The 57,671-nt window shown below is 45.6% G+C and carries 46 protein-coding genes (1 of these 46 running past the window's edge); 21 read left to right on the top strand and 25 right to left on the bottom strand.

The features are described from left to right. The 6 genes from B5F77_RS11105 to B5F77_RS11080 all read left to right on the top strand — a co-directional run. Positions 1 to 177: the end of a glycoside hydrolase family 3 N-terminal domain-containing protein gene (locus B5F77_RS11105; RefSeq protein ID WP_239446325.1), read on the top strand. 2,166 nt of this gene lie to the left of the window's left edge; the window shows 177 of its 2,343 coding nt (coding positions 2,167-2,343); the start codon falls outside the window, past its left edge; its stop codon occupies positions 175 to 177. A gap of 350 nt (positions 178 to 527) precedes the next feature. Next, complete coding sequence (locus B5F77_RS11100; RefSeq protein ID WP_087330758.1) at positions 528 to 1,370, top strand: head GIN domain-containing protein; 843 nt, start codon at positions 528 to 530, stop codon at positions 1,368 to 1,370. A gap of 13 nt (positions 1,371 to 1,383) precedes the next feature. After that, positions 1,384 to 2,217 carry a head GIN domain-containing protein gene (locus B5F77_RS11095; protein ID WP_162607989.1) on the top strand — a complete coding sequence of 278 codons (834 nt, stop codon included), beginning with the start codon at positions 1,384 to 1,386 and terminating at the stop codon, positions 2,215 to 2,217. A gap of 65 nt (positions 2,218 to 2,282) precedes the next feature. Further along, positions 2,283 to 3,080, top strand: a complete 798-nt coding sequence (locus B5F77_RS11090; protein ID WP_087330754.1) for a head GIN domain-containing protein — start codon at positions 2,283 to 2,285, stop codon at positions 3,078 to 3,080. 13 nt (positions 3,081 to 3,093) lie between these two features. Beyond that, a complete protein-coding gene (locus B5F77_RS11085; protein WP_087330752.1) occupies positions 3,094 to 4,359 on the top strand; it encodes a M23 family metallopeptidase in 1,266 nt (421 codons plus the stop codon). Positions 4,360 to 4,379: 20 nt separating this feature from the next. Continuing rightward, positions 4,380 to 4,748, top strand: coding sequence for a YccF domain-containing protein (locus tag B5F77_RS11080; protein WP_087330750.1), 369 nt, complete (start codon positions 4,380 to 4,382; stop codon positions 4,746 to 4,748). A gap of 543 nt (positions 4,749 to 5,291) precedes the next feature. Here the strand turns inward: B5F77_RS11080 and murI are convergent. From murI to B5F77_RS11060, 3 genes are all read right to left on the bottom strand, one after another. Then, positions 5,292 to 6,140: a glutamate racemase gene (gene murI / locus B5F77_RS11070; protein ID WP_087330746.1), complete on the bottom strand. Its 849-nt coding sequence runs from the start codon at positions 6,138 to 6,140 to the stop codon at positions 5,292 to 5,294. 70 nt (positions 6,141 to 6,210) lie between these two features. Beyond that, on the bottom strand, positions 6,211 to 6,714 hold the full coding sequence (locus tag B5F77_RS11065; protein ID WP_087330744.1) for an OmpH family outer membrane protein: 504 nt from the start codon (positions 6,712 to 6,714) through the stop codon (positions 6,211 to 6,213). A 75-nt stretch (positions 6,715 to 6,789) separates the two neighbouring features. Then, complete coding sequence (locus B5F77_RS11060) at positions 6,790 to 7,305, bottom strand: OmpH family outer membrane protein (RefSeq protein WP_087330768.1); 516 nt, start codon at positions 7,303 to 7,305, stop codon at positions 6,790 to 6,792. A gap of 165 nt (positions 7,306 to 7,470) precedes the next feature. On the opposite strand from B5F77_RS11060, the gene B5F77_RS11055 reads away from it, so the two are divergent. After that, positions 7,471 to 7,677: a winged helix-turn-helix domain-containing protein gene (locus B5F77_RS11055; RefSeq protein ID WP_087330742.1), complete on the top strand. Its 207-nt coding sequence runs from the start codon at positions 7,471 to 7,473 to the stop codon at positions 7,675 to 7,677. Here B5F77_RS11055 and B5F77_RS11050 read toward each other — a convergent pair. Further along, entirely contained in the window at positions 7,662 to 8,057 is a 396-nt protein-coding gene (locus B5F77_RS11050) for a hypothetical protein (protein ID WP_140392867.1), read from the bottom strand. The genes B5F77_RS11055 and B5F77_RS11050 overlap by 16 nt on opposite strands. An 82-nt stretch (positions 8,058 to 8,139) precedes the next feature. Here B5F77_RS11050 and B5F77_RS11045 point away from each other — a divergent pair, with 82 nt between their 5' ends. After that, complete coding sequence (locus B5F77_RS11045) at positions 8,140 to 9,264, top strand: DUF6261 family protein (RefSeq protein ID WP_087330738.1); 1,125 nt, start codon at positions 8,140 to 8,142, stop codon at positions 9,262 to 9,264. A gap of 179 nt (positions 9,265 to 9,443) precedes the next feature. Here B5F77_RS11045 and carB read toward each other — a convergent pair whose 3' ends face one another. The 9 genes from carB to B5F77_RS10995 form a co-directional block, all read right to left on the bottom strand. Then, positions 9,444 to 12,662, bottom strand: coding sequence for a carbamoyl-phosphate synthase (glutamine-hydrolyzing) large subunit (gene carB / locus B5F77_RS11040; protein ID WP_087330736.1), 3,219 nt, complete (start codon positions 12,660 to 12,662; stop codon positions 9,444 to 9,446). Positions 12,663 to 12,696: 34 nt separating this feature from the next. Then, the gene (locus B5F77_RS11035) at positions 12,697 to 13,044 is read right to left on the bottom strand and encodes a DUF6565 domain-containing protein (RefSeq protein WP_239446324.1); all 348 of its coding nucleotides are present in this window, start codon (positions 13,042 to 13,044) and stop codon (positions 12,697 to 12,699) included. A gap of 473 nt (positions 13,045 to 13,517) precedes the next feature. Next, entirely contained in the window at positions 13,518 to 13,970 is a 453-nt protein-coding gene (locus B5F77_RS11030; RefSeq protein ID WP_087330766.1) for a DIP1984 family protein, read from the bottom strand. Positions 13,971 to 15,004: 1,034 nt separating this feature from the next. Beyond that, positions 15,005 to 17,689 carry an outer membrane protein assembly factor BamA gene (gene bamA / locus B5F77_RS11020; RefSeq protein ID WP_087330734.1) on the bottom strand — a complete coding sequence of 895 codons (2,685 nt, stop codon included), beginning with the start codon at positions 17,687 to 17,689 and terminating at the stop codon, positions 15,005 to 15,007. Between the two features lie 15 nt (positions 17,690 to 17,704). Then, positions 17,705 to 18,448 (bottom strand): isoprenyl transferase, encoded by a 744-nt coding sequence (locus B5F77_RS11015; RefSeq protein ID WP_087330732.1) that lies wholly within the window; start codon positions 18,446 to 18,448, stop codon positions 17,705 to 17,707. An 11-nt stretch (positions 18,449 to 18,459) separates the two neighbouring features. Continuing rightward, a complete protein-coding gene (locus B5F77_RS11010; RefSeq protein ID WP_087330764.1) occupies positions 18,460 to 19,173 on the bottom strand; it encodes a DUF6089 family protein in 714 nt (237 codons plus the stop codon). Between the two features lie 82 nt (positions 19,174 to 19,255). Next, positions 19,256 to 20,626 carry a DUF6242 domain-containing protein gene (locus tag B5F77_RS11005; RefSeq protein WP_239446317.1) on the bottom strand — a complete coding sequence of 457 codons (1,371 nt, stop codon included), beginning with the start codon at positions 20,624 to 20,626 and terminating at the stop codon, positions 19,256 to 19,258. Positions 20,627 to 20,712: 86 nt separating this feature from the next. Beyond that, entirely contained in the window at positions 20,713 to 21,768 is a 1,056-nt protein-coding gene (ribD, locus tag B5F77_RS11000) for a bifunctional diaminohydroxyphosphoribosylaminopyrimidine deaminase/5-amino-6-(5-phosphoribosylamino)uracil reductase RibD (RefSeq protein WP_087330730.1), read from the bottom strand. A gap of 56 nt (positions 21,769 to 21,824) precedes the next feature. Continuing rightward, positions 21,825 to 22,412: an RNA polymerase sigma-70 factor gene (locus B5F77_RS10995; RefSeq protein ID WP_087330728.1), complete on the bottom strand. Its 588-nt coding sequence runs from the start codon at positions 22,410 to 22,412 to the stop codon at positions 21,825 to 21,827. A 336-nt stretch (positions 22,413 to 22,748) separates the two neighbouring features. Between B5F77_RS10995 and B5F77_RS10990 the strand changes: the two genes are divergently transcribed. From B5F77_RS10990 to B5F77_RS10965, 6 genes are all read left to right on the top strand, one after another. Next, on the top strand, positions 22,749 to 24,281 hold the full coding sequence (locus tag B5F77_RS10990; RefSeq protein WP_087330762.1) for a sulfatase: 1,533 nt from the start codon (positions 22,749 to 22,751) through the stop codon (positions 24,279 to 24,281). Between the two features lie 205 nt (positions 24,282 to 24,486). Then, positions 24,487 to 25,977: a Gfo/Idh/MocA family oxidoreductase gene (locus tag B5F77_RS10985; RefSeq protein WP_087330726.1), complete on the top strand. Its 1,491-nt coding sequence runs from the start codon at positions 24,487 to 24,489 to the stop codon at positions 25,975 to 25,977. A 53-nt stretch (positions 25,978 to 26,030) separates the two neighbouring features. Next, a complete protein-coding gene (locus tag B5F77_RS10980) occupies positions 26,031 to 26,918 on the top strand; it encodes a DUF1080 domain-containing protein (protein WP_087330724.1) in 888 nt (295 codons plus the stop codon). Between the two features lie 195 nt (positions 26,919 to 27,113). Next, complete coding sequence (locus tag B5F77_RS10975; RefSeq protein WP_087330722.1) at positions 27,114 to 27,512, top strand: DUF6249 domain-containing protein; 399 nt, start codon at positions 27,114 to 27,116, stop codon at positions 27,510 to 27,512. 6 nt (positions 27,513 to 27,518) lie between these two features. Beyond that, positions 27,519 to 28,085, top strand: a complete 567-nt coding sequence (locus B5F77_RS10970; protein WP_087330720.1) for an RNA polymerase sigma factor — start codon at positions 27,519 to 27,521, stop codon at positions 28,083 to 28,085. 6 nt (positions 28,086 to 28,091) lie between these two features. Next, positions 28,092 to 28,439 carry a hypothetical protein gene (locus B5F77_RS10965; RefSeq protein WP_087330718.1) on the top strand — a complete coding sequence of 116 codons (348 nt, stop codon included), beginning with the start codon at positions 28,092 to 28,094 and terminating at the stop codon, positions 28,437 to 28,439. A 74-nt stretch (positions 28,440 to 28,513) separates the two neighbouring features. Here B5F77_RS10965 and B5F77_RS10960 read toward each other — a convergent pair whose 3' ends face one another. The 3 genes from B5F77_RS10960 to B5F77_RS10945 all read right to left on the bottom strand — a co-directional run bounded on the left by B5F77_RS10960 (position 28,514) and on the right by B5F77_RS10945 (position 37,240). Further along, positions 28,514 to 29,665: a DUF6261 family protein gene (locus B5F77_RS10960; RefSeq protein ID WP_087330716.1), complete on the bottom strand. Its 1,152-nt coding sequence runs from the start codon at positions 29,663 to 29,665 to the stop codon at positions 28,514 to 28,516. Positions 29,666 to 30,300: 635 nt separating this feature from the next. Then, positions 30,301 to 32,631 carry a BamA/TamA family outer membrane protein gene (locus tag B5F77_RS10950; protein WP_087330712.1) on the bottom strand — a complete coding sequence of 777 codons (2,331 nt, stop codon included), beginning with the start codon at positions 32,629 to 32,631 and terminating at the stop codon, positions 30,301 to 30,303. Beyond that, entirely contained in the window at positions 32,615 to 37,240 is a 4,626-nt protein-coding gene (locus tag B5F77_RS10945; RefSeq protein ID WP_087330710.1) for a translocation/assembly module TamB domain-containing protein, read from the bottom strand. The genes B5F77_RS10950 and B5F77_RS10945 overlap by 17 nt, the downstream gene beginning before the upstream one ends. 181 nt (positions 37,241 to 37,421) lie before the next feature. On the opposite strand from B5F77_RS10945, the gene dnaE reads away from it, so the two are divergent. Further along, complete coding sequence (gene dnaE, locus B5F77_RS10940; RefSeq protein ID WP_087330708.1) at positions 37,422 to 41,219, top strand: DNA polymerase III subunit alpha; 3,798 nt, start codon at positions 37,422 to 37,424, stop codon at positions 41,217 to 41,219. An 82-nt stretch (positions 41,220 to 41,301) separates the two neighbouring features. Beyond that, entirely contained in the window at positions 41,302 to 41,616 is a 315-nt protein-coding gene (trxA, locus tag B5F77_RS10935; protein WP_087330706.1) for a thioredoxin, read from the top strand. Between the two features lie 97 nt (positions 41,617 to 41,713). Here the strand turns inward: trxA and B5F77_RS10930 are convergent, their stop codons facing one another. From B5F77_RS10930 to B5F77_RS10895, 8 genes are all read right to left on the bottom strand, one after another. Then, positions 41,714 to 44,005, bottom strand: coding sequence for a RelA/SpoT family protein (locus tag B5F77_RS10930; RefSeq protein ID WP_087330704.1), 2,292 nt, complete (start codon positions 44,003 to 44,005; stop codon positions 41,714 to 41,716). A gap of 323 nt (positions 44,006 to 44,328) precedes the next feature. Then, a complete protein-coding gene (locus B5F77_RS10925) occupies positions 44,329 to 45,828 on the bottom strand; it encodes a lytic transglycosylase domain-containing protein (protein WP_087330702.1) in 1,500 nt (499 codons plus the stop codon). Positions 45,829 to 45,836: 8 nt separating this feature from the next. Continuing rightward, positions 45,837 to 46,544, bottom strand: a complete 708-nt coding sequence (locus B5F77_RS10920; RefSeq protein ID WP_087330700.1) for a DUF5683 domain-containing protein — start codon at positions 46,542 to 46,544, stop codon at positions 45,837 to 45,839. After that, the gene (locus tag B5F77_RS10915; RefSeq protein WP_087330698.1) at positions 46,541 to 47,428 is read right to left on the bottom strand and encodes a ParB/RepB/Spo0J family partition protein; all 888 of its coding nucleotides are present in this window, start codon (positions 47,426 to 47,428) and stop codon (positions 46,541 to 46,543) included. The genes B5F77_RS10920 and B5F77_RS10915 overlap by 4 nt, the downstream gene beginning before the upstream one ends. Before the next feature lie 73 nt (positions 47,429 to 47,501). After that, positions 47,502 to 48,275, bottom strand: coding sequence for an AAA family ATPase (locus B5F77_RS10910; protein WP_087330696.1), 774 nt, complete (start codon positions 48,273 to 48,275; stop codon positions 47,502 to 47,504). A 455-nt stretch (positions 48,276 to 48,730) separates the two neighbouring features. Continuing rightward, positions 48,731 to 49,378, bottom strand: a complete 648-nt coding sequence (locus B5F77_RS10905; RefSeq protein ID WP_087330760.1) for a porin family protein — start codon at positions 49,376 to 49,378, stop codon at positions 48,731 to 48,733. A gap of 59 nt (positions 49,379 to 49,437) precedes the next feature. Beyond that, positions 49,438 to 49,995: a DUF4468 domain-containing protein gene (locus B5F77_RS10900; protein WP_087330694.1), complete on the bottom strand. Its 558-nt coding sequence runs from the start codon at positions 49,993 to 49,995 to the stop codon at positions 49,438 to 49,440. Between the two features lie 9 nt (positions 49,996 to 50,004). Beyond that, positions 50,005 to 51,000, bottom strand: a complete 996-nt coding sequence (locus B5F77_RS10895) for a DUF4468 domain-containing protein (protein ID WP_087330692.1) — start codon at positions 50,998 to 51,000, stop codon at positions 50,005 to 50,007. Between the two features lie 170 nt (positions 51,001 to 51,170). Between B5F77_RS10895 and secDF the strand changes: the two genes are divergently transcribed. From secDF to B5F77_RS10870, 5 genes are all read left to right on the top strand, one after another. Continuing rightward, a complete protein-coding gene (gene secDF, locus B5F77_RS10890; RefSeq protein WP_087330690.1) occupies positions 51,171 to 54,182 on the top strand; it encodes a protein translocase subunit SecDF in 3,012 nt (1,003 codons plus the stop codon). A gap of 292 nt (positions 54,183 to 54,474) precedes the next feature. Then, positions 54,475 to 55,344 (top strand): zinc ABC transporter substrate-binding protein, encoded by an 870-nt coding sequence (locus B5F77_RS10885; RefSeq protein WP_087330689.1) that lies wholly within the window; start codon positions 54,475 to 54,477, stop codon positions 55,342 to 55,344. After that, a complete protein-coding gene (locus B5F77_RS10880; RefSeq protein ID WP_087330687.1) occupies positions 55,337 to 56,092 on the top strand; it encodes a metal ABC transporter ATP-binding protein in 756 nt (251 codons plus the stop codon). Before B5F77_RS10885 ends, B5F77_RS10880 begins: the two co-directional genes overlap by 8 nt. A 32-nt stretch (positions 56,093 to 56,124) precedes the next feature. After that, positions 56,125 to 56,301, top strand: coding sequence for a hypothetical protein (locus B5F77_RS10875; protein WP_239446297.1), 177 nt, complete (start codon positions 56,125 to 56,127; stop codon positions 56,299 to 56,301). Further along, a complete protein-coding gene (locus tag B5F77_RS10870; protein WP_087330683.1) occupies positions 56,298 to 57,311 on the top strand; it encodes an NAD(P)-dependent oxidoreductase in 1,014 nt (337 codons plus the stop codon). The genes B5F77_RS10875 and B5F77_RS10870 overlap by 4 nt, the downstream gene beginning before the upstream one ends. Before the next feature lie 51 nt (positions 57,312 to 57,362). Here the strand turns inward: B5F77_RS10870 and B5F77_RS15735 are convergent, their stop codons facing one another. Next, positions 57,363 to 57,536: a hypothetical protein gene (locus B5F77_RS15735; protein WP_162607988.1), complete on the bottom strand. Its 174-nt coding sequence runs from the start codon at positions 57,534 to 57,536 to the stop codon at positions 57,363 to 57,365. Positions 57,537 to 57,671: the final 135 nt, after the last annotated feature.

The following is a 57,671-nucleotide window of genomic DNA, read 5'->3' as shown; positions in this document are numbered from 1 at the left end:
CGCCGCGTACACTTCGATGCGGGCGAAACACAAGAGGTGGAACTCCGCATTCCGCGTGCCGAATTGGAAGTCTATCAAGGCAATGGCCAGTGGACATTCGAACCGGGAGAGTTCGTCATCATGGCGGGAGGCTCGTCCGATAAATTGCCACTGAACGAAACCATCTACCTGAAATAAAACCCGTATGCCAAAATAGAAAATGGCACACTGAATGACACTGATTTTATAGATAACCGCAAATTGTTTTTATTGATTTACAACTAAATAAATCTGTGATTATCTATTAAATCAGTGTCATTCAGTGTGCCATACCCCTATTATGGCACACCCTCATTTTCATAACGAAAAACCATTTTATTTATAACGAAAAACGCGCAGGATTATAACGAGAATCGAAAGCAATCATAAGCATAAACCCAACCATCCTAAGCCGAAAAAGATATTTTTTTGCAAAAAGAGCGGAAAAATCTGCAACCCTTTTCTTTTTCGTTGCGTCTTATAAAATAGAAATATAAAACAGCAAGAAAATGAAAACTGGTATTTTAGCAACAGGAATGGCGCTGATGGCGACATTCGCTTTGCCTGCTCAGGCAGAAAAGATTGAAGGAAATGGAACGGTCATTACGAAGGAAATCCGGGTGGATGATTATTCGGGCGTTTCGATGGGTGGTTTGCACCACGGAGGAGACTCGTTCTCGTTTACCGATTTGTTTAAGGCGCGCACCTATATTTCTCCCACCTTTAATTATAAGCAGGGAAATGAATCGACGCTCCGTATTACGACAGACGAAAACATTTTGCCGCATCTCGAAGTAAAAGTAAAAGAGGGCGTATTGGGCATCTATGCCGAAGAGGGCGAGACGCTCCTTCCGACGAAGTTCATCGTAGACGGCATGTCGCAAAAGCTGGAAGCCGTCCGGATAAGCGGAGGAGGGACATTCTATTTGAAGTCGGCATTAAAGGGCGAAGACTTGAAGATGCGGATCAGCGGAGGTGGAGACCTCTATATGAACCAGCCCGTGGATGTAACCAATTGTCAAATCAGAGTCAGCGGCGGAGGTGATATGAAAGGCAACCAAATCTCTTGCAATCAGCTTACTATCGACGTTTCGGGCGGAGGCGACGTTCAGTTGGGCGGAAAAGCCCAAGAAGGCGAGTTGCGCGTTTCAGGCGGAGGCGATGTACATGCCTACGATATGCAAGTAGAAGAGCTTACTTTCCGAATTAGCGGAGGCGGAAGTGCACAAGTCCATGCCTTGCAAAAATTGGAAGGACACGTGAGCGGAGGCGGAGACCTCTATTATAAAGGAAATCCGAATACCGAAACCTCGACCAGCGGTGGAGGCGATGTACATAAAGTAAACGATTAAAAAACAAATGAGTATGAAAAAGATACGGAACTTATTCATGGTGATGGCGCTCTTCGGCGTGATCATGCCGGTTTGGGCGGAGAAAATCAAAGGAAACGGAAAAGTGGTGACGAAAGAAATCCAAGTAGCGGAGTATGAAAGCGTCCATATGGGTAGCCAGCCGAACCGCAATGGCAATCTTTTCCAGTCGAAGAAAAAAAATTACAAGACGACGCTCGCCCCGAGCTTTTATTATACGCAAAGCGATAAGGCTTCGCTCACCATCACGACTGACGAAAATCTGTTGCCCTATTTTGAAATCGAAGTAAAAAGCAACAAACTGGAAATCGCGATAAAGGAAGGCACGACCCTTTCGCCTACGAAACTGGAATTTAACGGTTCTTCCCAGGAATTGCATGCCATCGAAATGCATTCCGACGGTTATTTTTATCTGCAATCAGCCCTGAACGGCCAGAAGCTGGAGGTTTCCGTGGCAGGCAGTGGCGAGATTTATTTAAACGAACCTGTACAACTGACGAAATGCGAAACAAGCGTGGCGGGCGATGGCCACGTCGAAATGAAGCAATTGACGTGCGAAAAGATGGAAGTTTCGATTACAGGCGGCAGCGATGTCGAACTGGCCGGGAAAGCCACTAAACAGGAAATCAACATAGTCGGCAGTGGGGAAGTCCATGCCTTCGACTTCCTCACGGAAGCAGTGGACTTCAGCAGTGTAGGCAGTGGTTCGGCGGAAGTGTATGCGTCGGAGCGAATAGAAGCGTCGATGGTTGGCGGAAGCCTCTATTATAAAGGCGATCCGGAAATAGAGAGTTCAAATGTAGGCGGGAAAATACGTCACGCAAACTGATTTTTTCCTATTTTTGTGCGGGATAAATACTATCCCGCATTTTTATTAACTAAACAACAAGGAAAATGAAAACGAAATGTGTATGGCTATGTGCCTTTTTGTGCTGCTTCGTGCTGAGCATCCAAGCCGCAGATAACGTGAATGGGAACGGAAAACTAACGACAAAATCTATCAAAGTAGATGATTTTAACGAAATTCGCATCGACGGCATCATGGATTTCAACTATGAACAATCGGAAGCGGACGCGAACAGCCTTTCCATTACAGTCGACGAGAACTTGCATCAGTACATCAAGATTGACATTCACGACCGCATCCTGACGGTCGGATTCGACAAGAAAGTGAACGTCATCAAGCTGACGAAATTTATCGTCAGAAGCAACTCGAAATGGTTGAAGAAAGTACGCGTGGCCGGAAATGCGAACTTCATGGTACAGACTCCGTTGAATGGCGATGAATTGGAAGTAAAAGCGAACGAGAATTGCCTTGTCCAGTTCTTGAAACCGGTCGAAGTGGGCGTGCTGAAGCTCGACGTCGCCGGAAGTGCGAACATGGTGGTCGAGACGATGAAGGTCGACAAATTGGATTGCAACATGAACGGCTCAGGTTCTATCCGTCTGAAAGCAGGTGCAGCCAACCAAGGCGATTTCACCACCAACGGGAGCGGAGACATTCATGCCTTTGGCGTGGCGATTCCCGACGTAAAGTGTAAGATGGCAGGCAGCGGACTGAGCGAAATCTATACGACAGGCAATCTCAATGCTTCGCTCGTAGGCAAAGGTTCGATTCGATATAAAGCCGCGCCGGGTGCCAACATACAACAGCGCATCTTAGGAAAAGGAACGATTGAAGAAGCCAAATAACATAGCCCGACACATGAGAAAACACATTCTGTGGCTTGGTGGGCTTATCGGTTTGGTCTGTTGGCTGGCATCCAGTAGCTGCTCGTACAAGAAACAGACGGACGAATCGCCGGTCGTGCCGGAAGATACGATTCCGCACGTATATGAATACGGCATTTGCATCGACTCGATGAATTTGAACCGCTTCGAGATTCGACCGGGCGACAATCCGGCGCTTATCTTTGCCCGCCTGGGGTTCTCGCCACTGGAAGCCGACAGCATGAGCCGCGCCTCGGCCGCTGTGCTCGACCCGACCAAACTCCGCGCCGGCATGCACTATTGCACTTTGACTACGCAAGATAGTTTGCAGACGATTCGCTATATTGCCTTTGCGAAATCACTGACAGACTATGCCATCATCGACCTCACTGGCGACACGCTCCAGGCGTTTGCCTACACCAAAGACATCCACTTGAAGCGAAAATACATCGAAGGGACGATTCGCTCTTCGCTCTGGAACGAGATTGCGGCCAGCGGCGTCTCTCCGCTCCTTGCATTAGAGATTTCGGACGTGTATGCTTGGCAAATCGACTTCTTCGACGTGAAAGAGGGCGATGCCTATCAGGTGATTTTCAACGAGGCGTTTGTAGACGACACGACATCGCTCGGTGTCGAATCTGTCGATGCCGCTATCTTCATACATCAAGGTAAAACTTTCACGGCCATTCCTTTCACGCAAGATAGCGTCTTTGAATATTTCGACTTGGAAGGGAACAGCCTCCGCAAAGCTTTTCTGAAAGCGCCGCTCGATTTCTTCCGCATCACGTCGCGTTTCTCGAACGCCCGTTTCCATCCGATTTTGAAACGATATCGCGCGCACCACGGCGTAGATTATGCCGCTCCGACCGGTACGCCCGTGAAAAGCATCGGAGCCGGAACAGTTGTCTCGAAAGGATGGGCTGGCGGCGGCGGGAATACCGTTAAAATCAAGCATAACGGCAGCTACACCACCTCGTATATGCACCTGAGCCGCTACGCGAAAGGGCTGGCCGTCGGGCAACATGTACAGCAGGGAGAAGTGATTGGATATGTGGGTTCGACAGGTTTATCCACCGGTCCGCATCTCGACTTCCGCGTCTACCGGAACGGGCAAGCCATCAATCCGCTGGAGATGGACGCGCCTCCCTCGCTTCCCGTCAAGCCCGAGTTGCGCGATAGTTTCATGCTCATCCAAAAGCGTTATGTGGCCGAGCTCGATAGCCTTCATCAACAATATCGAGACACCGTGCTGATTCTTTAAAATAGTAAACACAACAAACAATGAAAACAGTAGGAAATATCATTTGGTTACTTTTCGGTGGTTTGCTTACAGCAGCCGAATATCTTGTGGCGAGCTTCATCTTGATGATTACGATTATTGGCATCCCCTTCGGATTGCAAACACTGAAGCTATGCATCCTGGCACTTTGGCCCTTCGGGCGGACGGTGACAGACAGCGGCAATGGCGGCGGATGCCTTTCGCTCCTGATGAATGTCATCTGGATATGCGTCGGCGGATTCTGGATTTGCCTCACGCACCTCGGTTTTGGCCTTTTGCTCTGCATCACCATTATCGGCATTCCTTTCGGCCGCCAACATTTCAAGATGGCAGCTCTCGCGCTCACCCCATTTGGGAAAAACATCGCTTAACGAACAGTTCCGCCCCGTGCGGAGCTGTTTTTTTGAAGATTCTCTTTGCCTTTATTTGAAATTTTCTTTCCTTTTTTATGGCGTTTCCAATTATCCTCCTTAACTTTGCGCCGTCCCGAACAGAGGAGCGGCGGAATCCTTCCGTGGACGACATATTGGGTTAAAGCATTTACGATATTATTCCTATCATAGAGAATCGCCAATTTTTTATCAAACCGGAATAATAAGCAATAAATGCTTGCACTCTTAGCTGTATATCTTCTTCAACAAGAAAAAGGTATATCTTTCAGCATAGAGTGCGGGCTGTTGTTTCGTTATGGGTTTGACTGGCGTTTGGCGATGCCTCTATGATACATAATGAACAACTCGACCCGCACTTTTTTTGTGCCCAGCGGCCGCAGGCAAAAGTGATGGTCAGGAAAATAACAAGATTCAAGGCCGATGCGAATCGCCCGATTTAATATGTTTTATTAGTGAATAAAGCCCCAGGTCTCCGGACTTGGGGCTTCTTTTCATGAGCAGAGTCTCAAAGAGATTGGTCTGTCAATTATTCATTGTCAATTGAATCGATTCCGCCTCAATTGGATAATGCAGGAAAACCGAGGCTGCTTCTGCGAATTTTCCAGCCGATTCCGTCGTAAGGAAACGACGGCTTCCTCCTTTCGTGAGTTTGCATGCCATTTCCGGATGCCTTTCCAAATAATCTTCCAAGCTTTGCGCCACGTATTCGCCCTGTGGAAGGAGCGTGACACCCGTCGGCGTATATTTCCGTATCTTTTCGAGCAGCAACGGATAGTGCGTGCATCCCAGGATGAGCGTATCAATTTGCGCATCTCTCGCAAACAAACGGTCCAGATACTTCTGCACAAAATAATCCGCTCCGGACGAATCGTATTCGTTGTTTTCGACGAGGGGCACCCACATCGGGCAAGCCTCCGTCTCGACATGGATATGCGGAAACATCTTCGCGATTTCCATTTGATAAGAGCCAGAGGAAATCGTCCCGGCCGTACCAACCACGCCGATATGCTTCGTGTGGCTCAGGCGGTCCATCAGTTCGACGGTTGGACGAATCACGCCCAAAACGCGCCGCGAGGCGTCCCACTGCGGAAGGTCACATTGTTGAATCGTACGCAACGCTTTGGCCGAAGCCGTATTGCATGCCAAGATAACTAATTGGCATCCCTCTTGGAAGAGACGCATGACGGCCTCGCGCGTGAAACGATAGACCACCTCAAACGAACGTCCACCATAAGGCGCGCGGGCATTATCTCCCAAATAAATGTAATCAAACGCCGGCATCCGTTCGAGAATCTTGTCGAAAACCGTTAATCCGCCATAACCCGAGTCGAATACGCCAATCGGCCCGGCTGCTTTCGAGAATAGTTCCATCTGAAAAGAAAAAGAGGAATGCCCCTTTCGGAATCATTCCCCATCAAAAAATATTAGTATGAAACAGATTTTATTGCAATCCTAATTTAGCTTTCACCAACGATGTGGCATCGATAGCATTCGGACCGGTGTAAAGCAACACTTGCGGATCGATAATATAAGTATATCCCTGTTCTGCCCCTACGGCCTTGATGGCGTCTTGCAATTTCTGCTGGATAGGCGTCATCAAATCTTGTTGCTGTTTAGCCACGTCTTGCTGGGCTACTTGCACGAAGTTGTCGATGCGTTGCTGCATGTCTTGTACTTCTTGCATACGGCGAACCTTGATGTTTTCCGTCAACGAATCTTGTTGTGCGACGAAATCGGAATACTTCTTTTGGTATTCACTGTTCATGGTCTCCAATTCCGTTTTATACTTCGCGTTCAAATCTTCCATCTTCTTCTGCATGTCCTTGAACTCAGGCATCATCGTGAAGATTTCTCCAGCATTTACGAAAGCGATTTTCGCTTCTTGGGCATTCATAGCGCCTGCAAAGGGCAGGAGCATCAGTAATAAAACAATCAGTTTCTTCATTTTTTCTGTTATAATTGTTATTTTAATTGATTCGACTCAAAAAAAGCATCTCAAAGACGGCGCAAAATTACGCATTTATTTTGAATATCCCAACTTTGCAAGCACTTCATTGCTTATATCTATCTTGGGCGAAGCGTAAATGATGCTCATGGCCGAGGCGCGGTCTACGACGATTTGATATCCTTTGGCGTCGGCAATCTCCTTCACCGCGTTGTAGATTTCATCCTGTATCGGCTTCATGAGGCTGGCCCGTTTCTGGTACAATTCGCCGTCCGCTCCGAAATATTTGCGCTTCAAATCCTGCGCTTCCTGCTCTTTCTTTACAATCTCTTCCTCGCGCTTGCTTTTCATTTCATCCGAAAGGAAGACCAAATCGCTTTGATACGTTTTGTACATGTTTTGAGCCTCTTGTTGCAAGGCATCCACCTCGTTTTGCCACTTTTTCGACACTTGGCTCAATTGCTCGTTGGTCATCTCGTATGCAGGGATATTCTTCAAGATGTATTCCATATCGATTAAAGCATACTTCTGTGCATTCCCCGCCCACGCGCATATCACGAGCAGGCAGCTTATCCAAAAAAACTTTCTCATATCACGCATTTTCTTTAGAATTAAACTATTGATTGCAAATGTAGGAATAATCGACCACTCTCAAATCAAAATAATCTTAAAAGAGACAAAGAAGGCACGCATTCCTAAAACATTTTGCCGCCTTTTCGCGTTTATACAATAAACAGATTACTTAAATTCATTGCTATGGCATTAAACATTAATTTCATCAAGAAAAACAGCTCAGTCGTATACAACATCTTAGCAAACACAACTCGCTGTACGTTCAACGAGTTACAAAAAATATGCAAGTTGAACAACATCGATTTATGTTTAGCGTTGGCAGACTTGATGCGGGAAAAGAAAATCCAGCAAGGACGCGATGCCCAAGAGGTCTTCTACGCTTGCGCTTGATAACAGGTGCGACTACTGTAAGGAATCTGACGAAGGTTGCTCCCATTCCGGAGCGACCTTCTTTTTTTCATGACCGTAAGTAACTGCTTTACGAAGGCTCGACGGCGGAAATCTCCGACGAGCTGCCAGCGTTGTCGGGAGGTTTGCGGAAATCTCCGACGAGCTGCCAACGTTGTTGGGAGGTTTGCGGAAATCTCCGACGAGCTGCCAGCATTGTTGGGAGGTTTGCGGAAATCTCCGACGAGCTGCCAGCGTTGTTGGGAGGTTTGCGGAAATCTCCGACGAGCTGCCAGCGTTGTCGGGAGGTTTGCGGAAATCTCCGACGAGCTGCCAACGTTGCCGGGAGGTTTGCGGAGATTTCCGCTAAATTTTTCTGCCATATGTTTGACTATTAAAAAATAATGCCTAACTTCGTAACGGTGAATCGATAATTTCATTTTTAAACCAAGAAAGGAGATAATCATGGAAGTAAAAAAAATTCTTGTGAATTTTCCGCTGTATGAAGCCCGCAATGCGGAACATTATGAATTGTACAGCGAAATTTTTGAGAGCATTCCCCAGGAATTGGCTGAAAAGTACCACCTTACGCCGATTTATTCGACTTGCGTGAATTTGTTCGGCATCGAAAATGATTGCCATTTGCGCAATCGCGGTTACAAGGACACAGCGGCCATCGAGGCGGCAGATAAAAAAGTGGACGACCTGTTCCTCGTGGTGGCACAGACGATTGAAACCGCTACGCTGATGCCCATCGAGGCGAAAGCGGAAGCGGGTAAACGTCTGAGTTTCTACCTAAAACCGTATCGGAACGCCTACAGCCTGCCCTACGCGCAAGAGTCGGCCAACATTCGTGATTTCGTCCTGAAAATGGCGGAGGAGGCGAATGCGGCGGACATCGAGACGCTGGGCCTGACGGAGATGATGACGCTGCTCGACGAGGCCAACCAAGCGTTTATTGACTTATATAAAGGACGTTCCGGTGAAATTCGCGTGCGCAGCACGTCGGAAACGATGAAGACCATCCGCCCCAAAGTGGATGCCGCTTTCGCACAATTGTTTGATGCTATCAACGGAATGTATATCGTCAACGAACTGACGACGAAGGACGCGACGACGCGCGAGGAGCTGGGCAAAGTTATCGACGACGTCAACAGTTACCTCATCCAGTTGCAAAAAACGTTGATTCGCGCCGGCGTGATTGGCGGAAAGGTAAAAGATGAGGGCGACGACGAACCCACTCCCGAGCCCGAACCCGTCACTCCCGAAATCACCGCCGTCTACCAAAAAGAGGGAGGCGACCCGGAGAATCCGCACCGCATCGAGCGAGGCAAGCAAACCGGCGTAAACTATAAAGGCTTTACCCTGAAGGGACAGGACGGTACGCTGGAACACGTCATCGGGCTTGTCAATGATCAGGATTACATCGAATGGATTAAGGCCGCGACCATCACCAACGTCACAGAAACCAGCTGTGAATTTACGATGGTGCCAGACTTAACGGAAGGTCAATATAAAGTCCGCATCGAAACCTATGATGGTGGCAGCCCGCTGGTGGTGGAATATCCGGAGCCCATCACGCTGTGGTAATTGACAATGGACAATGGAGAATTGACAATTGACAATTAATATGCTTGTAGGGGCGGACACGCGGGTCCGCCCTATTTTTTGCCCGTCTTTTTTGTGCCCCATTGTTTTTCCATAAAAAACCCCGAGAACGAAAAGTTCGTTCCCAGGGGTCATGGCATATTAAAAAAAAGAATTGTGGCTTATTTATATTCTTGCCAGCTCTTGATTTGAATATCCTCCTCGCCCATCGAGCAGAAGGCATCGATAAAGGCGCTGGCGAGCCGGGCGTTCGTGATGAGCGGGATGTTATGGTCGATTGCCGCGCGGCGAATCTTATAACCATTGGTCAGCTCACGCTTGCTGTGGTCTTTCGGAATATTGACCACCAACTCGAACACATGCTGGCTAAACATATCCATGATGTGCAGTTCGCCCTCTTCGTCCGGCCAGCAGACAGCCGTTGCCTTAATGCCGTTATCGTTGAGGAACTTCGCCGTTCCGTGCGTCGCATAGATATTATAACCTTTGCGGTCGAGCTGACGGCAAGGTTCGAGCAAATCCACTTTACTCTTAGCCGCGCCGGAAGAAACCAGCACGTTCTTCTTCGGGATGCGGTTGCCCACGGCAATCATGGCAGAAAGCAAAGCTTCGTTGAAATCATCGCCCAGGCAGCCCACTTCGCCCGTCGAACTCATGTCTACACCCAAGACCGGGTCGGCATTGTGCAGACGCGCAAACGAGAACTGCGATGCCTTGACGCCAATCCAATCAATGTCGAACGCACTCTTGTCGGGCTGCGTATACTCGGCATCCAACATGATGCGGGTAGCCGTTTCAATGAAGTTGCGCTTCAAGACTTTGGATACGAACGGGAAGCTACGAGAAGCACGCAAGTTACATTCGATTACCTTCACGTAGTTGTTCTTGGCAAGGAATTGGATATTAAACGGACCGCTGATGTTCAGCTCCTTGGCAATGGTCTTGGCCACCTTCTTGATGCGGCGGGCCGTCTCGAAATAAATCTTCTGAGCCGGGAAGACGAGCGTCGCGTCACCCGAATGGACACCGGCGAACTCGATATGTTCTGAAATCGCATACTCGACCACCTCTCCATGTTTTGCCACCGCATCGAATTCGATTTCTTTCGCTCCCTGCAGGAACTCCGAAACGACAACAGGATACTCCTTCGACACCTTAGCGGCCAAGCCGAGGAACTCAATCATCTGCTCTTTCGTATGGCAGACATTCATAGCGGCCCCCGAGAGGACATACGAAGGACGAATCAAGATGGGGAAACCAACCTCGGCGATAAAAGCATCGATTTCTTCCATGCTGGTGAGCTCCGCCCAACGCGGCTGGTCGACACCGAGCGTGTCCAACATAGCAGAGAACTTATGGCGGTTCTCGGCCCGGTCAATCGAAAGCGGCGAAGTCCCCAAGATAGGCACATGCTGGCGATGGAGCTTCATGGCGAGGTTGTTCGGAATCTGTCCGCCCACCGAGACCACGACGCCCTTCGGCATCTCCAGGTCGATGATATCCAAGACACGTTCGTAAGAAAGCTCGTCGAAGTAGAGGCGGTCGCACATGTCGTAATCGGTCGATACCGTTTCCGGATTATAGTTAATCATGACCGCTTTATAGCCCAAATGGCGAGCCGTCTGCGCGGTATTGACGGAACACCAGTCGAACTCAACCGACGAACCGATGCGATAAGCACCCGAACCTAAGATAATCACGCTCTTGTCGGTCGGATAATAAGGAATATCGTGCTCCGAGCCGTCGTAAGTCAAATAGAGATAATTGGTAAGCTCCGGATTCTCGGAAGCCACCGTATTGATGCGCTTCACGCTCGGCAGGATACCCAGCTTCTTACGCAGATTACGGACGCGGATATTCTCCTTCTCCATGTTTCCTGCCGGATGCTCCACATAACGGGCAATCTGGAAGTCGGAGAAACCTAACCGCTTAGCCTCGCGGAGGACATCCGCCGGAATCTCTTCTATTTTATCGTAAAGCTCTAATACTTTCGTGTAATCAACAATGTTCTTCAATCGCTCCAAGAACCACGGGTTGATTTTTGTAAGTTCGTAAATACGGTCGATGGTATAACCCTTCTCAAGCGCTTGGGCGATGGCGAAGATACGGAGGTCGGTCGGGTTGGCCAGTTCCTCGTCGAGGTTTTCGAACTCCAGGCCGTTGTTGCCCACGAAACCGTGCATCCCCTGCCCAATCATACGCAGTCCTTTCTGCATGATTTCCTCGAAAGACTTACCAATAGACATGATTTCGCCCACCGACTTCATGCTCGAACCAATCTGCCGGTCGACCCCGACGAACTTACTGAGGTCCCACCGCGGAATCTTCACGATCATATAATCCACTTCCGGCGCCTTGTAGGCAGAGTTCGGAGTACCCATCTCCCCGATTTCATCTAACCCATATCCCAAGGCCAACTTAGCCGCTACGAATGCCAACGGATACCCGGAAGCCTTCGAAGCCAACGCCGACGAACGGCTGAGGCGCGCATTCACCTCGATGACACGGTAATCATTCGTTTCCGAATTGAATGCATACTGGATATTGCATTCGCCCACGATACCGATATGACGGATAATCTTGCGCGAAAGCTCTTGAAGCATCGACACCTCTGCATCGGTGAGCGAACAGGTAGGCGCTACCACGATACTCTCTCCCGTATGTACACCCAGCGGGTCGACATTCTCCATACTTACCACCGTGAAGCAGTGGTCGTTCTTATCTCGAATCACCTCGAACTCAATCTCCTTCCATCCTTTCAAAGATTCCTCTACCAGGATTTGCGGAGCGTAAGCAAAAGCGCTCTCGGCCAACTCGCGCAAGGCGGCCTCGTCCGGACAAATACCACTGCCCATGCCACCTAAAGCGTACGCCGAGCGAATCATCACCGGGAAACCGATTTTATGAGCTGCAGCCACGGCATCTTCCATTGTTTCTACCGCTTGGCTTACGGGAGTCTTGACATCTATTTCCGTCAGCTTCTTGACAAAGAGGTCGCGGTCTTCGGTATACATGATAGCTTCTACGCTCGTACCTAACACACGTACGCCATACTTGGCCAACGTCCCGTTCGTGTACAACTCCGTTCCGCAATTCAAGGCCGTCTGTCCGCCAAACGCCAGCAAAATCCCGTCCGGCTTCTCCTTCTTAATAACTTCTTCCACGAAATAGGGCGTAATAGGCAAGAAATATACCTTATCGGCCACCCCTTCAGAAGTTTGAATCGTCGCAATATTCGGATTCAACAATACGGTACTAATGCCCTCTTCCCGAAGAGCTTTCAATGCTTGCGAACCTGAATAGTCAAATTCTCCGGCTTGCCCGATTTTCAACGCGCCCGAGCCGAGTACTAATACTTTATGAATGTCGGTTTTTGACATAATCTTCTATTTTTTAGGCTATTTATATGATTATTCAATCTTTATTCTCTTCTAAAGCATCTTGTGCTTTCTTGGCCGCCTCTTTCAAGCTTTCACCAAAGTTCTTCAAACCAGCTTTTCCCCGAAGCGCAGAATAAATGGTCTGATATTTAGCAATCTCTAATTTCTCTTCAGAAGTGAGTTCATCGGCAAACTTCTGATAAATATCGCCCGACAATTGCTGGAACTTGGCATCCGCCTTCTCCCAATCTTTGTCCGAATACCCATCTGCTCCCGCTTCAACCTCTTCGATAAATTGCGTAAAATCGCTCACATACGAATCTTTCGTTTGGCAAGCAAAGAACATGCACGCCGCAAACACCAAAACTAAAACTTTTTTCATAACTCACTAAGAATTTATTGTTTCGGACAAAATTAGGGATAATTATCTTTTTTCGCAAATTTCCTCCTATCTTTCTTCCATAACTGAGTCAATTAGCATGTGCAATATTATGAAATTAATCGGAAGAACTCTTTTTTGAGTGGAGAAGTTATCCGGGAAACCTGTCGCCAATGCCAATTCTGACGGATTGCTGCTGTCGACTGGGTCGACAGTGGTTGTCGAGACGGAGAAGTACCAACGACTTAAAAAATGCTCATTAAAAGAAAGAACCCCACCAACCCGCCCTCATTCCCTTTATAGTCAGTACACGGTAGTAACAATGCGACTTGCGGTTTGAGCTTGTAACAATGCTGAGCATTACAATTCTTTTTGCGCTATGCTCCGCTCCCGCTCCCATTCGCAAGTAGGTTCGACAATTCATTCTCAACTGCCAGAGATGTACTCGCCCTATTCGGGGAACTACCTGAATTTTGTTATATCAACTCTGTCATCCAATTTAACTGTTGGATTTTTACGTCCAATTCTCGCAACTGCTTGGAATATGAATCTATCTGTTTTTGCAAATCAGCTACATTAAGCGTGCGGACGTAACGGATTTCGTTTGCCGAATAACGCTCCAAACTTCCCATTGCCGACTGTGCGACGGAACGAAGTACGGAAATGCGCAGAGCCAAGACATCTTTCTTCGCAATCATTTCCGTAAGGCTGATTCCTTCCGACGAGGTTGCCATATTAGTGTGGTTGATTCTAAAAATCAAAGTTTCCAAATCATTCAGATTGTTATTCAACTCTTCCATGAGTTCCAGCGGATTTTCCGCCGGCTCCTCGCCTTCTTGAATCCGGGCGTTGTTTTTCAGCCGGACTTCCAGTTGCGATATTCTTTTTTGTAAGTCAGCCCGCAAACTGAGTGCTTCTGCCAATTTCATATTTCGATATGTTTTTAATGTTTGTTGCTCTTGCTCTCTTGGAATCGCATATCCAATCATAAAGAGGGCGGCTTCCAACGAACGCACGTCCTTGAATTTACATTCTGAGAAATTTAAAACCTCTTTTAACAGCCAATTGGCTTTAAGGTTACATTCAATATAGATTTTCCCTTGTTCTTGATAGAGAGAAGAAAATTTGTAATTATCGCTGTTAGGATTCCGATTGACTTTTGGGTTTCGACTTGCTCCATAGGCGAATTTCAGTGTAGGAGGAACACATTCACACCTCTGCTCTTTACAATATAGTTTCACCAAATAACATAAAGCAGCTCCCACACGGCTATCATAAATAACGAAATCGTCTATATATAAGGAATAAATCTTCGAAAAGCCAGAGGACATAATGATTCCTTCTTCAATAATGTCATCCAAAGAGTCGCAGGTTATAACCTCTTTGGCTCTCATTAAATAATCGACAAGATCGGTTTGTCCCTCAATTTTTTCTTTGTTTTCCTGCAAAACGCCTCCCCATTGCAATATATCATGGCAAACTTTACGGCAAGCATCATTGTCTCTATTCCGAATGCTTTCTTCAAGCCGCTTGGAATAATCTTCCAATGTGTTATTGGTTTCTTCCCAATTATGACCGCCCCATTTATATTTATCACAAGCATCATAAAAAGAGACACATCGCCATTCCTCCTTCTCCTTCTGATTGTAATAAGAATGAGTGAAGTTTGACAATTTATTACGAAACCAACAAATAAACCTGGAAACATGCGTATCGTTCAAGAATTGTCCCTTTGTCATGATAAATGATTTTGTCGCAAATATAGTGTTTTTATTTTGTATATATACGTGGGGACACTACTTTTCTTATTTCTTTCCATTTATGCCTATAATCGTTTCCGTTTATAATTAGAATCGCAAGCGATTATGCCTATGTTTTTCCACCCGCACAAGATATCCCCCAAAAGGGGATAAAAAAAGAGGCTAACCTCTTCGCGAAGCAGCCTCTTTTTCAATATCATCGATTAAAACTCTTGTCCAATAATGAAGTGGAACTGACTTCCGCTTCGGTCTGTGCTTCCATAATTCGGTGCATCGAATCCATACGCCCAGTCGATACCCATCAAACCAATCATCGGGAGGAAGATGCGGACGCCCACACCCGCCGAACGTTTCAAATTGAATGGGTTATAATTGCTCATATCCGTCCAGGCATTACCTGCCTCGGCAAATACCAATCCATAAATAGTAGACGAAGGTTCGAGCACGAACGGATAACGCAACTCCATCGAAAGGCGCGTGTAAGCCACCGCATTCGTATAAACGCCATAACCACCCGCGATGCTACCATTTTCATATCCACGCAAACCGATTGTCTCTGTCGCATACGTACTTGAATAACCACTCATACCATCACCACCCATATAGAAGGTTTCGAATGGCGAACGCTTGTTCTTATCATACGCACCCAAGAAACCAAACTCGGCACGCGTCATTAAGACGGGAGTACGCTTGACCGTAATCGGAGCCAAAGGCGTAAATACCTTCGCTTGGAATTTCCATTTATGATATTCAATCATCTTGAACTTGTTCGGATCGGTATCTTCCATCGACGCGTAATCCTTTCCATCGAACAATGAATAAGGAGGCGTAAGGGCTACCGAGAAAGAGAATTGCGAACCTCTACGCGTATAAAGCGGATTATCAATAGAATTACGCTGCAAAAGGAGCTCGAGGTTGATATTATGACATGTTCCATTATTCACCAAGAAATAATCCCAATCGTGCATCTTATACACCTGATAATTCAACGTCGCCATGAATTGGAAATAATCGTCCGGCCAATTCAAACGTTTACCATAACCAGCCGAAACACCAAACATCATGATAGATTTATCCGGGTCGAGTGCCAATTCGTAGCTACCATTATCATAATAACCTCCATAACCATACCCATAGCCATAATAAGGATACCCATACCCATAACCATAACCATAAGGATAATAACCCATGTAATTGCTCATCATGTTGCTATAATAGTTTGTACTGATATCCGTTTGTTTCGAGAAATAAGCACTAACCGATAAGGTATTCGGGCGTTTACCACCGAACCATGGGTCGAGGAAGGAAATACTATACGCCTGATAATAACGTCCGTTCGTTTGTCCGGAGAGCGTCAATGTTTGCCCCTCGCCTTGTGGAATGATACCTTTATACGTAGATGGATTGAAGAAGTTCTTCATAGAGAAGTTCGTAAACTTCAAACTCAACTTACCAATCACACCCGTCTGCCCCCAACCAGCAGAGAACTCAATCTGGTCGTTTGCCTTCGAAGTCAAGTTATATTCAATATCTACCGTACCATTCTCTGGATCAGGAATCGGACGCGGATCCATATTCTCAGGGTCAAAATGTCCCATCTGGGCAATTTCACGTACCGAACGCATCAAATCCTCACGGCTAAAGAGCTGTCCGGGTTTCGTACGCAACTCTCGACGAACGATATCTTCGTACAAGCGATCGTTACCATTAATTATTACTCGATTAATAGTAGCTTGCGGACCTTCCTGAATACGAATTTCCAAGGAAATAGAATCATTTTCGACATCCACTTCGACCGGATCGGCACTAAAGAACAGATAACCATTATTGAAATAAATATTCGAAACGGCATCTTCGTCATTCGTCAAGCGATCGCTCAATTTCTTCTGGTTATAGACTTCACCTGGCTTCATGCCCAAGATAGCCATCAATTGGGAAGTCGGATATTTCGTATTTCCTACAAAATCGATGTCTTTCAAGTAATACTTATTTCCTTCTTCCAACTTAAGGTAAATATCCACCTTCTTTTCATTATAGTTCACCACACTATCCGCCAAAAGAACAGCATCACGATAACCATATTCATTGTATTTAGAGATGATATTATCTTTATCATTCTCATACTCTTCGGTGGTAAATTTCTTTGTGCTAAACATTTCGAGGATACTCGACTTCCAGTCGTTGAAGAGGCTAAACTTTTCGTTCGTCTTCTTCATCGCCTTCTTCAACTCTTGAGCAGACAACGCATTATTACCATCAAAATAAATACGATGGATTTTCGTTTTCTCGTGTTTATCAATAAAAATATCCAGGATAACCTCGCCTTCGTGTGCTAAATCATCTTTCTGCTGGATATCCACATCCACATTCTTAAAGCCTTTCCCATCAAAGAACTTCTCAATAAGAATCTTGGCCCGGTCGAGCACATTGGGTGTAATTTGAAACCCTTTCTTCAAACCCAACTTCGTCTCCAAATCCTCACGTTCACCCTTTTTAATGCCATGATAATTAATTTCCGAGATACGTGGACGCTGTTTCAATTGATATTCCAACCAAATCTGGTCGCCTTCAATCTTAGTAGCTACAATCTTCACATCCGAAAACAAGCCGTGACGCCAGAATGCCTTTACCGCTGAAGTAATCTCGTCACCAGGGACGGTAATCTCATCGCCTACGGACAATCCGGAGAAGCCAATCAGCACAAAATCATCATAATTCTTCACACCCGTCACCTTGATATCCGCAATTTTATACTTCTTAGGTGGTGCCGAGTATGAAATCACCGGCAATTCCGCCGGCTTTTCAACCTTCGCCGTATCGCTTTCCTGTGCAAATGCTCCCAACGAAACACTCAAGAAAGCAAAAAACAGTACTAATTTCTTGTACATAGCCACTGATATTGTTTATAAAATTAATTGCTCACTTGTCTTACCAAATCTTCGTTCGCGACGTTGATAATACAAAATAGCATCATAAAATTCTTCCTTTCTAAAATCAGGCCAATAGACCTCTGTGAAATAAAATTCCGCGTATGACAATTGCCATAACAGAAAATTACTCAGACGCTGCTCGCCTCCTGTTCGAATCAACAAGTCGGGGTCAGGGAAATACCGAGTTGTAAGATGCTTGGAAATCGTCATCTCATCAATCGAATCAATAGACAAATCACCTTTCTGGACTTCCATCGCAATCTGGCGAACTGCTTCTGAGATTTCCCAACGAGCCGAATAGCTTAAGGCCAAAATAACCGTCGCCCCTGTATTGACGGATGTCTCCTCAATACACTCCTGCAACGTCTGACGTGCTTCTTCCGGAAGCCGGTCTAAATTGCCAATTGCATCCAAACGGACATTGTTCTTCATCAAATCAGGCGTCTCGCGTTGGATGGCCTTCACCATTAGCGTCATCAAAGCATGTACCTCTTCTTCTGGACGATTCCAGTTTTCAGTTGAGAAAGTATACATGGTCAAGTATTTTATTCCCAAATCGGAGGCAGCTTCTACTACCTTCCGAACGGAAATCACCCCTTCTTGATGACCTATATAACGTTCTTTGCCACGAGCTTTCGCCCATCGCCCGTTACCATCCATAATAATTGCCACATGTTGTGGCAAACGGTTCATATCTATTTTTTCCAACAACGACATGCTTCTTTTGCTTAAAAAGATCCGCTACTATATCTATTATTACACGTCCGACATCGTAAACCAAAGTCCCATGTAACTGAAAACATCAACAAAGAATACCAATCTTTATTTTTAAATGCACTTCCGGATATCTCATAAGGATTATCCAAAAATGCATTGTTTCCATCTGTTACATCAAACGAATCTCCGAACAATTTACGAAACGAGAACTCTAATCCCAAATTCAATCGATTCGCCACCTTATATTTAGCTCCAATACCCAACGGGATATTCAAACTGGCAAAAGTTTCATTACCAGGAGCTACGGTTACACCTATTCCAAACAAAATATAAGGCGAAAAACGCTTCGTATGCAAATAAGCGAACTTATCACTATAAGGCATGAAGTTAAACTCCATTTGCCCTCCTATTTCAAAAAAGCTCCTACTGAACGAAGCTGTCGCTTGATTCGGAAACACATTTTCCAAGCCATCCGTACTACCGGACACGCGCCCCCACAATAAGTCAGTCTTTACAGCCCAACGAAAATTAGGCGTATATCGAAACACGACTCCTGCCGAGGGATTCAATCCCTTAAAGAACGAATTTTTATTTAAATCGCCCATATAATAGGAAGTACCTACCATACCGCCGATTTCATATTTATATTCCTGAGCATGCATAAACCCAATACAACTTAGTAGCGCGCCCAGACAGATTATGCGTCGAAAAAGAGATGCGTTCATAAAATAAGAATTTATTTCAGTAAACATACTTCTTTTGTAACGCTAAGAATCTTCAAAAATTATACGCGAGCAGTCGTAAGTTTTACTGCCGCTCAAATCCAAGACGATTTATCCGACCTTTCCAAATTTCATCCAAAAAACTACCTGTTTCGTTCGTCTTTCCACCGAAAATCAACAAGAAGTTGTCTGCATCGACCAACATCGAAGCATATCCTCGTGCTTGATATTCGGCCGGAAGAATAACCATTTCATCTTGCAATTTCCACGTCACGCCATAATCAGTCGACGTATAAATATCTTTCAAAGGCGTACCGTTTTCATCTATACCACCTATCAAATAATATTTATTATCATAATATGCCATCATGCTTCCTGCCCGAGCCGAAAAATAATGACTTTGCGAATCCGTCATCTTTGCCCATGTAAGAGCATCCATTGTCGCCCAACTAACATTTTGCAATGCGTCATTGGAAGCTCTTCCACCTACAATCAAGATACGTTCGCGATACATTAGAGAGATAGGCAATGAAGCAAAACCTGCTATCGGAAAATCCGTTGGCACCTCTGCACCTACTTGCCATTCTCCATCGGTCATCATTGCAGCAAATTGTAACACGCCTTCATATCGAATAATCGCAGATAATCTGGCTGGCTGATTTACATTGGGACGCATACTTCCCAGAAGAGAAACTACTTCCGGCGTTTCGGTTACCCGTGTCCATTCCGAACCATCCGGAGACTCATATAAAGAACCATCTGTAGCCGGCACATACATCTTATCCTCAAAACGAGTTATTTGCGCTAAATCAACGCCACTCTCGGGCAATCCAGAGAGTGTGATTTCACTCCATTCCTTTGCGTCTGCTTCTGCTGAACGATACAAATGATAAGCACCTTGCGAAGTCGGTCGCATATACATATAATAATAGTCCGTCTCGCCATCCGAGTAAGGGATTACCCGTTGCTCAACCATCGTTTGTCCTATCATCTCGTCAGTATACAAAGACCAAGGCAACGAATCCGGGACTACTTGATGAATATTCACATAAGCCAAATATTCTTTTGATACCGTACGATCGGTAGAAGAAGTGACAAACCGCACTGGTTGCGAAAAATCCAACGAATCTTTCTGATTCCAATCCAACGTATCACCGGTCGCCTGCTGAAACACTTCAATTCGACCTACATAAGAACCAATCGACACCGTACAAATCACCTTTTCAATTTCCGTTCCATACGGCATAGAGTCTAAATTCATGATACGACCATTCACTTGGTCGATCGTAAATTTTACTTCATCCAAGCCAGAGACCGAATCCGATTGCAAAGAAAAACTCGTGATTTGACAGTCTCTATCAACCTCATACTCTCTATCTAACCCGCCCGAATCCAAGCAAGAAGACAACACGAGAGCCCAACAACCCGCTATGAATAAATACAGTTTATTTTTCATTCAAAATATAGTTAGTTCATTCAAAGGCACAAAAGTAGAAACATTTTCCGCTTCTTACCTAATAAACGGCAATATTTATAATATTTTTAGGTTAAAGATTCGCCACAATGTCGGTATACAATAAAAGAATGTCCTCCGAAAGATTGGATTTCAGTCATCCTATCCAATAGGACAGGCGCCCGTACGCCTCGGCCTATTTCTTGTGTTCCTTTCTCTACTATTGCACAATCCCAGCAACCGGCGTCAATGAATTGCTGAAGCATATTGGTTCCTCCCTCTACAATCAATGAAGTAAGTTTCCGACGTCGGAGCGCTTGCATGATTTGCGCTACAATTGGTCGCTTAAAGTCCAACAAAACATATTCCGTATTTCCGATACGTCCTTCGCAACATGTCGTAAATATAATGGTCGGTGCACTTCCATCCAACAAGTGGAATTGTTTAGGGATTTTCAAATCACGATCGATGGCCATACGAACAGGCGAGGTTCCTGCCCAACAACGTGTAGTCAAACTAGGATTATCCAACATCGCCGTACGCGTTCCGACTAAGATGGCAGCTGATTCTGCCCGTAGTTTATGCGAACGAATTTGCGTCACAAGGTTAGAAACAAACAATTTCGGTTCCTCCGTATTCATTCGTTCATAATCAATAAAGCCATCTGCGCTTTCTGCCCATTTTAACGTTACGAACGGGCGTTCTCGGGTTTGAAAAGTCATAAACACTTCGTTCAAGGCCTTTGCCTCTTCTTCCATCACGCCAGTTATTACCTGAACACCTGCCTTCCGCAACCGTTCAACACCTTGGCCAGACACTTCCGGAAACGGATCCAGGCATCCTATCACCACGCGCGGAATTCGTTTACGAATAATCAAATCCACACAAGGAGGCGTTTTCCCATAATGCGAACAGGGCTCAAGGCTCACATATAAAGTGGACCATCGAAACCACTTTTCATTCTTTACCGACGCAATCGCATTCACTTCAGCATGCGCCTCCCCACATCGGCGATGAAACCCTTCGCCAATAATTTCTCCGTTGTGTACGATTACAGCACCTACCATCGGATTCGGAGCTACATGCCCCGCCCCATGTCGAGCCAATTCCAAGCAACGTGCCATAAACCTTTCTTCAACCTGCATTGTCTATCTTTTTTCAATCGAAGCAAAGATACATACTTTTGCTCAATTGAGCAATTTTAACGCGCATAAAAGAGAAAGAATAGTAACGGGAGGTAATCTTTTAGCTTGACACGCAGTATTTTCAAAGATTGCTGAATGCGATAGTCGACCGTCTTGTTTGAAACGCCAAGCCTCTCGGCTATCTCTTTATAACTCATATGCCGGAAACGATGCATCACGAAGGCTTCGCGATAACTATCCGGCAATCCAGCCAACGCTTCGCGTAATTTCTCTTTCAACTCCTCGAATTGGTAGGCATCCACCTCGGGCAATATCGTTTGCATCTCTTCAAAGTAAATCGTATCCGCACGGCCCTTCACCTCATTTTGCGCGATTTGGTTCATCGCTTTATGATAAACCGTCTTAAAAAGATAAGCGCCCAATGCCTGCCGTACGATTACTTCTTCGCGCGTTTCCCAAAGCCAGAACAAGGCATCTTGCACAATCTCTTCGGCATCTTCCAAGGTCACAAATCGTTGGCAATAGGCACAAAGTGACGGATAATAATGACGAAACAAAGCCGCATAAGCCTTCCGATCCGAGCGGCGCAACGCCGCCAGCCACTCTATGTCCTGCTTCCGAGATGCACCGTCTTTGTTTTCCATAAACTTACTTAACCAAACAAATACAAAGATACAAAGAATATCCGATCTAAAAAACAAAGATAAACGGCAATTGCCTTGGAAAAAATCACAAAGACGCCTGACCTAAAAATACAAACAGCCGAGAAAAACTCTATCTTTAGGCTAAAGATATATATCTGCAGCCTGAAGATATGTATCTTTAACTTGAAGATATGTATCTTTAGCCTAAAGATAGAGTTTTCCCAGGCAACATCAAAGTTTTTTCTACGGCAGAATCGTTTTTCCTTTTCGAATATAAAAAATTTTCCTTACCTTTGTATAATAGAAATAATATGGCAACACTTGATTGATTTATATATGAAGACACATCTCATCCTGGGCGGATTAGCCGCATCCTCGCTTTTCGTTGCAGCCGAAGAGCGTCCGAATGTAATAGTATTTTTAGTAGACGATATGGGATTGATGGATACCTCTTGCCCATTCTTAACCGATTCGTTGGGGAATCCCGTTCGCCATGCACTGAACGATTGGTATCATACGCCCAATATGGAGCGACTCGCGGCACAAGGGATTCGGTTCTCTACGTTTTATGCCAATAGTGTCAGTTCCCCTTCGCGCGCGTCCATTATGACAGGACAATCCTCTGCACGGCATCATACAACCAATTGGATTAATTCTGAGACCAACAACCGCGACCAATATGGCCCGTATGCATGGAATTGGCAAGGATTAACCACGAAAGACCTCACCCTTCCCCGTTTGCTTAAAACGCAAGGATATAAAACGATCCATGTAGGCAAAGCGCATTTCGGATGTATGGGAAGCGAAGGAGAGATACCCAAAAACGTAGGATATGATATAAATATCGCCGGTTCGTCTATTGGTCAACCGGGAAGCTACTACGGACGAAATGGATATGGGAATATACAAGGATACAAACCCCGTGCAGTACCAGGATTAGAGAAATATTATGCAGAGGATGTTTTCTTGACAGATGCCCTCACACTGGAAGCGAACGCACAAATAGATAAAGCGATAGAAGAGAAAAAGCCCTTCTTCCTCTATTTGGCTCATTATGCCGTCCACGCTCCTTTCGAACGCGATGAACGTTTCTGGGAACATTATGCTTCATCTGATAAAAGCGATGCGGCCAAATCATTTGCCACGTTGATTGAAAGCATGGACAAATCGCTGGGTGATGTACTTGACCATCTCGAAGCGAAAGGCATTGCTGAAAACACACTAATTATCTTCTTGGGAGATAACGGTTCGGATGCTCCGCTGGGCGATTCGCGCGGATATAGTTCGTCTGCTCCATTGAGAGGTAAAAAGGGTTCTGAATTTGAAGGAGGCATGCGCGTTCCTTGTATCGTAGCATGGGCTAAAACAAACAAAAAGAATACATTCCAAAAGAAGTTGCCCATTCCGCAAGGTGAAATCCAAACACAGATGGGAAGCGTGCTGGATATTTATCCGACATTAGCTACTCTGAGCGAAGCAAACATACCCAACACACATCCCGTAGACGGACATGATTTACATACGCTATTAACGGGACAACACGATGCTGCACACGAAGATATCTTCCTAATGCATTTCCCGCACAACCACCGCGGAAGCTATTTCACCTCCTACCGCGAGGGCGATTGGAAACTCGTCTATTATTATAATCCAGAACACTCCGAACGTCCCGATTGCATCCTCTATAATTTAAAGGAAGACCCCTACGAAAAACAGGAAATATCACGTAAACATCCAACGCAAACCCTTACTCTCCTTCGCCACATGATGCAAGCGTTGGAAGAGAAAGAAGCCCAATACCCTGTCAATTTCGAAGGGAAAGAAATACGTCCCAACCTTTCTTATTTTGAAGAGATATTAGGGAAATAAGTTCTTTCATACAGAGGAGCAGATATATATAAAATGTGTTTCTACACCTCTGTATTCAAATAAGAATCCAAGGGACAGGAAACAAAACGTTAAAAAAGACTATGCACAAGAAAAAGGGAAGAATTTTGTTTGAAATTCGAACATCTCTCTTTAAATTTGTGCCGGTTTAAAATAAAATATAAAGCTAATCTATAAAAACAAACATATCATGTCGATAACAAGAAGGTCATTCCTTAGAAGAAGTGCAGCAGCTGCTGCAGCATTCACGATTGCCCCTAATACAATTTTGGGTAAGAGTCATGGATATACAGCACCGAGTGATAAACTCAACATCGCTGCTGTAGGTATCGGAGGCATGGGACATGCCAATATCAATAATGTAAAAAAGACGGAAAATATCGTTGCGCTCTGCGATGTCGATTGGAAGTACGCCAAAGGTGTATTCGACGAACTTCCTAATGCGAAAAAGTATTATGATTATCGCAAAATGTACGACGAGATGGGTAAAGATATTGATGCCGTCATCATTGCTACGGCAGACCATACACATGCCATCATTACGGCCGATGCCATCACAATGGGAAAACATGTCTATTGCCAAAAACCTCTTACACATTCTGTATATGAATCTCGATTGCTGACAAATTTGGCTAAAGAATATAATGTAGCCACACAAATGGGTAATCAAGGTTCTTCGGATGAAGGGACAGACATCGTGTGCGAATGGATTTGGAATGGTGAAATTGGAGATGTAACTCGCGTGGATTGCGCAACCGACCGTCCTATTTGGCCACAAGGATTGAACGCTCCTGAAAAGGTAGACCGCATACCCAAGACGTTAAATTGGGATTTATTCTGTGGACCAACCGATTTAATCCCCTACAATAGTATCTATCATCCATGGAATTGGCGCGGATGGTGGCGTTTTGGCACCGGAGCATTGGGCGATATGGCATGCCATATCTTGCATCAGCCCTTTAAAGCTTTGAAGTTGGGATATCCATCGAAAGTAGAGGCTTCTTCCACGCTTCTTCTGCAAGATTGTGCACCGACTGCCCAGCATGTAAAGCTCACCTTCCCTGCACGTGACAATATGCCGAAATTGGCTATGCCGGAAGTAGAAGTACATTGGTATGACGGAGGTATGATGCCCGACCGTCCGAAAGGTTTCCCCGAAGGCAAACAACTGATGGGACCGGGCGGAGGTTTAACCATATTCCATGGTACAAAGGATACGCTCGTATGCGGATGTTACGGCCAGCAGCCTTTCCTCCTCTCGGGGCGTGTACCAACCAATGTACCAAAAGTCTGTCGGCGTGTAGCCAATGCCATGAATGGTGGTCATGAAATGGATTGGGTTCGTGCTTGTAAGGAAGATGCTTCCAGCCGAGTAAAAACCAAATCAGATTTCTCGGAGGCAGGACCATTCAACGAAATGGTAGTCATGGGTGTATTGGCTGTCCGCTTACAAACGCTCAACAAAGAATTACATTGGGACGGTGCCAATATGCAATTTACCAACATCAAAGACAATGAAGAGATTAAAATATTAATCAAAGACGACTTCAAAGTAATTGATGGTGACCCGAAATTCAATAAGATTTGGACAGAACCTGTTAATGCCCGTGCGTTCGCATCCGAACTTATCAAGCATAACTACCGTGAAGGATGGAAATTACCGGACATGCCGAAGTAAAATACAACGATAAAAAGAATAAAATACAACGATAATTAAAATACATAACAACGATGAAAAAGTCAGTATTAATAGCAGGCGTAGCAACATTGGCTTTATGCCTTGCTTCTTGTAATGGAGGTAAAAAAGCAGACACAGCTACTACGGAAGAAGCTGCAACAGAAACAGCCGCAGAAGCAGCTACTCCGGAATACAAATTATTAGATTTACCTACCGTCGATTTAGCGGATTTCCCGAAAGATAGCGAAGGATGGATTACTCTCTTCGATGGTAAAACGCTGAAAGGTTGGCGTGGTTATGCTCGTGAAGACGTACCGGCTGCTTGGGTAGTAGACGATGGGGCAATCCACATCAAAGGTTCAGGCATGGGAGAAGCCGGAGCCAAGGATGGCGGTGATTTGGTATTCGCGCATCGTTTCTCGAACTTCGAACTTGAATTTGAATGGAAAGTCGACAAGGGAGCTAACTCTGGTGTCATGTATATGATTCAAGAAGTGGAAGAGAAAAATGACAAAGGCGAATGGGTCATGGCTCCATCTTACATCTCCGCACCTGAATATCAAGTATTGGATAATGAAAATCACCCCGATGCCAAACTGGGTGTAGATGGCAACCGCCAATCTGCTTCCCTCTACGACATGATTCCGGCCAAACCGCAAAATGCAAAACCATACGGCGAATGGAATAAGGGTAAAATTATGGTATACAAAGGTACCGTAGTGCATTATCTCAATAGCGATACGCCTTGTGTGGAATATCATCTTTGGACTCCGGCATGGAAAGAAATGCTCGACAAGAGTAAGTTCAGCCAAGATAAATGGCCGCTTGCTTACGAACTGCTTCTCAATTGCGGTGGCGAAAATAAGGAAGGTTTTATCGGTTTGCAAGACCATGGCGACAACGTATGGTATCGCAATATCCGAATCAAGGTAATGGATTGATTTTATACTTCAATGTAGACATCCATAGTTTAATTTTTTTGTTTATCCGAAGTCAACTGAGAAGTTGCTTCGGATATTTTTTTTATTATTTCCCGTTATATTTCCGGTTATTTTCTGTAACCAAAGTTTGTCTTCTATCGTCTTATGAATAGAAAAACAAATTAAAACAATAAGTCGAATTAAAAAGATTATCGTATGGATTTTGATTTATTTTGGGTAATAACTTGTGCTGTAGGAGCGCCCGTCGTATGCGCTACGACATCGATTATTAAGATTAGCCGTTTTCGTCATGAAGAACGCATGAAAATGATTGAAGGCGGCGTTATTCTCCGCGAACCCGAGAAGCGGGCGAACCGTTATCCGGCGCTGCGCAATGGATTATTTATGATCGGACTGGCTTTGGGTGTTTTAATCGGTCTATTTGTCGACCCGTACGTACCGGAAGGAGATTTCGGTTTCGAAATCTTTTCGGTACCGATGTTTGCTTTGTTGCTGGGTGGAATCGGCTTTGTCGTATATTTTTTCCTTTCTCGCAAGATGCAAGTAAAAGAAGAGGAAGAAGATAAACGGTTAGGAAGAATCCCTAATGAGTAAACAAGCATGACGGACGAAGCTCAATGGATTGCAAACGTGCTGGAGGGCGATAAGCAGAGCTTCGCCTTTCTCGTCTCGAAATACGAGCGAATGGCTTATACGCTGGCTTTCCGCATCGTGGGGAATCGCGAAGAGGCGGAGGAGGTCGTTCAGGATGCGTTCGTCAAGATGTACCGTTCGCTGCCGAACTTCAGAGGGTCGTGCAAATTCTCTTCCTGGTTTTATCAAATCGTGTATCATACGGCAATCAGTTCGTTGCGTTCACCGCATTTCTTTTCGGATTTTGAATCGGTCGAGGTGACGGACGTTACTGTCGCCGAGCAAGAGACTGCTTCCGCGCTCTTGGAAGCTAAAGACCGGAAGGAGATTATCTCCCAGACTTTGAAAGCATTGGCTCGCGACGAGGCATTGCTGCTTACGCTCTACTATTTAGAGGAGTGTTCCGTGGAGGATATTTGTCAAATTACGGAACTCTCTCCTTCGAATGTAAAGACTAAACTTTTTCGGGCGCGTAAACATTTCTATTCGGCACTGGAAAAGAAAATGAAACAGGAAACAAAAAATTTATTGTAATAAGTTATGGAAGAAATCGATAAACTTACTCGTAAATTAATGGAGGGTACGGCCGAACGTCCTTCGTCCAGGCTGAACGAATGTATCATGCGCCTCATCTGGAAAGAAAAGTCGCTCCGCAAGCGTATTGTTTATGTGGAATCATTGCCGCGTATCGGGGCAATCGCGTGGGGCGTCGTCTTCTATCTATTGCTTGTGCTCTTCCTATTTTTCTATTTTCGAGGGGAAAGCGTCACGCTCGAAGGGCTTTGGGCGCTCCTCCGTCCTTACGCGCCGCTCGTCATCCTCGTTTCTGGCGCGATTCCACTCTATCTGATGGGGGTATGGATAGATAAAAAACGGATGAATCGGTAAGAACGTTTTCAAACCGGAAAAATAAAAAAGGGCATAGCCGTTAGCTTCGGTTATGCCCTTTGTGTGTTATCAGCCTACATAATCAAGGTGATTACTTCGGGGAATTTTATTACGACCGGCTCGCTGAGCGGCGGATTTCCTTCGCCGTTGTAATAGGTCTCGATGCGTATGTTATATTCGCCTTCTGTCAGATACTCTATCATCGTAAATTCGATGCGAGAATCTGTATTGAGCGTAATGTATTCGGCCGGGACTTTATCGTCTATTGGTTCCTCCATTATAGCAGAAGAAAGGATAATATCTCCTATTCCAGTCCCTTCCGCGTTTAATAAGGTAAGTCCGCTGCCTTCTATTACAGCTGTCTTGCCTTTCTTGAATTGCAATGGCCTTTCCGGATCGCCCCCTTCTTTCTGGTAAATATCGACAATCATCGGCTTGGTTGGTTCGGGCGTCGGTTCATCTTCATCGCCAGAAGTGCTTCCGGATGGTTTGCCGATAATGCCAGCGCGAGACAGCGTCTTTTCCATCTCGTACAGCAGACTATTTACTTTTTCAATTACTGCCAAAAAATCGGTGCGAGTCTCCGCATCTTTTGTAGTCAGTTCATTTACCCGGAAGAAAGCGTTAATGTCTTTGGCCAACTCTGTAAAGGCTTTATCTACCTTGGGACGGACTGTTTTCATAGTCTCGGAAATGGAGCGGTTCAAGCGTTCGGTCGAACGAGTTTCATAAACTGTATCGAACTCTTCGTTGGCTTCCTCCAATTTGCTAACTGTATTGGCAAGTCCTAATGCTTCCAAATCGGTTTGGATTTCATCATCTTGTACTAAATCGACAAAATCGGCAATCATCGCGCTCTTCTGCGCGTATGACAAACGATAAGCGTCTTTGTACGGTTTGATTAAATACTCCATCCGTTTGGCTGCGTTGACTACAGCCTCTTCAGGATTGTATAAACCCGATTGGATTGTTTTTAAAAAGAAAATAAATAAATTGCTCCGTTTTTTGTCTAACGTTTCTATTTCGTTAGTAGAAGCAAATTTAGTGTTTCCCACGTAACATTCGTTTTCCGAATAGAAAGTCAGCTGAAATTTAGAACGTGAAGCGGACACGCCATATTTTTCAGCAAATTCTACCGGAATGTACTTTAGCAATCGACGGTTCAACTGATAATGTTCACTATTTCTCATAGCATAATACGGAAAATCTAATCTAATTTCATCCATAATGGTTCTAATTATTATTGTTAATACTAAATATGCTCTTCACAGCTTAGAAAATTTTTTTCTGGCTTCCCGCAGCTTGCGGCGACTTAGAAAAATTTTTTCCTGCTTCCCGCAGCTTGCGACAACTCAGAAAATTTTTTTCCTGCTTTTCGCAGCTTGCGGCAACTCAGAAAATTTTTTTCCTGCTTCTCGTAGCTTGCGAAGACCCGGAAAAATTTTTTCCTGCTTCCCGCAGCCTGCGGCGACCCAGAAAAATTTTTTCTGACTCCCGGTTGCAAATATAGATAAAAAAATTAGAAAATCAAATATTTATCGATAAAATTTTCTGATTTAGGATATTTTTTGGAATAGATTAGTGCACATAGACAACGCAGGTTCAATTTTTGTTTGTATTACCGCACGCAGATGACGCAGATTCCGCAGAGTAACGCAGACTTATTTTTGGGCTACGCAGTATTTTTCTATAATAAAAAAAATAATCTGCGTTTGTCTATGGAATCTGCGTCGTCTGCGTGCACTAATATAGACAAAACGAAGTAAAGCGTAGCCCAAAAATAAGTCTGCGTTACTCTGCGGAATCTGCGTCATCTGCGTGCGGTAATACAAACAAAACGATTTATGGTGAGTTTCAATAATTAGAAGGGATACCCGATAGCAAGATGAATACCTAATCCATCTTTGAAGCGAGGAATATTATAATAGCCCTTCTTGCCGGTCTCGTAGGGAACATGGAGGCCGATTCCGCAATCTACCCGCACGACGATGAATTGCAAATCGTAGCGCAGTCCCACTCCCGTACCGAGCGCGAGGTCCTTCAAGAAACGGCCCCATTGCAATTGGCCGCCGGGACGATTCGGGTCTTCGTGAATCAACCAAATATTGCCGGCATCGAGGAAAGCGGCCCCCTGCAAATCCCCAAAAATCGGGAAGCGGTACTCCAGGTTGGCTTCAAATTTCAGGTCGCCCGTTTGGTCGATATAGCTATACTCGTTCGTGGGGTCCGGGCGAAAGCGGCCGGGACCTATACTGCGTATCGTAAACGCGCGGATGCTGTTCGCGCCGCCGATGTAAAACTGCTCGTTGTAGGGCGTCGTATGATTTTCGGCGTTGCCATATCCGTAGAGGACACCTGCGCTCAAACGCCCGACGAGGTGGTGCCCTTTGGCCAATTCGCGATTGTATCTTATCTCGCTGCTGAGCTTTACGAATTGCGAGAAAACATTGCCGAAGAGTTCCTTATTCTCTTTGGAAAAGCGCTGGCCCGCCAACGCGTATATCCCGCTCATCAGGTTGCCAGATTGCGTGACGGAGGTTTGCCACCAGAGGTGGTGACGCTTCGAGGCGATGGGCGAATCGTCGTAGGTGTAGGTATAGCTCATCGAAGGGACGAACTGGTCCTTCAGACTGAGGTAAAGCGCCTGGTTGACGCCCGTGATGGAATCGAACGTGGCAGTCGTATGCTGCAATTTATTGTATGCCAATTTAAACGGGACGACGGAATGATGGCTGGTCGCGCTGCTTTGGAAGTCGAGGGTCGCGCTACCGCCAAACGAGAGCATCTTAAAGAATTTGGCCCGGTTCATTTGGTCGGCATAAATCCGGAAGGTCGTGCTGGAGGGATAGTGCAGATTCCGCTTCAAATAGCCCGGGAAGAGGAGCTGCGGAAGCGTGAGCGTGCTGCTGAGCCCTAATTCATAGCTATTCATGAGCGATTTGCTTCCCTCCACGCGGTTTCCGGTCTGCCATTCGTAAGAACCCTTCAATTGGACGCCGAAAGTCTCGCCGCCGCCAAAAATGTTTCGCTTCGTGACGCTGAAAATCGCGCCCGGTCCGGTCTGGTCGTTGCTTTTGGTGGTAATGTTAAATTCCAACTCGCCGTCGAGCGGCAGGTCGTAGGCAGCATTCAAGCGCAAATCCAACGTCCGGCACTGTCGCGAGGTGTCTGTCGGCGTGTATTGCATCTCCGCGTATTTAAAAATACCCAAGCGGGAGAGCGCCGTCTGTGTCGCCTCTTGCGCGGAATAGGCATAACGGTCGCCCGTCTTGAATTGAATCTTCCGGCGCAAGACAGCCGGGCGGACGCGTAGCTTCCCTTCGTAGAGAATCGTCAGGCCCTCGTACTGAATCGTATCGGTCGGGGCTTCGTTGTTATATCCATTCAGCGCCACCGTAATATTCCCCAACGTCCACGGACGCAAGGCTTCGCGCGGCATCCCGGGGGAAGGGATAATGCGCAGCCACACCTTTCCCGGCATGCGCGAGGTATCGGCCTGATAAGAAATATATTCCGGACGGAAATAATAAAAGCCGTTGTCGCGCAGCAGCGTTGAAATACGTTGCCGCTCGGCTTCCAGCTGGACGACGTTAAAGTTATCCCCTTTCCGAAGGAGCGATTGAACTTTATGCGTTCGGACAATCGTATCCGTCCGGTGCCGGCGCTGCATGTATCGGATACTATCGTAGGTATAGGGTTGGCGCATCGTAATGTGATACAACACCTTCGCCTGCAAGGAATCTTTTGGATTCGGGATCAATTCATACGAAGCATCGCCATTGAAATAGCCGTACTCTTTCAGCAGGTTTTGGGCAACCTTCACGCGCACTTCCGGGTTGACGTTGGAGATGAGAACGGGTTTGGCCGCCAGCTTGTCAAACATCCACCGCCCGAGCTTTCCCTCTTTCCGGACAAGCCCGTTATACATCCAGAGACCGAAAGGAAAAGGAATACGCACTGACGAGCTCCCCAGGAACGCGTTATTTGGCGGGAACGCCAGCGCCGCCCTGATTTCAGTCAGCGTATTTTCTCCCGCCGCTGTCGAATCCTGCGCTTCGACGATAATATCTTCAATACCTGTGTAAAGGATTTCTTCTTCTGGCAAATTTTTGGTGATGGAACAGGACATCAAAAGGAAGCAAGAAAGGAAAACGAGGCCCTTCTTGCACAAGTTATTAATCTTCGCTTTCATCCGCTTCTTCTTCGTTTACCGGTTTAACTTTATTTTTCTTGAAAATGAAAAGTTCCCGCATGTGCTGCATCTTCTTGTGTAATACAATACCGGCGCCGGTCTCGGTAAGCTCGCCCTCCAACAAACTTTCGTAATCCTTATTGTGGAAAATCTTCACGTAGCGCGTCCCGCTTGGATCCAGCCGGTACTCAATGGAAACATTGTCGATAAATGGCTGCGCTTGTCCTTGATTGATATCCGCGCCGGTCGAAATCCTCCCGCCCAAGACAATGCGGATACGGTCATTATAAAACCGCTTGGCAAACCGGAAGGAGTAATCCGTTCGTTTACTGCCGTCGCCATCCTCGTCATAGCTTTCCATGCCAAAATTCAAATCGACCCCCTTGAGCGAACCCGCCAAGTTATTGATTTCATTTTGCAAGAAACTATTCAATGCGGCGCCCATGTCGAGATTGGCCTTTCCGGTCGTCGTACCGCCGCCGAGATACATCCCCGTTACCAACATGCTCACCGCCTGCTTAGCCCGTTCTTCTTCGCCCATGCGCGCTAATTCTTCCTGCATGGCGGCATCCTCGGGTGCCTCAAGAATAAACTTCAAGCCCAGATTTTCGAGACGTTGCGTCAGCTCGATGCCCACGTCAAAATTAACCATACGCGAGCTTTGCTCGTCTGCAGCCACCGAGGTACGAATCCGCTCTGTCGCGGTAATATTCAATATAGGATCCATTGGATTACCGTTCCATTGGATGTAGCTACCGTTTTCGACATTAAATTCTTTAAGCGGAATGACAGGCAAAGCATATTTAAACGTGCCACTGATTAGCGTATAACGCCCGTTCAGAATCATATCTCCCATCGGAGTGTATTGGAAAGAGAGATCGCCGCCGCCCTCCAGATTCACATGGCTCGATTGGTCGGGCGTCAAATCCACATTTACCTGCACCGCTTGGTCGATATGAATCGTCATGAGCATATCCATGCCTCCCAACGGAAGCGAGGCCCTGCGCGGCCGGCGGACGAGGAGCGTATCTTCGTCGAAAGAGGTAAACGTCACCAAACCGGATAGCCTATCCTGCACGGTAAGGGGCGAATCTTGTAAGATATAGGTCACATTGGTTCCTCCCAGCAAATCCAAATCTCCTCTCATTTTTAAAGCGTTAAGCGAGCCTTGAATCGTAGAGGCTAAATTCACAAACATCCGACCATACACCAAGCTATTCTTGTTTCGCTTCGTATTCAAGAGCTGCATGTTTTGAGCCGACAACTTCAAATCCGCATACATAGACGAGAAATTACCCAGATCGATATTCCCATCAATCACGAAAGGATTTTCCCCATGGGCATAAAAGCCATACTTGTTGAATAGGATGCGATTATCCCGAATCGCTATCAATTTATTATCCAATCGGATGGTGGTGTTAGCCGGTTCGATATAGATTTGGGAAGAATCCAATTGGAAAGAACCTTCCAAATCAGGTTGGGAAGAGCTTCCCGCCAAACTTAACTCCCCAGACAAAGTGCCGCAAAGGCGCGCCATGCCATCCGGAATGAATGGATTTGCCATTTCCAAAGGCAATTGCAAAATGGAAAGCGAACCCTGTATTTCATCCGGTTCGCCACCTTGATAGTATGCCGAAGCGTTCAGGATCTCTTGCGCATTACGGAAAAGATGCATATCTATTTGATGTTCCGTCTTCGAGACAGGCAAGTATACCGAACTAAACAACAGATTGCCCACCATTTCTTTTTCATAGGAAAGTGAATCGACATTCATGTTGGCCGTCAACATGAATGAACTATCTGATGGCATATATTGCACATCTGCATAAAGCTTTCCTCCGATGCGGGGCAAATAGGAAGAAAAAGCATTCGAAATGGCTAACAAATCGATTTCGCCTAATTCCGCTTGGATTTTTCGTTGGTTTCCTTCCGGATTCTCGTTATAAATTCGAAGGAAAGTACCTGCTTTTCCTTGAAGCAATAAATTTGCCTCTATATTTTTCTCATCGCGAAAGATAATGTAGTTATCTGGGTTCACCGAAAAAGGTGAAAAGGCTAAAATCGGTTCATCAGGGAAAAGATGGATTTTCATACCACCTTCATCCTCTTTACTCAATCGCGCACCCAACAAGATACCCGTTTCCCCCTGTCCGTTACGGAAATGAAGAAGCGCGTCCATAAACCCCGTTTGTAATTGTCCGCTCACATCAACCGAGAAAGGAGCTTGTTTTTGAAACTTATTCTTTACAATGCCTGCTTGATAAAAAATGCCAACCGTATCTTGCCAGACGTGCATCTGAATCGTATCAAGCAAAAAGGTATCGCGCAAGAGTTGAAGGACTTCCCCATCCATTCGGATTCCCGTTTCCGGCGAAGTATAAGCTCGAAAATTCATCCGCTGGAAATTCATACCATAAAGTTGGAGAAAATTGTAAATCGGATTATCTTTCCGGGCTTTCATTTCCAAATGCATTTCAGGAAGCATCGGACGAACCAACGCCAAACGGATGACTGAATCTTGCGTCATCTGCCTATTTATCTCTCGCGATATAAGATCAAAATCTTTACTCAAACCTTGAAGGCCGCTATTTCCTGCTAATTCCAAACTTAAATCACCTGCATGAAACGAAACAAACGTCGAATCGACTGAAGTTTGAGCCTTTAATATCAAGGTTTTCGGACGAGCGGTTTGTTTAGCCGTTTGGATTTCCCAATTGCCTAAAGTCAAATCCGCCAAATATTTCTCTTTCAAGTCTGTTTCTAACTCGGCAAAGAGTTGAAACGAAGTAGCCAAAGGTTGCTCGCTCAAATGTAATCCTTGCAAATCCACATGCTGGATATCTGCTATCATCATGCCTTTTACATCCTGTTCTTTCAAGGTAGCATTGAGCGAAATGTCCATTTTTGCCAAAGGATAATGGCTAACCAAATCCAATTGGGCAAAATGTTTCTCCAACGCACCCTTCACACTCACATCTGCAAACGTACGTGAACCATAATGAATATCCGAAAGCTGCATATCCAACTTAGCCCACGCCAACGAATCAAACAGATTTAAACGTTCGCCTTCGGCTTGGAGAGTAGCACTTAGCTGATACAACGAATCATGAGGGAGAAAATGATTCGGCTGAAGGCTATCTATATTTAAATGTACGTGATAGTACTCTCGAGGTTGATCGTAAGTAGCCTGAAGGTGAATTTTTCCTTCCGCTTCTTGCCATAACAGATTTGCTTGATATGTTTCCCCCTGAATATCCGCCTTTCCTTTCAGTGTCATGGGATTCGGAATCGCAAGGTTTTGTCGTGTTGTTTCAGGAAGCAAATCCAACAAGAAGGTTAAATCGTTCGTTTGCGCATCAAGCAGAAGCGAACCTCTCCGCTTCTTCGTATCTAAAAGCGAATAAGCTTCCCCCCGCGTGTGAAAATGGAAGGCTTGCGGTAATTGGAGATCAATTTGCTCCAAACGAAGTGTTTCCATATTACCTGTCAATTTCGCCCGAAGACGCATTGCTTGCTCAGGATAAGCATCAATAGCTTCTTGAGGCAACTCGCCGAGGAACGCCAATACATCCTGCTTTCCTATAAGAGCGTCCATTTGGATGTCCATTTCTCCTTTAGGTTTTTCAGCAAAGGCATCGAACGGAATTCCAGCTTGCAAACGCATATTCGAATGGGGCGTTTCTAAAGTAAACCCAGGTATACGAAGATTAGGCAAGTTTCCCTCTATATTTCCTTCCAACCGACTTATTTCTAACCCACAACGTTCTTTCACCATCAATTTTTTCAAACGAGCTTGAAGTGTGGTACTATCATAAGCAAGCGAAACGGCATCTAATTGAAAATCTGAAAGTAAAACATGACTCGGATCAAAGCCAGAAAGTACCGGTTGCTCTCCTGTTATATATTGGAAGTGAGGTGCATCGAGATGAAATGATGCTACTTCATAATGTGCTTTGCTTAAATCAACTGTTCCCCCACGTAAATTGGCCTCCTCAATAAATCCCGCTATCCGAAGTGAATCAGCGGGCATTTGCATAGCCAAAGCTACGCGTTCCAAATCTATCTTTTCCAAAGAAAAACTCCAAGGTAAAGGTGCAGACGAAACCGTATCTTTTTGCGTTGTCGTATCAGTCAGTAACAAGGTTAGAGTAGCATCAGACAAGAGCAATTGATTTAAGGTCGCATGTTCAGAAGCCAGATTTATCCGATCAGCCTGAACATATAGTTCTCCAATTGCGCCTTTCAGAACAAATCCTTCAATAAGCTCACGCGTATCTACCTGTACTTCATGTAAACGAATGGCCTCTACCAATACTTCTCTGTTAAAAAGGGGCCACGGACGAATATGGACATCTAAATCATCAAGAGCCAACAAGGTATCCGCCTCGGCTTGTACCACTTCCACACCATGCACATGCAATCGAAGAGGGAAAGAAAGCCGGATGCGTTCGATACCTATCTGCATCCCAGTCGAATGGCTGGCATAACGTGTAGCCTGTCGGACAACAAAGTCTTGCACAACTGGCACATAAAGCAACACCGAGACGACAAACATCATCAGAAAGGGTATTGCCACCATCCATCCTGTCCTTTTTACCCACTTTTTCATACTATCACCTCATTTAGATACAAAGGTAAAACAAAAAAGCGAACGTCGGAGATATACTACACACTTTTCATCCAGTCCCAACAAAGAAGAAGTTTCACCGCTGACCTCTTTAACAGTCAAAATTTGGCGACCTTCGAAATAAGCCGTATCTTTACAGCCCGAAAAAATCAAGTACAAGTATATGGAATCTTTCATTCATTTGCATGTGCATACGCAATATTCTTTGTTGGACGGACAAGCGTCGGTCGATTCAATTATCGAGAAAGCATATAAGGACGGAATGCGTGCCATCGCCGTTACTGACCATGGTAACATGTTTGGCATTAAAGAGTTTTTCAACAAAGTCAACAAAAAGAACAGTAAGGTTCAATCCGCCATTAAAGATTTACAAAAAGAGTTGAGCTCTTTGAACGAAACCGAATTAACGGACGAGATTGAAGCTCGGAAGGTGGAATTAGAAAAACAATTAGAAGAGGCTAAAGGAAATCTTTTCAAACCAATTCTGGGGTGTGAGTGTTATTGTGCCCGTAGAGGACGCTTCAAGCGAGATACGAAAGAAGACTTGAGTGGATGGCACCTGATTGTACTTGCCAAGAATAAACAAGGATATAAAAATCTAATTAAAATAGTATCGCAATCATGGACGGAAGGATTTTATGGCCGTCCGCGCATCGATAAAAAATTGCTAGAACAACACCATGAAGGATTGATTGTTTGCTCGGCCTGCCTTGGAGGAGAAATCCCGCAAAAAATTATGAAAGGAAATATCCAAGAAGCAGAAGAGGCTGTACTCTGGTTCAAGAATCTTTTTGGAGAAGATTATTATTTGGAGATGCAACGCCATAAAACCAATCGTTCGGATGCTGATCAAACAACTTATCAGCACCAAATGGAAGTGAATAAGGTGTTGGTTGAGTTAGCACACAAACACCAAATCAAGCTAATAGCCACAAATGACGTACACTTTACGAATGAAGAAGATGCCGACGCGCACGACCGGCTCATTTGTCTGAGCACAGGTAAAGACTTGAACGACCCTAACCGCATGCGTTATACGAAACAAGAGTGGCTCAAGACTACGGCAGAAATGAATCAAATCTTTTCGGATATACCCGAGGCTCTACGTAACACGCTCGAAATAGCTAACAAAGTTGAATTTTATAGCATTGATAGTGGACCGATTATGCCTACTTTTAATATTCCAAAAGATTTCGGAACGGAAGAAGGGTATCGTCAACAGTTCACTGAAAAAGATTTGTTTGACGAGTTTACACAAGATGAACATGGTCATGTCGTGTTAAGTCAGGAGGAGGCTGAGGCTAAAATTAAGAAATTGGGTGGTTATGAAAAACTGTACCGTATTAAATTGGAAGCCGATTATTTGGCAAAGCTCACCTACGAAGGAGCAAAAGTGCTCTATGGCGATCCGTTATCTGAAGAGGTAGCCGAACGTTTAAACTTCGAGCTACATATCATGAAGACAATGGGATTCCCTGGCTATTTTTTAATCGTACAAGATTTTATCCGAGCGGCACGTGAAGAGTTGAACGTATCTGTTGGACCCGGGCGTGGTTCTGCAGCTGGTTCTGCAGTAGCTTATTGCTTGGGTATTACACAGATTGACCCTATAAAATATGATTTACTGTTTGAGCGTTTTTTGAATCCTGATCGAATTTCATTGCCAGATATTGATACAGACTTTGATGATGATGGACGTAGTAAAGTATTACAATGGGTAACGGATAAATATGGCGCTGAACGTGTAGCCCACATTATTACATACGGTACGATGGCTACGAAATCAGCCATTAAGGATGTAGCACGTGTAGAGAAACTTCCACTAGCTGAATCGAATCGACTAGCAAAATTGGTGCCAGACAAAATACCTGACATGAAAAAATTCAAACTCAAGGATGCTATCGAGTATGTCCCTGAATTGAAAGCGGCCGCAACAGGTCCTGACCCACTAACACGCGACACTCTCAAATATGCGCAAATGTTAGAAGGCAATGTACGAAATACGGGGGTCCATGCTTGTGGTGTTATTATTGGTCGATACGACATTTCAGATGTGGTACCCGTCAGTACAGCAAAAGATAAAGATACAGGCGAGGAAATGTTGGTCACCCAATACGAAGGTTCCGTAATTGAAGAAACTGGTTTGATTAAAATGGACTTCTTAGGGTTGAAGACTTTGTCTATTATAAAAGATGCCATTGAGAATATTAAACTGACCACAGGTAAGGACTTAGATATCGATCATGTAAGTTTGGAAGATCCGGCTACATACAAACTTTATTGCGAAGGACGAACTACCGGTACATTCCAGTTCGAGTCTGCCGGTATGCAAAAGTACCTGAAAGAATTACAACCCTCCAAGTTCGAAGACTTAATTGCCATGAATGCGCTTTATCGTCCAGGACCAATGGATTATATTCCATCATTTATCAAACGTAAACATGGAGAAGAACCCATTGTGTACGATATTCCAGTGATGGAACGTTATTTAAAAGATACATATGGCATCACTGTTTATCAAGAGCAAGTCATGCTCCTTTCGCGCCTCTTGGCGAATTTTACGCGAGGCGAGAGCGATACTTTGCGTAAAGCCATGGGAAAGAAATTAATCGATAAGATGAATTCCTTGAAAGCCAAATTCCTGAAAGGTGGACAAGCGAATGGGTACAAAGAAGAGACGCTTAACAAAATATGGGCAGACTGGGAAAAGTTTGCCTCGTACGCATTTAACAAGAGCCATGCCACATGTTATTCGTGGGTTGCTTACCAGACAGCTTACCTAAAAGCGAATTTCCCTTCGGAATACATGGCAGCCGTATTGAGTCGAAGTCTTTCAAATATCGTTGATATCACAAAGTTCATGGACGAGTGTAAAGCTATGGGTATACAAGTATTAGGTCCAGATGTCAACGAATCTCTCCTCAAATTTAGCGTAGACGAACATAAAAATATCCGTTTTGGCATGGGTGCTATTAAAGGAATTGGTGAGTCGGCGGTACTAAATATTATCCAAGAACGGAAAAAGAACGGACGTTATCATGACATTTTCAATTTTGTAGAACGAGTAAATCTTTCAACATGCAATAAAAAAGCCATTGAATCATTGGTGTTAGCAGGAGCATTCGATGGATTGGGTATCCAACGTGAATCTTTCTTTGTAGATAATGGCAAAGGAGAAACGTTCCTTGATACTTTGGTGCGCTATGGTAATAAATTTCAACTGGACAAAGCCAGTACGGCCAACTCTCTTTTTGGTGACGAAACGTTTGTCTCAATAGCTAAACCAGAAATTCCGAAAAGCGAACGTTGGAGTGATTTGGAACGACTTAATAAAGAAAAAGATTTGGTTGGTATCTATTTGTCGGCACATCCGTTAGACGATTATCGCATCATCCTAACGTATGTTTGCAACACAGGTATGGTTGAACTTACAGACAAAGAAACTTTAAAGGGACGTGAAATTTTGATGGGTGGTATCGTCACCGGTTTCCGTGAAGGCATGACGAAAACAGGTAAGCCATATGGTATTCTGAAGGTCGAAGATTTTACAGGTAGTGGCGAGATTCCGCTTTTCGGACAAGACTACATCGACTATGCTAAATATGGTATAATGGGCATGTATCTTTTAATCAGTGGGAAGATGGAGCCGCGTAAATATAATACAGAAATTACGGATTTGCGCATTAAGTCCATCAAGCTACTACAAGACGAACGAGATAAACTTATTCAGAAGATTAGTATCACCATTCCGATTCATGAATTAGACGAGACGACCGTCGCTGTATTATCCTCGAAAATAAAAGAGCATCCGGGAGATTGCCTCTTGTATTTCCGTGTAATAGATGGTGAAAATAACATCTCGCTCAACTTGTTCTCGTCAGATATACGCTTAGCTGTAACGAAAGATTTGGTAGATTATTTAAACGAGAATGAAAACATCGACTTTAAAATTAATGGGTAAAAAGTTCGTTTCGCGTTGCAAAAATTCGTACTTTTGCCTGCGGATTTAATCAGAAGGGATAATTATCAAATCATTATATAATATGGCTTTACAAATTACAGACTCAAACTTCAATGAGTATGCGAGCGCAGGAAAACTGATGGTGCTCGATTTCTGGGCTGAATGGTGCGGTCCATGTCGTATGGTTTCTCCAATCATCGACGAATTGGCAAACGAATACGAAGGACGTGTGATTATTGGTAAAATGGATGTTGACAATAATGACGAAGTCGTATCGCAATTTGGCATTCGCAACATTCCTACCGTGCTTTTCCTGAAAGACGGCAAAGTGGTAGATAAAGTAGTTGGTGCTACGAGCAAAGATAAATTCATAGCTAAAATCGAAGCCCTGCTCTAAAGAGTTTTTCAATGCACACAAAAAGAAAGCGGATATTCCCAACCAAGGGTATCCGCTTTTCTTGTATTCATTCGTAATTAAAATCTTTTGGAAAACATCAATCGGCTATACGGGAAACAGATTGCAGATTTTTAATTTTAGCAAGACGAACACAAAGTTTCTGAATGTCTTCCACATCATGTACCCGCAACTTAACTCGTCCTTCAAACATACCATCGTTCGCTTCAATCAAGAAACGAGTGATATAGACATTAAACTCTCCCGATATCACATCAATTATTTCATGCAATACGCCCATCGAATCAATACCTTTCATTTCCAATGTTGCTTCAAATGTAGCCGTCTGGTGACTACTCCACACCGTGTTAAGGATACGTTCGCCAAAACTGCTTTTCAAACGCATGGCAATAGGGCACGAACGTTTGTGTACTACTACATTTCCGTCATCATTAATAAATCCTAACGATTCATCACCCGGTATTGGCTTACAACAATCGGCAATAATGTAATTACGCTGGAAAGCCTCTTCACGCAAAACGTATGGCTTCTTTTTATCGTAAACCGGCTTCGGAGCAATAGGCGCCGACACATCATCTGCCTCCGACTTCGATTTAGTTGCCATTCGAAGCGCTTGCTTTACGTATTTGAACAACACGTTGTTGTCCTTATCTTTTAATATCTTCTGGATATTGTCGGGAAGTATTACTTCTCCCTTCTCTACGGAATAATAGAATTCATCACGCTTATTGAAACCAAAATACATCGCCAGACGATCCAAATTCTGTGACGAAGATTCAATACCTGCATTTTTGTATGCTTCCAGCACTTTGGCTTCACCTGCTTTGATTGTCTCGTTTCGATTTCGACGAATCACTGCAGAAATTTTAGCCCGTGCACGTGCCGTAGTAACGAAATTCAACCATTCCGGTTGCGGCGTTTGCGAACGGGACGTCAATACTTCCACCTGGTCTCCACTGGCGAGCTTATGACTCAGCGGCACCAATTTATGATTCACCTTCGCGCCGATACATTTATTACCAACATCTGAATGGAGCGCATAGGCAAAGTCGAGTGCCGTCGCTCCTTGCGGTAACGTCTTGATATCCCCTTTCGGTGTAAATACGAAGATCTCAGAAGAGAAAAGATTCAATTTTATCGTATCCAGAAAATCTAACGCATTCGGATCTGGATTCTCCAGGATTTCAGTAATCGTCTGCAGCCATTTGTCGAGCTCGGTATCCTCTTCGACATGATGTTCCTTGTATTTCCAATGAGCCGCAAAACCCTTTTCGGCAATATCGTCCATGCGACGACTACGGATTTGGATTTCGACCCATTGCCCGTCTGGTCCCATCACCGTCACATGCAACGCTTGATACCCGTTCGCTTTCGGGCGGCTCACCCAATCTCGAATACGGTCGGGACGAATACGGTAAATATCTGTAATCGCCGAATAAATATCCCAACATTGATTCTTCTCGTCCACGCCAGGCAGCGGGTCGAATATGATGCGGACAGCGTAAATGTCATAAATATCTTCGAAGGGTACTTTCTTCGCCTCCATCTTATTCCAAATCGAATAAACCGACTTGACGCGTGCCTTCATTTCATATTTCAAGCCCATCGCTTTCAGTTTGGCGTCTACGGGTTCGGCAAAATGCTGGAACAAACGTTCGCGAATAGGAGCTGTCACCTCCAGCTTCTTCGTAATCGCTTCGTATTCCTGCGGATGTTCATACTTGAAACTTAAATCCTCCAATTCGGTCTTTATCGAGAACAGCCCCAGGCGGTGGGCCAACGGCGCATACAGGTAGAGCGTTTCGCCCGCTATCTTGAATTGTTTGGCAGGCAGCATCGACCCAAGCGTACGCATATTGTGCAAACGGTCGGCTATTTTAATCAATATCACGCGGATATCATCGCTCATCGTAAGGAGCAATTTACGGAAATTCTCAGCTTGGGCTGATGCCTTTTCGCCGAAGATCCCTCCCGAAATCTTGGTCAGTCCATCCACTATCTGCGCGATTTTATCCCCAAACATATTGCGAATGTCTTCGACGGTGTATTCGGTATCTTCCACTACATCGTGCAATAGGGCCGAACAAATCGACGTAGAGCCTAATCCCATCTCGCTGCACACTATCTTGGCCACCGCAATAGGGTGCATGATATAGGGCTCGCCTGAACGACGCTTCACGCCGTCGTGCGCCTGTTTGGCAAAATGAAAAGCTTTCGTAATGCGCTCCACTTTACGCCGATGGTTTGAATTCAGATAGTCTTTCAACAAATCGTTGAAGGCTTCCTGAATCATTCGTTCATCCGGCGATAAAGCAGCTGTGTCTACCGACTGTGGGTTTATCGTGTCCTGTTTTTCTTTTATATCTTCCATGGCGTAACCTCCTTGAAATTTTGTACCAGCACAAATGTAGGAAATTTTCAGAAAGGGAAACGGCTTTTTATCGAAAAATCTTCTTCTCAGGGCACATTTTAATAGAAAAAAAGCTTTGGGCTGTGTTTAAAAGGTTTCGGACAGTGACCGAAAGTCTCATTTGGTGCCAGCGACGGTTTCGGACAGTGACCGAAAGTCTCATTTGGTGCCAGCGACGGTTTCGGACAGTGACCGAAAGTCCCGCTGGTGCCAGCGACAGTTTCGGACAGTGACCGAAAGTCCCATTTGGTGCCAGCGACGGTTTCGGACAGTGACCGAAAGTCTTACCCTCTCGGGATTTTCAGGACTTGCCCGGGCTGGATGGTCGTTGTGCGGAGTTTGTTGGCTTTCCGCAAATCCTGCGCCGTGATACCCGGATATTGGGAGGCGATGGAATAGAGCGACTCGCCGGATTTGACCTTATGCGCAATGTATCCGTCCTGTTGCAAGGTCGCCGTATGGTTTTTCTTTGCATTCGATGCCGACTTTTCGCTCAGCAAGACACCTCCATTGTCGACATAAAGTTTCAATCGTTTGCCGCGTGGCAATCGGTTCGACGAGAGACGATTCCACTTCTTGATGTCACGCGCCGTCACGCCGTAGCGGTTCGCTATCGTGTAAATATTCTCGTTCCGAAGGACAATATGCGTGATTTGCTCGCGGGTGGCGGCACCGGGTGTCGCCCCTCCACTAACGGTAATCATATAATCCGGCAGGAGTTCCGCCTTGCGGTAGGCATAGATGGAGTCTTCGTGGTCGATGAAAGCATACGTCTGAGCAGCTGGGAGCTTCAGTACCGCCTCTTCTGCTGAATGACCGGGGACAATGTCGCGCTTATACTGAGGATTGAGGGCACGCAGTTGCGCCATATCCACGCCGAGCACGTCTGCCACTTGCTGCAAATGCAGGATTTTATGGATGTGAATCGTATCCGTGGCCAAAGGGATATCCGTTTCCAGCGGACAAAGATTGTGGTCGCAATAATAATTCATCACGTAATTGGCCGCGATGAAGAGCGGTACATACGAGCGCGTCTCTTTAGGCAGATAGGGGAAAATGTCCCAGAAATTCGTCTTCCCGCCCGATCGTTTGATAGCCTTGTTCACATTGCCCGGTCCGCAATTATAGGAAGCCATCACGAGACTCCAATCCTTGTAAATCGCGTACATGTCTTTAAAATATTCACAAGCTGCTTCGGTCGCTTTCACCGGGTCTCGACGGTCGTCGACCAAGCTATTAATCGTCAGCCCATACTGTTTGCCTGTCGGAAGCATGAATTGCCAGAGACCACAAGCTCCCACGCGTGAAAGAGCGACCGGATTCAACGCGCTCTCTACAACGGCCAAGTATTTCAGTTCCAACGGAAGCCCATGCTTATCCAATATCTTTTCAATAATCGGGAAATAATAGTCTGCCATGCCCAGCATGTAGCGCACCAGGCCGCGACGACGCTCGGTATACAAATCGATACAATCGCGTACCACATTATTATAGGGAAGCGGAATCATAGCCGGAAGACGCGAAAGCCGGTCGGCATACACCGAATCGGGGAAATAAACGTTCTCTTCATCGTCGTGGCAATAATCATCCCGTTTGGTGAAATATTGTACATGCCATGAACGCAACAAACTATCCACGTCGGCATCCAAACTTTCAGGAATCAAACCCACTTCCGCTTCTACAATCGAATCAGGTGAGAACGTCGTGTCTTCCTCTTCCGGAGCCGCCTCTATTGCTATATGACTACTACCCATCAATAAGCCGAAAAGAATCAATCGTTTCATCGTATCTGTTAGAATTTTAAACTCCAATTCACGCCATACATCCGCTCACTGTAAGCCGTACGAGGCGTCACCGTCGGAGACCAGTGCATGGATAAATCGGGGGTAATATCAAAATCGAACAATTGGGCATCCACATACGCGTCGATAATAGAAAGCGCATAGACACCCACCATAATAATAATGCTCAAGTCGCGATAACGCCGGTAGCGATCTTTCCCGCGTTGTAACAATTGCTGGAATTGGTCGTTGTTGATGTAATCTTCCGGATTAGCACTACTACTCAGAAAATTCTGCCAGCTATCGTGCCACTCGTCTGGCGTCAACGACGTATCCATTGAATCGTTTATGATATCGAAATAGGCCTGCGAATAATCTTGATACGTCTTATTATTCCACGTAATCGCGTATACGCATCCCATCAATCCACCATAAACAATAGGGAGTTTCCAAAACTTCCGATTATAAATCTGCCCCAATCCGGGCACTAACGCCAAAAGTACCGCTTTCTTTGGGTCTGGTTTAAAAGCCATCTCTATGGAATTAGGATAAGGTAAGGAATCAGCCTGTTGCACAACCGAACGGACCGTAGAATCAGCCGCCGTTTCCATCCGCGACGAATCTACGGCAATGACCTGCATCTCCTTATTATTATCTTGTGCATAGCTCCATACAGAGAGGCACATCCATATCCCAATTAACAGAATCCGGTATATCATTTGAGGGTATCCAATAGACTGATCAGCTTTTCCAACTCCTCTTCAGAAGCAAATGGAATCGTGATTTTTCCTTTTCCTTTTTTATTACAAACCAAATCTACTTTCGTCTGGAAGAAGCGCGAGAGATGTTCTTTCAACAAATTAAACTCTTCTGGGAGCGCCTCTTTCTTGGGTTTCTGCTCACTCTTCGAAGATTCAGGAAGTTCTCCACCATCAGAAATCGTACGCACCAGTTCTTCCACATTACGTACAGAAAGACCTTCCGCTAAAATTTGTTCGTAGAGGGCCAGCTGCACTTCCGGATCTTCGACTGGAATTAACGCACGGGCGTGTCCCATATCTATACGCTTATCTTTCAAACCCACCTGAATCTCGGCCGGCAACTTCAAGAGACGAAGATAATTGGCTATCGTCGCACGCTTCTTCCCGATGCGGTCGCTCAATTGCTCTTGGGTCAAACCATAATTTTCTATCAAACGTTGGTATGCCAAAGCGATTTCAATGGCATTCAAGTCTTCCCGCTGGATATTCTCAATAAGCGCCATTTCTACCACATTATCGTCGGCCGCCGTGCGGACATAAGCCGGAATAGCTTGAAGTCCTGCCATTTTCGAGGCACGATAACGCCGTTCGCCGGAGATAATCATATACTGCTCCGGCCCTATTTCCTTGACCGTAATCGGCTGAATAACACCCAGTGCGCGGATAGAGGCAGCCAGTTCGCCGAGCGTTTCTTCATCAAACACCGCACGCGGCTGCTCCGGATTGGGCTGGATTTTATCCAACTCAATCTCGTTAATAGACGACGAACCGCCCGTTTTCACGTCGTCCATCGTAATTAAAGCATCCAATCCTCGGCCCAGAGCCGATCTTTTCAATACCATATTATCCGTCAAAATTAAAAGCTAAAAATGAACAACGTGCGTAGACGTGCTTCATTTTTAGGCTAATTATTAATTATTCGTTTCCTTTATTCTTGTCAATCAGCTCTTGGGCTAATTGCATATAATTGAGCGAACCCTTCGAATCCGCATCATAAAGCAATACCGGCTTGCCATAACTGGAGGCTTCGCTTAGCTTCACATTGCGCTGAATAACGGTCGAGAAGACCATCTCTTGGAACGGACGCTTCACTTCTTCGTATATCTGGTTGGCCAAACGAAGACGCGAATCGTACATCGTCAAAAGAAAACCCTCAATCTCTAACGATGGGTTCAGCTTCGACTTGATAATCTTGATTGTATTCAACAATTTACTGATACCTTCCAACGCAAAGTATTCGCATTGAACCGGGATAATGACCGAATCTGCCGCCGTAAGCGCATTCACCGTAATCAATCCCAACGAAGGCGAACAATCAATCAAGATGTAATCATAATCCGTCTTAAGCGGCACCAACATCCGTTTCAATATCTGTTCGCGCCCTTGTATGTTTAACATCTCTATTTCGGCCCCTACCAAGTCGATGTGCGAAGGCATGACATCTAAGCCATCCACTTCGGTATGCACAATCGCATCCTCCGGTTTTTCGCCATTAATCAAACATTCATAAATGGAAAGTTCCACATTCCGGATATCAATACCCAGGCCAGAGGAGGCATTTGCCTGCGGGTCTGCGTCAACAACCAGTACTTTCTTTTCCAAAGCGGCCAGCGATGCGGCCAAGTTGATTGCGGTAGTCGTCTTGCCTACGCCGCCTTTCTGATTTGCTAAAGCAATAATCTTTCCCATATATTTCGTTAACCCTAATTTATTCAGGGTGCAAAGCTAATCAATTAAAACCAAAACCGCGTATTTTGGTTGAAAACTTATCGGCTTTGTTGATAACTTACCTGAACTGTTGAAAACGTGCAAATATACAACTTTTCTTGTTTATAACTTGTGAATATGGGTTCAAATCTTCCAAACTCCCTACTCAAACCTCCAAACAAGGCGAGAAAAATTCCCGAATCAACGGACAATTCTCCACGTATCGACGATATTTATACAAATATCGTCGATATTTGTGTATCTTTAGGCTAAAGATATATAAATATCGACGATGCGTGAAGAAAAGATAGGCAAAAAAGGAAGTTTTCATCGCTTGGTTAGGAGATTTTCTCCGGGGCTTTTGCATAAAAAACCGCCTCTTCCTGGAAGAGACGGCCTGTGATTAAAATTACGCGTAGCTAAAAATAGGAAAATCGCTAAAAGCGATAGCCTAAATTAATCTGCAAGACACTGTTACGGAATGAATCATTCCAACCTTCCCATTCGTCGGCATCAATGCCTAAATCCGAGAAGTCGGCTTGCTTTAAAGCATGTGTCAATCCGATATTATAGTTAATTGCGATGTTCAATCCCATATCAAATTGATAGCCTGCACCGATACCGATGGAAAAATCGAACGTGTTTACGGCATCTTTGATATCAATATTGTCGCCTGAACCTTCGAAATCGCGCGCATCTACATTGACACTACTATGGACATTGAACCCAAATTGCGGACCGGCAAAGAGGTGAAAGCCTTCGTAGACGTAATATTTCGCGTAAATAGGAATATTGATGTAATCCATATCAAAGGTTACATCACCTCCGACACGCATATCTCCCATGCCGACATAAGAAGACGACCGCGTCCCTTGCATCGAATAATAGACACCGGGTTCGATAGAAAAACTATCAAATACAGGGAATTCAGCCGCTACACCTACATTCAATCCCGGTGCCATCTTGCCTTCCGAGTTCGTCAAGTTAGCGAAACTCATTCCAATCTTCGGCATGAAATGAAACTCTTGCGCTTGTACAAAAGGAAACGTAAGAGCGACCCATAGTAAAATCAAAAACTTTTTCATATGCATTCTTCTTTAAAACCATTTGTTGATATAACAACCCAAGTCCGCAAATGGTTCAACTATTCCTCTGCATCTTCGTCCAACGAGTTGAAAACTTCCCCAAAAAGGTTCTCGGCAAAGAAGTAAGTCGCATCGCAAAAGAGGCGCGGGTTCTTGATTTGGGTAATCTTATTGCCCTTACCTTCGTCTGCAATCACCTCTTCAGCCGGTATATTGCGGTACTTTTTCTCTTGATTGGGGTCGTATTGGTAAGTAATATCGGTCAAGGTCGCCTGGTACTTGCCCTCTTCACAAAGAATAGAAAGCTTGTAGCTGACGATGGTTTTCTCCGTATCGCTCAGCAATAATTCCACCTTCGAGCTTACAAATACCGTTTTCTTCTTTTTATTCGTCACGACATTCGAGAGGAAAATATCTTTGGCATAATTCTTTTTCGCCCAACGACTAATGCCTTCGTAGATTTTTTGTTGGCTCATGCCGTCCATATCCACCTCGTCGACGTAGCACACCTTACCCTCTTTCATTGGTGCACATCCATCGACTTTGCCTTTACTCCCCTGCGCCACAACCAGCGCAGGAAGTAAAAGCATACCTATATATAATATAAACGTCCGCATGCAATTTGATTATTTAACCCAGACATGGAGCACTTCGCCGACAATGGTCGTTCGTCCGCCCTCTTGCGTCTCACCCTGTTTGCTACATTCTATGATCATCCAGACAGCATCGTCCGACGAGAATTGGAGCGTATATACCTCTCCGTCTTTTACCTGTTGGCTAAATTCACCCTCAGCATCTACCGATACCGAAGCGATATTCTTGCCAAACATATTGCCAAAACCCTTCCATTCTGCACCTAAATCCGTGATATTGTTGTCCGCCATCTTAATACGCAACGTGCTCTTCGGCATTAATTGTTTCAAAGTAGAAGGGATGCTGGCGACATCCATCGCGGTAAATCCAGCAGGTGATGCCTGTGATTCGTTGGATTTATCGTTATATTTGGATTCGTTTACCGCTGTATTGGCCAGAGTAGCCTTCTCTTGAGGCGCAGGTTGCACTTGGACATCCGATTGTCCGAAAGCTTTTGCGGCACTCTGGAAGAGTTCATCGGCAAAATCAATTGTCTTACGGCGGAATTTACCCGTAATACGATTCAATTTCGTTTCGTTACGTAAAGCATATTTATCTACAATCCACTCTTCTGCCACATAGCGTTCCGGGTCACGCTGGTAAGAAACGTTATACTCGTAACGGATATTGGTCAGTTCAATCGAACAAAGCGCATCCGCCGTCCGAATCCGTACTTGATACGACATCAACGCACGGTCTAATGAAAGTACCGTACTGGAAAAGACAATATACTCTTTCCCTGTAGCGGCGAGTTCTCCCGCCTCCGGATTTTGATACGCCACGCGCATATCTTCGCCCGTGAAACGTTGGTTCGCCCAAGCTAAGGCTGTTTCATACACTTGTTGTTTTGTCTGATTCGGTACTTGAATCTCTTTCGAGAATACGACTTTGCCGTTTTCGACCGGCACTGCGCCCGCCAGATATTTCTCATCATCTTGAGCCCAAAGCAATAACGGGCATAAGGCGAGTAAAAGTAATAGCTGTTTCATGAAATAATACAATTAAATTTTTCGCCAAAGATAAATATTTGCTTCCTGAATGAAGCACTTATTTGGGAAATAATTATTCTAATTACTCTTAATCAGGAAAAAAAACTCTATCTTTGCAGCCTGAGAAAAAAGGCGAACAAAATAAGTAATAACAAAAATAATAAGTTCAGATGCAAAACAAAGGATTTGTGAAAGTCTTCTCCGTGTTGCTGACGCTTGTTTGCTTGTTTTACCTATCGTTCTCGTTTATAACGAATTGGTATAACAAAAAAGCGGCAGACTATGCCGGAGGTGACCCTGTAAAAGAGAGTCAGTATTTAGACTCGCTATCTACTGAAAAGGTATGGTTGGGCTATACGCTCAAAGAATGCCGAGAGATGGAAATTAGTTTAGGTTTGGACCTGAAAGGCGGTATGAACGTCGTACTGGAATTGAGTGTTCCGGATGTTGTCCGCTCGTTGTCCGACAATAACCCGGACGAAAATTTCAACAAGGCGTTGGATTTGGCGTACGCACATCAAGCCACCAGCCAAAAAGATTTTATCGATTTATTTGCCGACGAATACAAGGCGTTAGTACCGGGTGGTCGGTTGGCTACAATTTTCAGTACATTCGATTTAAAAGACAAAATTACACCGCAGAGTTCCGATGCACAAGTCATCTCCGTGTTGAAAGAGGAGTTGCAGAGCGCTATCGACAATTCATTTAACGTATTGCGTACGCGTATCGACCGCTTTGGTGTGGTTGCCCCAAACATCCAACGTTTGGAAACGGCCGGACGTATCTTAGTCGAGCTTCCTGGTGTAAAAGAGCCGGAACGTGTGCGCAAATTGTTGCAAGGTAGTGCCAATTTGGAATTCTGGGAGACATATAAATTACCGGAAATCTACCAGCAATTGATCGCCGCCGATGCTGCTTTGGCCAATATTTTGTCAACCAGCGCAGAAGCGGATTCAACCCAGGCGCTTGTAGCCAAAGCGGATTCGGTGACGGCTCCGAAAGAAGCTACCAGCGAAACGGATTCGTTATTAGCACAGATTCAAGATTCGCCGGAGGCTACACAACAAGACCAAACAGCAGAAGAGTTTGCGAAAGAGCATCCGTTGTTCGCTGTCTTGCAACTCAACCAATATAACGGGCAATTGGTACCCAGCCCTATCGTTGGCTATGTAAAGTCTTCGGATATGGCGAAGGTAACGGAATACCTCAACATGAAGCAGGTAAAAGACGCCCTGCCCCGTAACCTCTCGTTGAAATTCGGCGTGAAGGCTATCGATGAAAAAGGCCAGTTCTTCGAATTATATGCTTTGAAAGTGACAAACCGCGACGGTTCGCCAGCTTTGGGTGGTGATGTGGTAACTGATGCACGTGCAGACTTCAGCCAACAACCCGGACGTACGGAACAGGTCGTTAGCATGACCATGAATGCTGAAGGAGCAAAAGCTTGGGCGCGTCTGACCAAAGAAAACGTGGGTAATGCCATTGCGATTGTATTGGACGGTATGGTTTATTCTGCGCCTAATGTACAAGGCGAGATTCCAAACGGACAATCTTCTATCACCGGTCATTTCACGCCGGAAGAGGCCAAAGACTTGGCAAATGTGTTGAAATCAGGTAAGATGGCGGCTTCTGTACATATCGTACAAGAAGATGTCGTAGGTCCGTCGTTAGGACAAGAAGCTATCAACGCCGGTTTCATCTCGTTCGCTATCGCGTTGGTATTATTGATGCTTTACATGTGTGCGTTTTATGGCGTATTGCCGGGTTTGATTGCCGACGGTGCGTTGATATTGAATATCTTCTTCACGATGGGTGTCTTGGCTTCGTTCCAAGCCGTATTGACGTTGCCGGGTATTGCCGGTATGGTGCTTACGCTGGGTATGGCGGTCGATGCCAACGTGTTGATTTACGAACGTACGAAAGAGGAACTCCGGGCGGGCAAAGGTCTGAACCGTGCCATTGCCGATGGATATAGCAATGCCTTCTCGGCTATCTTCGACTCGAACTTGACTTCTATCATTACGGGTATTGTCCTCTTCTACTTCGGTACAGGTCCTATCCGAGGTTTCGCCACGACGTTGATTATCGGTTTGTTGGCAAACTTCCTGACAGCCGTATTCTTGACACGTATCGTATACGAATCACTCTTGGCGAAGAACAAGCTGAACCATGTAACTTTCGTGACAAGCATTACCAAGAACCTGCTTCGCAATCCGAAGGTGAACTTCTTAGGTGCTCGCAAGGTGGGTTATTTAATCCCGGTAGGTATCATCGTATTGGGTGCTATTTCGATGGCTACGGTAGGTTTGAACAATGGTATCGACTTCACCGGAGGTCGTAACTATATCGTGCGCTTCGACCAGAATGTCAATACAGAAGAGGTACGCAATATGTTGGAACCGCAATTGGATGGGGCTGTAAGCGTTATCACGATCGGTACGCCCGACCAAGTCCGCATCTCGACCAACTACCGTATTACGGATACTGACCCGAACGTAGACCAAGACATCGAATCGAAGCTATACGAAGGTTTGAAACCGCTTTTGGGTGATGGCGTGACGCTCGACCAGTTCACGAGCGACTACGTGCAAAGCTCGCAAAAGGTAGGTCCGTCGATGGCGGATGACATTAAGAATGCAGCCTTCCTGGCCGTTATCTTCGCCATGGTTTGTATGGCTGCTTATATCTTGTTACGCTTCCGCGATGTATCCTTCTCGGTCGGCGCCTTTGCTTCTGTAGCAGTGGCTACACTCTGTATCATTGCTTGTTATTCGTTGTTATGGAAGTTCATGCCCTTCTCGATGGAGGTAGACCAAACGTTCATTGCAGCTATTTTGACGATTATCGGTTATTCGATTAACGATACCGTGGTGGTGTTCGACCGTATCCGCGAGACCATCCAGCTTTATCCGAAGCGAGACCGGTATCGCGTCATCAACGATGCCCTGAACTCTACGCTCTCGCGTACATTCAATACATCACTCACGACTCTTATCGTGGTGCTTTGTATCTTCATCTTGGGTGGTAGCACCATCCGTAGCTTTACGTTCGCGATCTTGTTGGGTATCATCATTGGTACCTACTCGACGTTGTTTATCGCCACACCGATCGCTTACGAAATCCAAAAGCATCGCATCAAGAAGTTAGGCGATAAAACAGATTTAACGGCAAACGAAGAATAAACTGTTTTTATATTTACGTTTTAAGATATAATTAATGTGTTTAGGCTGCGCTCTTGTGAAAGACCGCAGCCTTCTTTTTTTCCTCCTACCTTCGTAGTAATACTCCTACGGTACCCACAGTTGTACTCCTACGACACCCGTAGGAATGCTCCTATGGCATCCGTAGTAACGTTACTATGCCGCCCGTAGCTATACACCTCCGGGTAGCGGAGAAAAGGTATGTACTTATCCGGCTTGGGCATTTCATATTCCAATTTTTCTCCCTACCTTTGCGCGAAAGGATTTGGACGAAATGAAGTATTTACCAGTATTTATTTGGATATTAGGGTTATGGGGTATATTGACCTCGTGCCACACGGCTACACACGAAGAACCGCTGATTTCCGTAACCATCGAACCGCAACGCTATTTTGTAGACCGGATAGCCGGTGGAACGTTTCGGGTGAATTGCCTCACGCCATCGGGACAAAGTCCTGAGACATACGACCCAACGCCGCAACAACTTGCCGAAGTAAGCCAAAGCCAAGCTTACCTCCGCATCGGACACATCGGGTTCGAACAGGCTTGGATGAAGCGATTGGAGGAACAAAATCCACACATGCACGTATTTGACCTTTCTGCCGGTATAGACCTGCTTGAAAACCAGGAAGCGCAAGAGGCAGACGGGCATTCCCATGGGGCTACCGACCCGCACGTATGGACCTCTTTCCACGGAGCACGCGTGATAGCAGCCAACGTCCGCGACGCGCTGAGCACGTTAGCACCCGCACATCAAGCGCTTTATCAACAACACTATGATTCTCTTTTAGTCGATATAGCGCAAACGGAGGCGGAGGTACGCCATCTGTTAGCTCCTTTGCAAGGGACGGCCTTTATCATTTACCACCCGGCCCTCACCTATTTCGCACACGAATTCGGGTTGACGCAGCTCTGTATTGAGCTGGACGGAAAAGAGCCTTCGCCGGCTCAATTGGCTACGCTTATCCAGACCGCACGCGAGCAACAGGTGCAGGTCGTTTTCATCCAACAGGAATTCGACCAAAAGAACGCGGAACTGATTGCAAAGGAAACAGGTTGTCGCCTGGTGCGCATCAATCCGCTGGCCTACGATTGGAAAGAAAGTATGCTTCAATTGGCTAAAGCATTGACAGAAAATGAATAAGTTGATAGAATTAATACACCTCACTGCTGGATACGACCGTAAGACCGTCTTGCGGGATATTTCGCTAACGGTCTACGAACAGGACTTCCTGGGTATCATCGGCCCGAACGGAGGCGGCAAGACCACCTTGCTGAAAGTCATACTGGGGTTATTAGCTCCTCAAGCAGGAGAAATACACCGGAAAGAGGGTTTAAAGATAGGTTATTTGCCTCAAATGAGCCAGATAGACCGTCGTTTCCCGATTTCGGTACACGAAGTCATTGCCTCCGGACTGGCTGCCGAGAAGCCTCGTTTCCGGGGATATAATACAGTCCAACAGCAACGCATCGAAGAGGTTGTCTGCCAAATGGGACTGGAAGCCTTGGCACATCGCTCGGTTGCCGAACTTTCCGGCGGCCAATTGCAACGCGTATTGTTGGGACGCTCGATTGTCTCCCGCCCGGAATTGTTGATATTAGACGAGCCGAACTCGTATGTAGACAAGCGGTTCGAATCGAAATTCTACCAACTGCTGGAAGAGATTAACCACGAGAGCGCGGTCGTATTGGTTTCGCACGATATAGGTACGGTGTTGTCGATGGTCAAGAACATTGCTTGCGTCAACGAGACGCTCCATTACCACGCAGGGACCGATATTGCCGCGGACTGGCTGGACCAGAATTACGCCTGTCCGATTGAGTTGGTCGGGCATGGTAACCTGCCGCACCGCGTATTAAAGAACCATCCATCCGCTCCACACGAACCATGACCGCCCCGCTTGCTTTCATAGGATTACCTGAAATGGGGTACATCGTCGGCATAGCCGTCATTTTGTTTGGATGCAAGGCGGTCTCGCAAAACCCATTCATCAGTAAAAAGCAGAAGGTGCTTTGGATGCTGACCATTGTCGTCCTCAACTGGATTGGGTTGCTTTGGTATTATTACATCTATTATATAAGGAACAACGAAGAAGAATGAACAAGAAGATATTGATTACAGGAGCCAGTGGCTTCATTGGTGGCTTTTTGGTAGAGGAAGCCTTGAAACGAGGGTATGAAGTATGGGCCGGTATCCGGGCACATAGCAGCCGGGCTCGTTTGCAAGACCCGCGCATCCGCTTCATCGAGTTAACGTATCAAGAGGAAACGACGCTGACCGAACAGTTGGCGGCATTCCGCAAGGAGCATGGCGGCTGGGACTATGTGTTGCATAACGCCGGCCTGACCAAAACGCCCGACAAACGCCAATTCTTCGAGGTGAATGCCGAGCATACGCGCCGTTTCCTCCAGGCTTTGGCCCAAGCGTGTCCTCCCCGAAAGTTCTTGCTGATGAGCAGCCTGAGCAGCTTCGGCATGGGCGATGAGATACACTTCACGCCTATTCGCCTGACCGACGAGCCTCATCCGAATACCGCTTATGGGAAAAGCAAACTCTTGGCCGAACGTTATGTCCGCAGCCAGACTGCTTTTCCCTATGTCATTCTCCGTCCGACGGGCGTATATGGTCCGGGTGAGCGGGATTATTTCCTCGAAATCCAGAGCATCCAGGCTGGATTCGATTTCACCGTGGGGATGACGCCGCAACGCATCACCTTCATTTATGTAAAAGACTTGGCACGCGTAGCGTTAGATGCGTTGGAGAAAGAGGATATCCGAAACCGGGAGTATTTTGTGGCGGATGGCGATGTGCATACCGATGCTTCTTTCGCCCGGCTTATCCAAGAGTTGCTGCCCAAGCGGCACGTCTGGCATGCCCGTATCCCGATGCCCTTGGTGCATCTCGCCTGCATCCTGTTAGAACGCATCGGAGGCTGGATGCACAAAAGCGTCACCCTCAACTCCGACAAGTATTATATCTTAAAACAACGGAACTGGATATGCGACATCACTCCGCTCCAACGCGACCTGCATTTCCAAGCAGCGTATGACCTTCGGAAGGGATTGACGGAAACCCTCGCCTGGTATCGCGCGCAAGGATGGCTTAAATAATAAGGAAGACACGACCACAGACCGCAGGCCTCGCTCTGCTTCGACTCACGGCTACAGGAAGATTGCGCCTCTTCGAGGCACGGTATAGGTAATAAAACAGTCCTCGTAGAGGGCTTCTGTACATAGCTGCCGGTCGAAGCGGAGCGAGGCCTGCAGAAACGAGTGAACCGAATGGAAAGAGCCGTGCGCCATGCCTCGCTCCGCTTCAATCGGTTCTGTTTTCACCGACTTGTTACCTATATTATATAGTATAACCAAGACTACGTCAATAGTATTCCTTGGGAAGGCTTGGGGGCTTGTGTTTTAACAGATAAAGTGTTAAAATAGCACAGCATTTGGTATAAAAAGAATGGGGACGGA

Origin of the sequence: Parabacteroides sp. An277, from assembly GCF_002159645.1 — a bacterium.
Taxonomy (GTDB): Bacteria; Bacteroidota; Bacteroidia; order Bacteroidales; family Tannerellaceae; genus Parabacteroides.
This window is presented reverse-complemented; position numbering and strand designations above follow the sequence as displayed.

Coding starts and splice junctions, on each gene's coding strand:
- B5F77_RS11085 (WP_087330752.1), top strand. CDS start 3,094: ATGAGAAAACACATTCTGTGGCTTGGTGGGCTTATCGGTTTGGTCTGT.
- B5F77_RS10950 (WP_087330712.1), bottom strand. CDS start 32,631: ATGAAAGCGAAGATTAATAACTTGTGCAAGAAGGGCCTCGTTTTCCTT.
- B5F77_RS10970 (WP_087330720.1), top strand. CDS start 27,519: ATGACGGACGAAGCTCAATGGATTGCAAACGTGCTGGAGGGCGATAAG.
- B5F77_RS10945 (WP_087330710.1), bottom strand. CDS start 37,240: ATGAAAAAGTGGGTAAAAAGGACAGGATGGATGGTGGCAATACCCTTT.
- B5F77_RS10960 (WP_087330716.1), bottom strand. CDS start 29,665: ATGGATGAAATTAGATTAGATTTTCCGTATTATGCTATGAGAAATAGT.
- B5F77_RS11045 (WP_087330738.1), top strand. CDS start 8,140: ATGGAAGTAAAAAAAATTCTTGTGAATTTTCCGCTGTATGAAGCCCGC.
- B5F77_RS11015 (WP_087330732.1), bottom strand. CDS start 18,448: ATGTCGTTGTTGGAAAAAATAGATATGAACCGTTTGCCACAACATGTG.
- B5F77_RS10885 (WP_087330689.1), top strand. CDS start 54,475: ATGAAGTATTTACCAGTATTTATTTGGATATTAGGGTTATGGGGTATA.
- B5F77_RS11080 (WP_087330750.1), top strand. CDS start 4,380: ATGAAAACAGTAGGAAATATCATTTGGTTACTTTTCGGTGGTTTGCTT.
- B5F77_RS10920 (WP_087330700.1), bottom strand. CDS start 46,544: ATGATATACCGGATTCTGTTAATTGGGATATGGATGTGCCTCTCTGTA.
- B5F77_RS10910 (WP_087330696.1), bottom strand. CDS start 48,275: ATGGGAAAGATTATTGCTTTAGCAAATCAGAAAGGCGGCGTAGGCAAG.
- B5F77_RS10980 (WP_087330724.1), top strand. CDS start 26,031: ATGAAAAAGTCAGTATTAATAGCAGGCGTAGCAACATTGGCTTTATGC.
- murI (WP_087330746.1), bottom strand. CDS start 6,140: ATGGAACTATTCTCGAAAGCAGCCGGGCCGATTGGCGTATTCGACTCG.
- B5F77_RS11050 (WP_140392867.1), bottom strand. CDS start 8,057: ATGGCAGAAAAATTTAGCGGAAATCTCCGCAAACCTCCCGGCAACGTT.
- B5F77_RS10875 (WP_239446297.1), top strand. CDS start 56,125: ATGGGGTACATCGTCGGCATAGCCGTCATTTTGTTTGGATGCAAGGCG.
- B5F77_RS10925 (WP_087330702.1), bottom strand. CDS start 45,828: ATGAAACGATTGATTCTTTTCGGCTTATTGATGGGTAGTAGTCATATA.
- B5F77_RS11030 (WP_087330766.1), bottom strand. CDS start 13,970: ATGAAATTGGCAGAAGCACTCAGTTTGCGGGCTGACTTACAAAAAAGA.
- B5F77_RS10870 (WP_087330683.1), top strand. CDS start 56,298: ATGAACAAGAAGATATTGATTACAGGAGCCAGTGGCTTCATTGGTGGC.
- ribD (WP_087330730.1), bottom strand. CDS start 21,768: ATGCAGGTTGAAGAAAGGTTTATGGCACGTTGCTTGGAATTGGCTCGA.
- B5F77_RS10915 (WP_087330698.1), bottom strand. CDS start 47,428: ATGGTATTGAAAAGATCGGCTCTGGGCCGAGGATTGGATGCTTTAATT.
- secDF (WP_087330690.1), top strand. CDS start 51,171: ATGCAAAACAAAGGATTTGTGAAAGTCTTCTCCGTGTTGCTGACGCTT.
- B5F77_RS10930 (WP_087330704.1), bottom strand. CDS start 44,005: ATGGAAGATATAAAAGAAAAACAGGACACGATAAACCCACAGTCGGTA.
- B5F77_RS10895 (WP_087330692.1), bottom strand. CDS start 51,000: ATGAAACAGCTATTACTTTTACTCGCCTTATGCCCGTTATTGCTTTGG.
- B5F77_RS10990 (WP_087330762.1), top strand. CDS start 22,749: ATGAAGACACATCTCATCCTGGGCGGATTAGCCGCATCCTCGCTTTTC.
- B5F77_RS10880 (WP_087330687.1), top strand. CDS start 55,337: ATGAATAAGTTGATAGAATTAATACACCTCACTGCTGGATACGACCGT.
- B5F77_RS11055 (WP_087330742.1), top strand. CDS start 7,471: ATGGCATTAAACATTAATTTCATCAAGAAAAACAGCTCAGTCGTATAC.
- carB (WP_087330736.1), bottom strand. CDS start 12,662: ATGTCAAAAACCGACATTCATAAAGTATTAGTACTCGGCTCGGGCGCG.
- B5F77_RS11005 (WP_239446317.1), bottom strand. CDS start 20,626: ATGAAAAATAAACTGTATTTATTCATAGCGGGTTGTTGGGCTCTCGTG.
- bamA (WP_087330734.1), bottom strand. CDS start 17,689: ATGTACAAGAAATTAGTACTGTTTTTTGCTTTCTTGAGTGTTTCGTTG.
- B5F77_RS11060 (WP_087330768.1), bottom strand. CDS start 7,305: ATGAGAAAGTTTTTTTGGATAAGCTGCCTGCTCGTGATATGCGCGTGG.
- dnaE (WP_087330708.1), top strand. CDS start 37,422: ATGGAATCTTTCATTCATTTGCATGTGCATACGCAATATTCTTTGTTG.
- B5F77_RS10905 (WP_087330760.1), bottom strand. CDS start 49,378: ATGAAAAAGTTTTTGATTTTACTATGGGTCGCTCTTACGTTTCCTTTT.
- B5F77_RS10900 (WP_087330694.1), bottom strand. CDS start 49,995: ATGCGGACGTTTATATTATATATAGGTATGCTTTTACTTCCTGCGCTG.
- trxA (WP_087330706.1), top strand. CDS start 41,302: ATGGCTTTACAAATTACAGACTCAAACTTCAATGAGTATGCGAGCGCA.
- B5F77_RS10965 (WP_087330718.1), top strand. CDS start 28,092: ATGGAAGAAATCGATAAACTTACTCGTAAATTAATGGAGGGTACGGCC.
- B5F77_RS10995 (WP_087330728.1), bottom strand. CDS start 22,412: ATGGAAAACAAAGACGGTGCATCTCGGAAGCAGGACATAGAGTGGCTG.
- B5F77_RS11035 (WP_239446324.1), bottom strand. CDS start 13,044: ATGAAAAAAGTTTTAGTTTTGGTGTTTGCGGCGTGCATGTTCTTTGCT.
- B5F77_RS11100 (WP_087330758.1), top strand. CDS start 528: ATGAAAACTGGTATTTTAGCAACAGGAATGGCGCTGATGGCGACATTC.
- B5F77_RS11065 (WP_087330744.1), bottom strand. CDS start 6,714: ATGAAGAAACTGATTGTTTTATTACTGATGCTCCTGCCCTTTGCAGGC.
- B5F77_RS11095 (WP_162607989.1), top strand. CDS start 1,384: ATGAAAAAGATACGGAACTTATTCATGGTGATGGCGCTCTTCGGCGTG.
- B5F77_RS11010 (WP_087330764.1), bottom strand. CDS start 19,173: ATGAACGCATCTCTTTTTCGACGCATAATCTGTCTGGGCGCGCTACTA.
- B5F77_RS10975 (WP_087330722.1), top strand. CDS start 27,114: ATGGATTTTGATTTATTTTGGGTAATAACTTGTGCTGTAGGAGCGCCC.
- B5F77_RS11090 (WP_087330754.1), top strand. CDS start 2,283: ATGAAAACGAAATGTGTATGGCTATGTGCCTTTTTGTGCTGCTTCGTG.